Origin of the sequence: Aliivibrio sifiae, from assembly GCF_002954715.1 — a bacterium.
GTDB classification, from domain to species: Bacteria; Pseudomonadota; Gammaproteobacteria; order Enterobacterales; family Vibrionaceae; genus Aliivibrio; species Aliivibrio sifiae.
In genome coordinates this window covers 430,764-488,434 of the sequence record NZ_MSCP01000001.1, presented here as the reverse complement: position 1 = coordinate 488,434, position 57,671 = coordinate 430,764, and the positions used below count along the sequence as shown (strand labels likewise).

The window sequence follows — 57,671 nt, the reverse complement described above, 5'->3', positions numbered from 1 at the left end:
TTAATAACAATGTAATCGATGCTCGCAAGATCAATTTCCATTTCTAAATTTTGAATAAATTGATGACTAAATCGATGATCAACCGTATCTATTAATACCGTTTTCTCTTCTTGGATAAGGTAACTGTTATAGCTTGTGCCTTTGGTCATTTTAAATTCAGTACCATGGAAATCTGATACTTCCCAATCACGTTGGCCAACCCAGTTAACATTGTTTTTAATATGAATAGTCATTGTTTTTTCTCATTTAATTATTAGCGTTACAATAACTATTGCATTGAGTGTGCCAGTTTTTATTGTATTGATTTTTAAGGATTTTAAATAAAATAGAGAAAATTAAATGTCAAAATGACAATTATTTACTTTTGTTAAAATGACAGTACAATTGTCAAATTAACAGTAATTAGGTGCTATGGAGTTGTCATGAAAAACATCAAAGATGAATGGGTTCAAATCGCACTGGATTTAACCTCTGGGTTATCAAATAAAGATCGCTTTGAACGCTTACTATCGACAATCAGAAAGGCATTACAATGCGATGCTTCAGCCCTACTACTCTTCAAAAACCAATACTTTTCTCCTTTAGCAACAAATGGTCTTGATAGTGATGTCATTGGACGTCGGTTTTCAGTATCACAACACCCTCGATTAGAAGCCATTGCCAGAGCTGGAGATATTGTTCGATTTCCCTCTGATAGTGATTTGCCTGATCCCTATGATGGGCTGATTGCAAATACAAAAAGTGAATTGCATGTCCATTCTTGTATTGGCTTACCTTTATTGGTGAATGAACGTTTAATTGGAGCGGTCACCATTGACGCATTCGATCCTCTGCAATTTGATAAATTCACCAATAAAGAATTACGTATTATCAGCGCATTAGCTGCGACAAGTTTACATACCGCACTCTTAATGGAGAGATTAGAAAATCAATCAGGGGAAAGCTCGAACAATTCATCGTTTGAAAACTCACAAAGCAACACTATCGATATGATTGGTGAATCAACGGCGATGCAAGAGTTACAAACCAATATTAATGCCGTTGCAAATACTGAATTATCAGTATTAATCACAGGGGAAACTGGCGTTGGTAAAGAGCTAGTTGCCAGTGCTCTACATGAAAGATCATCACGTAAAAAACAAAATTTAGTCTATTTAAACTGTGCAGCATTACCAGAATCAGTCGCTGAAAGTGAGTTGTTTGGTCATGTAAAAGGCGCATTTACTGGCGCTATTAGCAATCGGAAAGGTAAGTTTGAATCGGCCGATAATGGCACGTTATTTCTCGATGAGATTGGGGAATTATCTCTGGCTCTACAGGCTAAATTATTACGGGTTTTACAATATGGTGATATTCAACGTATTGGTGATGATAATCATATTAAAGTAAATACTAGGATCATTGCCGCAACCAATAAAACCTTGAGTGAAGAAGTAAAAAATGGGCACTTTAGAGCGGACTTGTATCATCGTCTCAGTGTGTTTCCTATTTTTGTGCCACCACTGAGAGACAGAGGTAGCGACATCACTTTACTCACTGGTTATTTTGCCGAAAAAAGCCGCATAAAATTAGGCGGTTCGAGTATACGAATTACCCCTGAAGCCATCGCGTTACTTAATGCTTACTCATGGCCGGGAAATATTCGAGAATTAGAACACGTCATCAGCAGAGCTGCAGTACTTTCTAGGGCGCAAAGTAATGATTCTGATTTGATACTCACCCCTGTGCATTTCTCGATAAAAAAAGACACGAACACTGAAAACAAACTGATTGAACAAAAAGACAGCATAAGTCTTGAAAAAACAACAGATTTACGTTCTGCTACTGATGAATTTCAAGCTACTTTAATAAAAAAAACATACCTAGAGCAGCAACAAAATTGGGCAGCAACAGCACGAGTCTTACAGCTTGATACGGGAAATTTACATCGTTTAGCGAAACGCTTAAATTTAAAGGGCTAAATCAACATAAATAACCCTAACTTCACAGATATAATTATGTGATTTTAGTCTCGGATCTGTCCCCAGCATATTCTTTCTGTTAGAATCTGCCTCAAGTTTTATTAGTGGTGTTAAAGAATGTCAGACAACAGCCAAAAGAAAGTCATCGTCGGTATGTCCGGTGGTGTAGATTCTTCAGTATCAGCCTACCTACTTCAGCAACAAGGATACCAAGTTGAAGGTCTTTTCATGAAAAACTGGGAAGAAGATGACAACGAGGAATATTGTACCGCTGCCGAAGATTTAGCCGATGCACAAGCCGTGTGTGACAAATTAGGGATTCACCTTCACACCATTAACTTTGCTGCTGAATATTGGGACAACGTTTTTGAATATTTCCTAGAGGAATACAAAGCGGGCCGTACGCCAAACCCAGATATTCTTTGTAATAAAGAAATCAAATTTAAAGCTTTCTTAGAATTTGCAGATGAAGTTCTAGATGCTGATTTCATCGCTATGGGTCACTACGTTCGTCGTACTTTCCCAACAGCCGAAGAAATTGCCAATGGTGCTAAGCCAGAAATGCTTCGTGGTTTGGATTCAAATAAAGATCAAAGCTACTTCCTATACACATTAAGCTCAGATCAAGTATCTCGTAGCTTATTCCCTGTTGGTGAGCTTGAAAAACCTGAAGTACGCCGCATTGCTGAAGAGCAAGATTTGATCACAGCGAAGAAAAAAGATTCTACTGGTATCTGCTTTATCGGTGAGCGTAAATTCACTGAATTTTTAGGCAAATACTTACCAGCACAACCAGGTAATATTGAAACACCTGACGGTAAGGTCATTGGACAACACCAAGGGTTGATGTACCACACGCTTGGCCAACGTAAAGGTCTACATATCGGCGGTTCTAAAGGCGGCGGTGGCAATGAAGACCCATGGTTCGTTGGTGAGAAAGATTTAAAACGTAACGTGTTAATTGCTGTTCAAGGCAAAGATCACCCATTACTGAAATCTCAAGGTTTATTAGCGTCTCAACTTGATTGGGTTGATCGCACGCCGATTAAAGCACCATTGAGCTGCACAGTAAAAACACGTTACCGTCAAACGGATATCCCTTGTACTATCATCCCTATCGATGATGAAAACATTAAAGTGATCTTTGATGAAGCACAAATTGCGGTAACTCCAGGTCAATCTGCAGTTTTCTACTTAGGTGAAGTTTGCCTAGGTGGCGGTATTATTGAAGAGCGTATTTAAGGAGCCCAAACGTGGCGAACACTTTATTTGACAGAACCATTGCATTTGCTGGCATTTGCCAAGCGGCAAGCTTAGTACAAAAAATGGCGAAAGATGGACACTGTGATCAAGCTGCGTTTGATACTGCGATTCAATCTATTTTAGAAACCAATCCAAATAATACCGTTGCGGTATACGGCAATGAAGCTAATTTGCGTATTGGTTTGGAATGTCTAGTTCGAGATTTTGATAACACTCCTGCGGGCAGTGAATTAACTCGCTACTTAATCAGTTTAATGGCATTAGAACGTAAGCTTGCTGGTCATAGAGATGGCATGAGTAAGCTTGGTGAACGTATTGGTACTATTGAACGTCAACTTGAACATTTTGACATTCATGACGAACAAATGCTTAGTAACATCGCCAGCATTTACTTAGATGTGATCAGCCCTATGGGCCCTCGTATTCAAGTGACTGGTACACCATCAATCTTACAGCAACCAATGACACAGCATAAAGTGCGCTCTCTGTTACTTTCAGGTATTCGTTCTGCTGTGTTATGGCGACAAACAGGTGGCAAACGTCGCCACTTAATTTTTGGCCGTAAGAAAATGGTTGAGCAAGCAAAAATTATTTTAGCTCGAATTTAAAAAATTAAAGCCTACTTGAGTTTCAGGTAGGCTTTTTCCTTTAACCTTTTATACATATCTAGGAGATTCACATGGAATTGTCAGCATTAACTGCTGTTTCACCTGTAGATGGTCGCTACGGAAGTAAAACAATTTCTCTACGCAGCATCTTTAGTGAGTACGGCTTACTGAAGTACCGCACTGTTGTTGAAGTTCGTTGGCTTCAAAAATTAGCAGCTACGCAATCGATTGCGGAAGTGGCTACATTAAGCGCAGAAGCGAATCAATTCTTAGATAACATCGCAGCTAACTTCAGTGAAGAAGACGCTATGCGTATTAAAGACATTGAACGCACTACAAACCACGATGTAAAAGCAGTTGAATATTTCTTAAAAGAAAAAGTAGCTGATTTTCCTGAGCTTCACGCTATCAATGAATTCATTCACTTTGCATGTACTTCAGAAGACATCAACAACACATCTCACGCTCTTATGCTTAAAGAAGCTCGTGATACTGTGATTCTTCCTGAGATCCGTAACGTTATTGATGCAATTAAAGCATTGGCTAACGAATATCGTGACATTCCTCTTCTTTCTCGTACACACGGTCAGCCAGCTTCTCCATCGACTATGGGCAAAGAAATGGCTAACGTTGCGTACCGTATGGAACGTCAATACAAGCAAATCGAAAATGTTGAAATCCTAGCAAAAATCAATGGTGCTGTTGGTAACTATAACGCTCACCTTTCTGCTTACCCAGACGTTGATTGGCACGCATTTAGCGAAGAGTTCATCACTGAATCTCTAGGCGTTAACTGGAACCCGTACACAACTCAAATTGAACCGCATGACTACATTGCTGAGCTATTTGATGCGATTGCACGTTTCAATACAATCCTTCTTGATTTTGACCGTGACGTTTGGGGCTATATTGCTCTTGGTCACTTCAAACAAAAAACGATTGCTGGTGAAATCGGCTCTTCAACTATGCCGCATAAAGTTAACCCAATCGATTTTGAAAACTCAGAAGGTAACCTAGGTCTTGCTAACGCTATCTTTAGCCACCTAGCACAAAAACTACCTGTATCTCGCTGGCAGCGTGATCTAACTGACTCAACGGTTCTTCGTAACCTAGGTGTTGGTTGTGGCTACGCTATCATTGCATACACGTCGACTCTAAAAGGCATTAGCAAATTAGAAATCAACCGTGCTGCACTTGAAGCTGAACTAGATAAAAACTGGGAAGTTCTTGCAGAACCAGTACAAACAGTAATGCGTCGTTACGGCATCGAAAAGCCATACGAAAAACTAAAAGAACTGACTCGTGGTAAACGTGTAGACGGCGAAGGCATGCGTGCATTCATCGATGGTTTAGAAATCCCTGCAGACGAAAAAACTCGCCTAAAAGAGATGACACCAGCAAACTACATCGGTCAAGCTATCGAGCTAACTGACAAGCTGTAATCTTTATCGTTATCTTTAACTATACAGATTAGTAAGCATTAAAAAGCCCTGTATCACACTCATAAAGAGTTATGATTTCAGGGCTTTTTTATATGCAATTAGTATTCATCACATAAGACTGGCTACATCACACACTCTTGCATCTCTTTTGCGCTATCAACCCCTTTTTCAATGAGACTGTGTGCGTCTTCATTCGATATAGTTGACATTACTTTGTTCACTAATTTTTCCGCACTTGATTCTGATGATGCTTCAACTAAACAGCTATAAGCATTGGCAATGTGTTCTTGAATTTCAGTTAATGCTTTAGGATTGCTGTAATCCGCGTTTAACGCTTCATCGACTGACTCAGCAAACTCAGTCGCTGAATCCGCTGCATCGCCAAATTGTTCAATATTCAATACACTCAAATCTACTGACTCTAATTTAGATTGAGCCATATCTACTGCCTTATTTGCTGCATCTTGTGCTTTATCAATCGCTTCACTTGCATCATCGCAACCAGCCAAAACAACGGTAAATAGTAAAGGTACCAATAGTTTTTTGTTCATTCTTTTCTCACTATAAATTTACGAATACAACCAATGCTAATCAGAATCGATATTTACTGACATAGTACAAAGCAGATTAACAGAAAATAACTTAATCAAGAGATTTATCATATACCTTAAAGGCTATAGATAAATATAAGTTACCCTTTATGAACTCAATCTGAACATTTTATAGTTTTTATACAAAAACCCTCCTATTTACCCTAATGAATATTTATTTTTAGTCGATAAGTAACTCTATAAAACCACTTTTATCATTAGGGCATTATGTTTAAATCAATCAAAACACGTATCGCTATTAGCGCAGGGCTTGCCATATTTATTACATTAAGTACGGCTATGTTTTTTACAACCGTTTCTTATGATGGCGTAAATAAAGAAATCACAAAGCATGTTTCTGATCAACTTGTTGAAAATATTGATTATAAATTACTGTCTATTGCCAACCAACAAAGTGCGGAACTGAACGGACAGTTTTCTCCTGTTATTAGTAATTTAAAACAACTGCAATCATTACTAGAACTATCAAATCAACACCAATCTCATGCCAGCCTTCTTATCGAACAATTTATAGCTTCGTTAAAAATTCAAAATAAAAGCGTTTTTGCTGGCTATATGGTTTGGGAAAAAGAAAATTTTATCAAAGATGATTCCGAATTGACCCAAAAAGCGGTAAATAAAAACGGTATTTTATCTCCATTCTTTTCACCAATTGACTCTAGCTTTGAAGCGTTAGGGATGGATAGCTTTAACAATACCGCTTTAAACAATAATGGGGAGCGTATTGATGAATGGCATTTAGCGCCGTTCGAGTCAGGTAAAAGCTTTGTAATGGAACCTTATTATTACAACGTAAGAGGTAACCAAGAACTGATTACGACGATTAGTTTACCATTACGACATAACAATGAAATTGTCGGCTCTGTTGGGTTTGATTGGTCAATCAAAAGCTTCCAGAAAATCAGTAAAAAAGCGGCTCAAGAAATAGGTATTCCTCAAGCAGTAGTTTCTATTTCTTCATGGAACGGAACTTTATTATCTTTTAGTCAAGATGGTGAACTTGTTGGTACAAAAGTAAAAAATGAATTTGCACAAAATTGGAGTGAGATTCAACAAGACGCGACAACAAAAAAGACATTCTTAAAAGATATTGGTCCATATAAAACGGCTATTTCTACAATAAATACAGGTTCAAAACCTTGGATCGTCATCGTTTCTATTCCTTCAGAAACATTACAAAAAGAAATTACTGATTTTAATTCACTAAGCACTCAACTCAGTGATGATGCACTTTCTAATGGTTTATTAAGTGGTCTAATTTCGTCAATTATCGGTATCGTTATCATCTTTATTTTAGCGAAACAGATTGGTGCTTCTTTAACTAACCTAACGTCTCGTTTTGAAAACATAGCCCAAGGCGATGGTGATTTAACTCAGCGTATTGAAGTCACATCCAAAGATGAAATTGGTCAACTGGCTTTCTGGTTTAATACTTTTATCGAGAAAGTTCAAAACACACTTCATAATGCAAAAGATACGGCTGAATTAGTCTCTCAATCATCAATGAATACCATGGCTGAAACTGAAAAATCACAAGTTAAATTACAAAACCAAGTGAATGAAGTCACTCAATTAGCAACGGCTATTAATGAGATGAGTGCAACAGCCCAAGAAGTTGCCTCTTCAGCATTGCAAGCGGCAACAGCAGCAAGCCAAATTCAAGTAAGCAGCGAAGAAGGCCAGAAAATAATGAACAATGCTGCGGCTTCTGTTGAAGAATTAGCGCAATTCATTAATGAAGCTCAAGAGCAAGTAGTAAACCTAGCAGCATCAAGTAATGACATTCAAAAAATTCTGACTGAAATTGGGGGCATTGCAGAACAAACAAATTTATTAGCATTAAACGCAGCGATTGAAGCGGCTCGTGCTGGTGAGCAAGGACGTGGGTTTGCGGTTGTTGCCGATGAGGTGCGTAACCTAGCAAGCCGTACACAAAGCTCAACCCAAGAAATCAATAATATGCTCGTGATACTGCAACAAAATACTCAAAGCATTGTAACGGTAATGGATAATAGTCAGAAGCAGGCATTATCAACCAAAGAAGAAACGGTGATTGCACAAGACAATCTGAAAGAGATTAGCTCTGCTATTTTGGTTGCTAATGATATGAATAATCAAATCGCTTCTGCTGCGGAAGAACAAAGCTCGGTTTCAGAAGAAATTAATCGTAATGTAACCAGCATAAATGAAGCCGCTAACGATGTTCTTGCAGATATGCATACTTCATTAAAAGACACAGAAGCACTTACTCAAGAGAGTCACTCATTAACTCAGAAACTGAGTGAATTTAAAACTCAATAATCTAAAAGTGACCTAAAGCAACATCGAGTAATTTCAAGCCATGCATTTCTTTATCGCATGGCTTTTTTTGATTTATAAATACCCCATGAACTTTATGAACAGAATTCACTTTATATTCTAAATACCCATTATGTCCCCTACCTAGTCAAACACCCCACAAATAAATAACATTTACGCAACAACAAAGAAAAAGCAGTATATCTCTGAACGATAACAGCTCATAGAAGCTGTAATCCCTACTCTCAAGTTTCACATCATAACTACAAAGAAACTTGGACACATAAGGAAATGTTATTCATGTTTACTTCATTTAAAAAACAGATCACAGCATCAATGATTGCAGCGACTTTTGCCATGTCAGGATCAGCGTTCGCCGCTGAGCTCGAAAAAATTCACTTTATTATTCCGGGTGGCGCTGGCGGAGGCTGGGATATGACTGCTCGTGGGACAGGTGATGTCCTTCTAAAATCAGACATTATTGAACAAGCCTCTTACCAAAATCTTTCTGGTGGCGGAGGCGGTAAAGCCATTGCTCACCTTATCGAAACCGCAGAGCGTCAACCAGATACGCTAATGGTAAACTCAACGCCTATCGTGATCCGATCGCTAAGTGGCATTTTCCCCCAGTCATTCAGAGACCTAACACCGGTAGCAGCCACCATTGCTGATTACGGTGCTATTGTAGTAAATAAAGATTCTAAATACACAAGTTGGGAGCAAGTAGTTGCTGATTTTGAAAAAGATCCTCGCTCAGTAAAAATTGCGGGAGGTTCAGCTCGAGGCAGTATGGATCACCTTGTTGTGGCCGCAGCATTTAAAGGGGAAGGCTTTGATGCAAGAAAAGTACGTTACATCGCTTATGATGCTGGCGGCAAAGCAATGGCTGCCCTTCTTTCGGGTGAAACACCGTTACTGTCAACGGGTCTTGGTGAAGTACTAGAAATGTCGAAAAGCGGTCAAGTTCGTATCCTTGCTATTACTGCGCCTAAACGTTTAGAAAGTGCCCCTGAGATTCCAACACTAACGGAATATGGTAACAATACTGTATTTGCTAACTGGCGTGGTTTCTTTGCAGCTCCCGGTACACCTCAAGCTAAAATTGATGAATACACCAAAGCGTTCGACAAAATGTACGAGACTGAACAATGGGCAGTAGTACGAGATCGCAACGGTTGGATTGATAATTATAAAGCAGATAAAGATTTCTATGCCTTTCTTGAAGAACAAGAGTTACTCATGGGCACACTAATGCGTGAACTGGGTTTCTTAAAATAACACCACCATTTTAGCTGCCTTGGATATTTAATGACTCCACCGGATATGGCTCATTAATTCTCCTTGTTATACCAGATACATTCCTTGCACTTTATTCCAAGGCAGCCTTTTCTTTACTTAATGAATTCATGGAGAGAACTCATGTCGTACTCTAGCTCGTCTCTATTATGCCGAGATCGTGTTGGCGCTATCATTTTTTTACTGGTCTGCTTATGTTATGGCTATCAAACCAGTTTAATTCCTTTATTTCCTGGTGATGAATACGAACCCTTCACTGCTAGAACCTTACCTTACATGTTGACCTTTGCTGGTATATTTCTGTCTTTATTATTGATTGTATCAGCGCAACCCGATGAAAAAAGTGGTGCAACCTTAGGCTTTAACTGGAAGTTACTTATTGGCTTTTTAGTATTAATGGTGCTGTATGGAATTGGCCTAACTTGGCTTGGTTTTGTATTAGCTACAAGCTTATTTCTGTTAGCGGGATTCTATCTATTGGGAGAGCGTAGAAAACCGGTGTTATTCGGTGCTTCATTTCCTTTTGTGACCGGATTTTGGCTACTTCTTACCAAAGGTTTAGATATCTATCTCGAACCTGGTTATCTTTTTCTTGCTTGGTAACCCCTAGGACTTAATTATGTTAGATGGAATTTTAGCAGGCTTATCCACCGCAATAATGCCAACCAATTTGATGATGGTTATGGTTGGATGTTTCGTCGGTACTTTTATCGGTATGTTGCCGGGTCTTGGCCCGATTTCAGCCATTGCTCTTATGATCCCAATTAGCTATGGATTAGACCCTGCATCAGGGATGATCTTAATGGCGGGTGTTTATTACGGTGCTGTTTTTGGTGGGTCAACCTCATCCATTCTCATCAATGCTCCCGGTTGCTCATCAACCGTAGTAACCGCATTTGATGGTTACCCAATGGCACAAAAAGGCCAAGCAGGTAAAGCCCTAGCTCTTGCAGCTTACTCTTCTTTCACTGGCGGTACTCTCTCTGCAATCATGCTTTTAATTGCCGCTCCTGCGCTTGCCAAAGTGTCTTTGAGCTTTCAATCATCAGATTACTTTGCACTGATGCTAGTCGGTTTATCTGCGGTTGCGGCATTCGCAGGTAAAGGACAAGTAATAAAAGCATGGATAATGACAATCCTTGGTTTAATGCTTTCAACCGTCGGGATTGATAAAGGGATTGGTGTTGAACGCTTTACCTTTGGCTTAACCGATTTAATGGATGGATTTAGCTTCCTATTACTTGCTATGGCAACCTTCGCATTAGGGGAAACCTTAATGGGGATATTAAAACCAGAGCAAGATACCCGAGATGATGAACAAAATAAAATGTCTGATCTTGGTAGCATGAAAATCACCAAAGAAGAGTTCAAAGAAGTCGCGCCTGTTGCTGTTCGTTCTTCTATTCTTGGTTTCTTTACCGGTGTATTGCCGGGTGCTGGCGCAACCATTGCTGCTTTTTTAAGTTACGGTATGGAGCGAAATCTTGCCCCTAAAGAAAAAAGAGAAGAGTTTGGTAAAGGCAGTATTCGTGGGTTAGTGGCTCCAGAATCAGCAAACAATGCAGCATCGAGTGGCTCATTTGTTCCATTATTGACTTTAGGTATTCCAGGTTCGGGGACAACCGCAATCATGCTTGGTGCCTTAATCGCTTATGGTATTCAACCAGGCCCACGATTGTTTGTTGATCACCCTGATATTTTCTGGTCGGTTATTATCTCAATGTACTTTGGTAATATCGTTTTAGTTATCCTTAACTTACCGCTTATTCCTTACATCTCGAAGCTACTGGCTGTACCAAGAACCGTATTATTGCCTATGGTATTGTTCTTCTCAATTACGGGAGTTTATTTAGTCTCCTTTAATACCGTTGATGTGTTTATCATGATCTTTATTGCCATGGTAGCGATAGCTCTGCGGCTTGCCAATTTCCCACTCGCCCCCTTACTGCTCGGATTTATATTGGGCGGCATGATGGAAGAGAATTTACGTCGAGCATTAATGATCAGTGATGGTGAACTGAGTTTCTTGTGGGAGCGACCTATTACTTTTAGCTTTACCTCTATCGCAGCAATTGTATTACTTTTGCCTATGGTACTTACGTTTATAAATAAGGTTATTCGCCCTAAGCTCGCAGTAAAATCATAGCCCTACCTTAACCCTCTTAATAAGCATCACTATCAGTAATGGTATTGGTGTTTATTACTCTGCTGCCATTTCTTTTTTCATGCTACAATCCCGCCTTATATGCTCTCTGTTTACTGCTTTTGCTTTAAACCGTTTTGATTTTTTACATACCTGAGATTTCACATGCCATTTTCTAACCTTGGATTAAGCGATCCAATTTTAAAAGCCATTAACGAACTAGGCTATAAAGCCCCTACGCCAATTCAAGAAAAGGCTATCCCTGTTGCATTAACAGGAAAGAACCTGATCGCTGCAGCCCAAACTGGTACTGGTAAAACAGCCAGTTTTGTATTACCAATTTTAGAAATTCTCAGCGAAGACCCAACCAAAGTTCGTGCTAAACGTGTTCGCGCATTAATTTTAACGCCAACGCGTGAGCTAGCGATTCAAGTTGAAGAAAATGTACAGCAGTACAGTAAACACATTGATATTTCATCACTGGCTATGTACGGCGGTGTTGATTATAAAAACCAAAAAGAACGCCTAATTGAAGGGGTTGATGTACTTGTTGCAACACCTGGTCGTCTACTTGATATGTACACTCAACGTGCTATCCACTTTGATGAAATTGAAATTTTAGTTCTTGATGAAGCCGACCGTATGTTAGACATGGGTTTTATTGAAGATATTAATAAAATCATCGAACGCTTACCTTTAGATCGTCAAAACATGCTGTTCTCAGCAACCTTGTCAGATCAAGTTCGTTTTTTAGCGAAAACAGCGGTAAATAATCCGATTGAAATAACTATTTCGCCAAAAACGACATCAGCACCACAAATTGATCAATGGTTAACCACGGTTGATAAAGACAGAAAATCAGCGTTACTTAGCCACTTAATTACAGAAAATCAGTGGGACCAAGCTCTGATCTTTATTGAGACAAAGCACGGTGCAGCGAAACTGGTAAGCCAATTAGAAAAACGTGGTATCAAAGCAGAAGCTTTCCATAGTGGTCGTAGCCAAGACGCACGAGCAAAAGTATTAAATGACTTTAAAGAAGGCAAATTACAATATTTAGTGGCTACTGGTATTGCTGCTCGTGGTATTGATATTGACGAACTAACTCGTGTTGTTAACTATGATTTACCTTTCCCTGCTGATGATTACGTTCACCGTATTGGTCGTACTGGCCGTGCTGGAGCTAAAGGTGAGGCTATCTCATTTGTTTCTAAAGACGATTTCAAAAACCTATGTATGATTGAAAAACGTCTTGGGCATTTAATTGTTCGTAAAGAAATCGAAGGCTTTGCTCCACGTAAGGAAGTGCCAATTTCTATTTTGAACTTTAAGCCTACCAGAAAACCTGCTCCAAAATTTTAATCACGGTTTTAGTTATACCAATCACAGTAAGTAAGTGGTCAGAAATAGCGCAGGAAAAATGCTTGAGAACAAGGCGCAATTTTTTAATAAGTAGTTATTCTACAATCAAAAAATTCAACGCTGTTATCGAGTGTTTTAACCAGCTAGGATGACTAATTATTTACTACGATTAGTATTAGACCACAAAATTAAAAACGCCCATACTTACGATTAAGCATGGGCGTTTTTGTATCTATCTGTTGGTAGAGAGGATTTATAGCAGATGTTTTAAAGCGTGTTCTGCTCTTTCATATCCTAAATCAATCATCTCTGCGGTGCGTTCAAATTCAAATGTCCCACACGCGTCTCTTGCTATTTCAACAGTAACATCAGGCGGATATGCCGCAAGCTTTTGTCTCGCAATGGTACTTTGCATCGCATCAAATGCTTGATTTGCAATATCGTACATACCTAAATCAATTCTCGAGGTTTTTGCGGTTAGAGAACCAAAATAATCACTGATTTTTCGATGGAAAGGTGTTTCCTCTTCAGATTCATTATCTGAAATATCAACTTGAACTTCTTTAAAATCATCGAGTTTATGAGTGAGTTCACCAGCAAGGTTTACCGCTAAGGTAATATCTGAATGATCCCCAAAGGTGGGAGCAATAGGCACGGGATTTAATACCCCACCATCAATTAATGTTTTTCCATTAAATTCAATAGGCATTAAATACAAAGGTAACGAGATGGATGCTCGGATCGCTTGTAATAATGGGCCCTTTTGTAACCAAACTTCTTTCTCATTACTGATATCTGCGGCAACAGCTGTATAAGGAATAGCAAGCTCTTCAATGTTCAAATCACCTAGAATGTGCCCCAGACGATTCATGACTTTCTCGCCTTTAATTAATCCACCTTTACCCCAGTTAAAATCCATTAAAGAGACAATATCTAATTTCGTTACCGTTCGCATCCAAGCTTCAAATTCATCGAGTTTTCCGGCAGCATATACGCCACCAATAACAGTACCAATAGAACAGCCAGATACAGAGACAATCTCAAAATTATGCTCTTCTAACCAACGAATAACACCAATATGAGCAAGCCCTCTTGCTCCACCACTGCCTAAAACTAGTGATACTGTTTTTTTACTCACAGTCATTCTCCCTGCCAAATAATATCAATACGCCCTAATATTATTCTGCTTTAATATCCATAAATTGTGCGTTTAAGACTTGTCGTAAATCTTTTGGTGCAAGCCCTATATCTAAACCTCTTTTACCACCACTGACATACATGGTTTTATGTAATTCAGCACTGATATCAATCACCGTTTTTAAGCGTTTCTTTTGTCCAATTGGGCTTACTCCACCCATCACGTACCCTGTCGTTTTTTGTACGAGGATAGGATCCGCCATTTTCGCTTTTTTTCCACCGGCAGCTTTAGCTATTAATTTCATACTTAAATGATCCGCTACAGGAATAATACCAACGACGAGTTCTTTTTCATCGATCTGAACAACTAAGGTTTTAAACACCTCTTCGTGAGGTAAACCCAATTTCTCTGCAGCTTCTAACCCATACGCTTGAGCTTTAGGATCATGATGGTACTCAAGCACCTGATGCTCTATTTTTACTTTCTTTAATAATTTTGTTGCTGGTGTCATGGTGCATTACCTTTATAAACAATCCTACTTTTAACAATATTATGTTTTAAAATAGGTACGCTCTGGTCGCCCGACACTGCCATAAGACAAGTCAGCACTCAATTCTCCAGAGCTAATCAAATATTCTAAATAACGACGAGCAGTGGTTCGACTTGCGCCAATTAATTCACCAGCTTGATCCGCCGTTAATTGATTTTTATTCGTAAACAATTGGCGAACTTTTTCTAACGTTACACCATCAATACCTTTTGGTAACCTTGATATGGTTGCTGAGCTAGTGGAATTCAACATCGCATCAGCCATGGATTGATCAATATCAACTCGATTTATGAATTGTTGTTTTTGACTTAAATACTTATTTATTGATTCTTCTAATCGACTAAAGATCACTGGCTTCAATAAATAATCTATCACACCACCACGCATCGCTTCTTGCAGCGTATTCACATCTCTGTCGGCTGTAATTAATATGACATCAGGCGATAACTCTTTTTGGCGTAACTCCCGTAAGATATCAAGTCCATTACCGTCAGGAAGATAAATATCCAATAGCACTAAGTCTGGGTTCAACACATCCAATAACGTCGTCGCTTCTTCCTTACTGGCTGCAATTCCTATTACTTCAACATAATCTATTTTATCCAGATTACGACGGTGGATTTCTGCAATTCCAATGTCATCTTCTACAATCACAATACTGATTTTACTGCTCACACAATATCCTTTTGTTTGTTTTTTAGGCCGCTTTATTCCTATTTAGATAGGTGTTAGTGCAACTCTTTTGGTAAGTAAACGGCCATCAATGTACCTTTACCTTGTTCACTTCTAACGGTAAATGCACCTCGATACTGATCCACTAACTGTTGAATAAGATACAAACCAACCCCACGTCCTTTATCTGATTTTGTTGAAACACCACGTTTAGTTAATTCTTTCAAGCTAAACGCCTGTGGTAGGCCGCACCCTTTATCTTCAACTTCTATTATAATGTCTTGTCCAAAATCAGTCACACTCACGGTTATCGCTTGAATTTCGGTATCAAAATGATTCAATGTCGCATCAAACGCATTATCAATTAAGTTACCTATAATGGTCACCATATCTTCAGCACGAATATGGCTTGGTAAATGAGAGAGTTGTGTTCCTTCTTCTATCTCCAGTACTAATCCTAACTCTCTGGCTCGTTCACTTTTCCCAAGCAACACACCCGCTATCATAGGCTCAGAAATACTCTCTCTTAAAAATTCGATTAGTTTTTGGTAACGTAAACTTTCCTGACCAATAATCTGTTGTACTTCTTCTATTTTACCTAACTGAATAAGACCACTAATTGTATTGAGTTTATTCCGATGTTCATGAGTTTGAGAGCGTAATAAATCGGCATACTGCTTCACTTGTGACAATTGCAGCATCAATTCGCTGATCTCATCTTTTCGTCTAAAACTGGATACCGCTCCCACTACTTGACCATCAATTTTTATAAGTTCACGGTTAGCAATCACTGCTTGACCATTGAGTAACAATTCAATGTCGTGCTCAGACTGTTTAGTTACTAATAGCTTCGTTAAATCACTATCAGGAAGTATTTCAATAAACGGACGATTTAAAGCCCCTTTAGGATCTATATTCAATATGTCACAAGCACTTTTATTGATAGATTTTAATTTACCATTAGCATCGATACTAAGTACCCCCTCACGTAAAGTCGAAAGTGTAACTTGTTGTTCTTTATATAAGCGACCAAATGCTTCAGGCTCAAAACCAAAAATAGATTGTTGAAAACGTCTTGCAATAAAATTAGCGATAATGGCATTGGCAAAAATAACTAACACCGCCATTCCAAGAAAAAACACTAAGAAATGTGAGACTTTGTTATCAATAGCCGTTAATAAATAACCAACAGAAACCACCCCAATGATCTCCCCTTCCTTGCTTATTATTGGAGTTTTACCACGAACAGAGTGCCCGAGTGACCCTTTGGCGTATGAGATATAAGATTCACCCAATAACAATGCTTGCTGGTTGTCTCCTCCCTGCATCGCCTTGCCAATGCGTTCTTTTATTGGATGAGCGATACGTACGCCATCTTTGTTCCCTACCACAATAAAAGCAGCACCAATCGAGGCACGTAATCGTTCAATCTTATCTTCAATTAACGGAGGTGAATTTTGTATAACTGCTTCTATCACGATTGGAGATTGAGCAAGAAACCGAGCAATACCAAGCGCTTTATCCCCACTGTCTTGCGATTCCCAATGTTTAACATACAAAAAAGCACAGATGGATAATAATAATAACTTCCCGATCCCAGAAATGGTCATAACTGATAATAACCGACGCCGAAAACTCAAATCACGCCACGACATTCATCCCTCATTTATTCTGACTTAATCACCCAATAGATATTATCACAAGCCATTAACCTATTCTTAAACCTTGTTCATACTCTTTGATCACAGGTGATAACTATTTTTATCAAATAAAAACTATTTTCAGGGAATTGATTCTGTATCACCCCATTTATGTGGTATAAAACAGGCGCTTCTTTTCTGATGTTTTAACTCTTTCCTAAAGGTTCCCGTTATTATGAAAAGCGATATTGAAATCTGCCAAACTGCGACACTTACAAGAATGAAAACGATTGCGTCAAACTTAGGGCTGCATGATAATGACATTACCCCACAAGGTCGTTATAAGGCAAAGGTCAATATCGATGCTTTAAAACACCTTGAAAACAAACCAAATGGTAAATTAATCCTTGTTAGTGCGATTACCCCAACTCCTCTTGGTGAAGGAAAAACAGTCACAACTATTGGTTTAGCACAAGGTCTTGCTAAGTTAGGAGAATCAGTCAGTGCATGCATTCGTCAACCGTCAATGGGACCTGTTTTTGGGGTAAAAGGCGGGGCAGCTGGTGGTGGTTACAGTCAAGTAGCACCAATGGAAGAATTAAACCTTCACTTAACTGGCGACATTCACGCGATTACTGCTGCACACAACCTAGCCTCTGCTGCTATTGATGCTCGTATCTATCACGAACAACGCTTAGGTTATGAAGAATTCGCTCAAAAGAATGATTTACCCGCTTTACGAATTAACCCATCTCAAGTGGTCTGGAAACGAGTAATGGATCATAACGATCGTGCACTGCGTATGGTCACCATTGGTAAAAATGAAGAAGGCAAAACAATCAACGGCTATCAACGTGAAGATGGTTTCGATATTACTGCCGCTTCTGAACTAATGGCAATCCTAGCCTTAGCGACCGATCTTCAAGATTTACGCCAACGTATTGGCCGTATTGTTGTGGCTTATAATCTTGATGGTGAACCCGTAACAACTGAAGACCTCCAAGTTGCTGGTGCAATGACGGTCACAATGAAATTTGCAATTAATCCGACTCTGATGCAGACGTTGGAAGGCGTACCTACCTTTGTTCACTCAGGCCCTTTTGCTAACATCGCTCACGGTAACTCGTCGATTATTGCCGATAACATCGCATTGAAATTAACAGATTATACAGTGACTGAAGGTGGTTTTGGCTCAGATATGGGCTTAGAGAAAGCCTGTAATATTAAAGCACCTTTATCAGGAAAAGCGCCTGATTGTGCCGTACTTGTTGCAACGTTACGCGGTATTAAAGCAAATTCTGGTTTATTCCCACTATCTCCAGGACAAGCTTTACCAAAGGCTCTATTCATACCAAACCAAGACGCATTAAATGCTGGATTAACTAACTTACAATGGCACATTGCTAATTGTGCTAAATACGGTTTACCGGTTGTTGTTGCTATTAATCGATTCCCAGAAGACACCCAAGAAGAATTAAATTTCTTAAAAGATTGGGTTTCAACATTATCAAACCATATGAATGTTGATGTTGCGATCAGTGAAGCCTTTGTTAAAGGTGGTGAGGGTGCACTAGATTTAGCTAAAAAAGTCGTCTTAGCTTGTGAAAAGAACACAACATTTACCCCTTTATATACGCCAGAAATGAGTTTATTTGATAAATTAACCGCGGTTGCCATTCAAGGTTATGGTGCAGAACGCATTGAATTATCTGAAAAGGCACAACAACAATTGGAGCAGTTTGAAAAACTAGGCTACCAATCATTGTCTGTCTGTATGGCAAAAACGCCAGCCTCAATTTCTACTGATGGGAATATCAAAGGCGCACCAAGCGATTTTATTGTACCTATTCGAGAATTAAAATTATGTGCAGGTGCAGGCTTTATTTATGCACTATGTGGTAACGTAATGACCATGCCCGGCTTACCAGAGAAGCCTGCATTTATGAATTTAGATATTGATGCAAATGGAAACATCACAGGACTGAGCTAAGATCACATAACTTAATATAGATCATATTCTATGTGCTACATTTACTGTTAATCTAGCTTCAACTTTTTATACAAATTTACTTATAATTTTTGAGGTTATCCTGATGGATATGACTAATGCTCAACGCTTGATTCTTTCAAATCAGTACTACTTAATGTCACAAATGGATCCTGCAAATGCAGAAAAGTATAAACGCCAACAACTGATTGTTGAACGTGGTTATGAACTGCAAATTCGTGAATTAGATAAAGACTTTGGTTGTATAACAGAAACAGAATGCCGTGAAATCATCGACTTCATGGAGATGTACCACGCAATGCAAGAGTCTTACAATATGCTAGTGCCTGAATGCCAAGCAAAAGTTGATGCGCGTCGTCTTCAGTTCTTAGGCTTTGATATTGCAACAGAAGCACAGCAAGTGAATTATGTTCGCTTCTTAACAAATTCTGAAGGTTTGTACCCTCAATTTGATAAAGCAGATCACCACTTCAACAGTCAAATGCCAATGATAGACAAATACCGTCGCATGCTAACAACATGGCGCAATTGCCCGCGTCAATACCACCTATGCTCAACTGAAATGGCGCAAATCTTCAACGCTTAATTTCTATATAAATAAGAGCAATCATAAATAATCTATTTAAAATCCTCGCACTCGCGGGGATTTTTTATACCTACAATTTAATGCTTGTTCATTATTATTATTAAATAGAAAAAATCCTCACTGACGGATCAGTGAGGATTTTGGTTTTCTAACCTGATTGATAGTTAACTAAGAATCCACCCTTATAGATTAACAGTAATATCAACATTATTGGTCAGATTAGAATTCATAACGAAGACCTAAGTGGTAGTAATCTTCTTCTGCGTTATTCCAAGTCATAACTGCAGGTGCTCCCATTCCTGTTCCATTTTCACCATTACGCATTACGTAACTTGTGTAGATAGAAGAGCGAGCCGTTAAGTGGTATTGAACCTCTAATGTTGTATCTTTATATTCAGTTTCATCACCACCGGTATTTTCTAATGCGCGGTAACCAGCACGAGCAGTCCAATCATCATTAATGTTATATACAGCAGTTAATTCATAGCTCTTATCTTTAGAAGTACCAGAAATGCCTTGTCCTTCAATTTCATCTTGGTTATACATAGCACCAAGCGTTAATTCATTTAACTTATATTGAAGACCTGCACCCCAGAAAGTGTAATCACGGTTTGCATTAGCACCTGTATCACCCGTACTGTTTGCTTGATAAGCAACAACAGGAGCTAGTGTACCTGCATCACCTAAATCAAACGTATAACGACCTACAGCGTTGTAAGAACCATCTTGATTTGACTCAGAGTTACCTAAGATATACGCAACCGACATATCAAACGCACCAAGACTGTTTTGATATTGGATAGTGCCATCTTGACGGAAAGTTTGAGCTGCAGAATTATCAACGAGCTCTAACTGACGACCTAAAATTACGTCAGATGCTGCGAATACATCGCCCAAATCAGAAAGCATAATAATGCCTGAAGCAACACGACCAAAGGTCACCTTACCGTATTCAGAGCCATCAATACCTGCCCATACGTAACGTGGTGTAAAGCTGTTATCTGTACCACGTTGCTCTGCAGCACCAACAGAATACTCAGCCCAACCAATAACAGAAACTTTATCATTAACAACTTGAGAGCCACCAAGACCAATACGTGCATCAAAGTTGCCTACTGCGTCGCCATCTTCACCCATACCAGCTCGGTCTGTAATGTTAAAACCTAAACGGCTATACACATCAATTGTCGAACCATCTTCAGCGGTATGTACCGTTGCTGCTGATGCTGAACCCGCCATTAAAAGTGCTGGTACTGCTAGTGCTAAAAGTGTCTTTTTCATGTTATACGTCCTATATTTTTGAACTTATTTTGGTTTAGCTGTTCTACTGTTTAGACGCCAAACTCAAGAATACTTGTAATCCATACATGTTTATCTGAATCCGTTGAGACAAATCATGCCCTATTAATTCGCTCTAAAAAATAAAGCTCATTCATAGTTTGACCAAGTTCAAAAACAGCCTTTATAAAAAAGTATAAATATTTAAAAATCAAAAATTTAAACCAACCCCATCAAATTTTAAATTTATATTTTCACATATAGAAATACTTCAGATCACATTTTTCGAGTCTATAATTAACAATTCAAGTGATATTGATCACTACAAATTGATAACAAAAAAGATCTTGTTAGCTTCTATTAGGGTTCGTATTTGAAGTGGGTCACATTATTAATTTTGAGAAGAAAAATAAATAGACGAGTAGATTTTTTATTGATGGGTCTTTTTATTCTAGAAATGAAGAAGTACACTGCTGCCCTAATCTAATTTCAGGTCTGGTTATGTCTTATCAATGCCCTTTATGCCAATGCGAGTTGCACCTTATTAGCAACCAATATCGTTGTGAAAACAACCATCAGTTTGATAATGCGAAAGAAGGTTATGTAAACCTGATGCCTGCTCATCATAAACGTTCTAAAAATCCAGGTGATAATAAAGAAATGATGCAAGCAAGACGTGCATTTCTTGAGGCGGGACATTACCAACCAATGCAACAACAAGTTGCAGACCTATGTCAGCATTACGTAACCGATAGCTCTGCAAATCTATTAGATATTGGTTGTGGCGAAGGTTATTACACCTCAAAAATTGCCGAACAATTAAGTGGTAAAAGCGCAACCGTCTTTGGGCTTGATATCTCAAAGGTTGCCATTAAATATGCAGCGAAACGCTATCTTAATTGCCAATTTAGCGTCGCTTCTAGCCATCGTTTACCATTTTCAGATCAAAGCTTAGATGGCATTGTTCGAATCTATGCACCATGTAAAGCAGAAGAGCTCCACCGCACAATTAAAGGATGTGGATACTTATTTACAGTAACACCGGCAAGCCATCATTTATACGAATTACGTGAAGGTGTGTATGGTGATGTTCGCTTACATGATGAGACAGCAGAAGAACTCATTGGTTTTGAACTTATTGAAGAAAAGAAATTAACTTACGATATGCATTTAAATGGTCAAGAAGCACTCCATTTATTAGACATGACACCTTTTGCATGGAAAGCAACTACAGAGTTCAAAGCTGAACTTAAAAATAGAGCCTCTTTTAACTGCAAAGCAGACTTTATGATTAGGGTTTACAAAAAGTAAATAACAATTCTCAAAAATAAGATACCAGATAACTATTTAATTAATAATAAGTTATTTGGTATTTTTGTAAATAAACCCTCACCACCTTCCATCTCGCTCTCATTTTTCATCGATTCCTGCCTACAATATAAAAACGCAGCGTAAAACTTGATGTAGATCACAATACACCGATAAAGCACTATTTTATCAAACTCCGAGAGAACAACGAGGAGAGGTATTGTCTGGTCTGATACTTACATATTAATCAATATGGATGAATCTTATGAAGTGTTTACTTATTTGTACGTTGCTCCTTATTTCTAGTCATAGTTTCGCTAAACTAGATAATATTTACCTGTCATCTGGATTAGAAAAATCATCATTAACATTAAATGGGGCTGAAATTGATTTAGACGATGGCGTATTTGTAAAGATCGGTTATCCATTTGTATTAGCACCAAATTACAATCTTGTTATTGAGTTAGAGTATAGTCAGATAGGAAGTTATGAACATCATTTAACCGATGGTATTGGTTATGATAATGTAGAAATAGATGCTAGCTCTGTAGGTATGAACCTAAAATATCAGTCTTATCTTTTTGACTCTGATTTCTATTTGGCAAGTATTCTTGGGGTTCATCAATATTCTTTAGATTTAATGGTTGATAGTTTATCGCAAACAAGTGTAAACGGAACAACCTTACAAACAACTATTTCTGGTGAAAAATCAATAAAAGAAGTTGGTCTATCTTATGGAGTGGAAATTGGATACTCACTGCCATATTCATTAAATATAGCAGCAAGTTATACTATAGGGAGAGTGATTTCAGATGGTATAGCTATCGATCTTTTATCAAGTCAATTAATCTTAAGCTATATCTTTTAAAGGAGGTTGGTGGTCAGCCCTCAACTCTTTGTCTTTGAGTAAAGATTGCTTTAATAATGCAGAATATAGAGGTTGCCCACCTAATGCCTGAGCAATAAAAGTTGCTCCTAATGTTGTCACAAGTAAAGGCAATATTAACTGATAATTATTGGTCATCTCTACAACCAGAATTACTCCCGTCACAGGTGCTCGTACTGTCGCAGCAAATAATGCTCCCATGCCTGCAATTGCATAGACCCCAGGATTTGATATCCAGCCAGGAAACCACGTTGCCATTACCACACCATAAGACAAACCAAGTAAGGTACCTAATGCCAGCATTGGGGCAAAAATCCCCCCCGGCGCACCCGATGAGAAACAAGCAACCGTCACGATAACTCGCAAAACAAAGAAACCAACCATAAGCATCCAAGCCATTGGGCTATAAAACATCTCAGTGATGATTTCCATACCGCTGCCAGATAATTCTGGAATAACTAAATGCAACAAAGCAAACGTGCCACCAAACGCTGCCCCCATTAATACAATACGAGACAATTTATTCTGATGAAATTTCTTTACTTTACTTGTGCCTTTTAGTATCCATTTATTAAAATTAACACCAATAATGCCAAATATAATACCTAAAATGGCAAATAGAATCAGGGAACGCAATGGAGGGACATCAAAGCTTGGTATAGTTAAAAAGGCTTCTTGTCCATGTAAAGAGCGCATAACAATGGTTGCGACCGCAGTAGCTAATGTCACACATTTAATCGACGTAATATTATATCGAAATTGAGGACGCATCTCTTCAACAACAAACAAAATCCCCGCTAAGGGTGCATTGAATGCGGCAGCTAAACCTGCTGCTGCGCCTGCTGCTGTTAAAATATGGGAAGAATGGCTAAACCGCTTTCCTTTGCTTGCAATCATTCGTCCAACAGCACCACCAATTTGAATAGATGGACCTTCACGACCAAGTACCATTCCCGAACCAATAGTCAATGTACCTGCAATAAATTTAACGGGTAGTACTCTCGCCCAACGAATTTCCTGAGTTCCATCTAATGCACCTTCAATATGAGGGATGCCACTGCCTGCCGTTTCTGGAGCAAATCGGAAGGTAAGCCAAAAACCTAAAGCAGCCATTGCAGCACCCGCAAGTACTGCGGCAACAGGAGCTAAATATTCAGAATAAGGGAAGTTATGAATGAAATGTAAGCGTTGTTCGGAAATCAAACGAATTGAAGCTTCAAATAAAGCCACAACAGAGCCTGCAATACCACCAACTAACGCCGATAGAAAAAGCAGTGCATAGTAATCAGTTTGTGTTGTTAAAAACTTAGGAGTAGTACGATGCTTTAACATCCCACCTTGAAAGAAGCGAAAATTTGGTGATTTTGGCATTTATCAAATCAACTTAGCACTAAAGAGCATTATCAGCATTAACGGAATGGAGTTCAGAAATAATTATACGCTCTGTAATTGAATAGACCCTAACCATTTGTAAAAACTTAGATTGATTAAATGACCAAGATCGACCTTTGATATAAATCAAAGAAATAAATAGCAACAAAAAAAGCCCACTTAATTTATTCAATTAAATGGGCTTAAGAAAACTAAAATACTTTTCTAGTAAAGACGGCTACCATCAGGACGAGAACGCAATAAATTGAGTACCCACATATATTGCTCTGGGCGCTCTGTTACTAGCTGCTCAATCGCAATATTCATAGCTCTCGCATCAGTTTCTTCATCGCCAGATGGAAAATCAGCAATGGCAGGCAAGGTTATAATTTCAAATTGCCCAGTCTCTGCATTATATGATGGCAACATTGGAACTACTTTTGCTTTAGATAAACGAGCAAGCTTACCAAAGCCTTTTAAGGTTGCTTTCTGCGTAGCAAAAAATGGCACAAAAACACTATTTTGTGGACCATGATCTTCATCTGGCAAATAGTAAGCTAAATACCCTTCTTTGATCGCTTTAATTAACGGTTTAATACCTGCACTACGCGCGTAAATTTTACCGCCATACTGCATACGCTGAACATGCATTAGCCAATCTGTAATTGGGTTCTTTTGTGGTTTCATCATCGTTGTTACATGATAACCACGTGATGCTAATAAAATAGCAGGAAAATCAATTGCCCACGCATGAGGCGCTAAAATAATAATATTCTCTTTTTGCTCTAACAATGGGAATAAATTTTCAGCTCCAACAAAAATACCTCGATTTTCATTATGCTTACGACTACGAACTAATAATTCTGAGAAGCCAAGCATGACTTGAGCCCCCGTAATATAAGTATCTTCTAATAATTTTAGTTGTTCTTGTTCTGATTTCTCAGGGAAACACGTGGCGATATTTAACTTAGCGCGTTTAATGCCTCCACTTGGTTTTTTTAATACTAATTTTACGATCTTTGCCGCTAATTTATCGCGCAATCGAAATGGAATAAAAGCCAAAATAATAGCAAAACCAATTCCTAACCACGTAGGCCAAAATCTAGGATGCAGAAACGCCCATTGAAAAGTTGGGTTATAAACGTTTTTATCGACTTTTTCACTCATGAATAGATTCACTTATTCTTCATTATCAGCTGATTATGATATAACAAAGCATTGCTGATAGAAACCAAGGAAATACGAATGGCTTTTCAATTACACCCTCGTTTACAACAAGACTGCATCATTTTAGGTAACCTTCCTCTATGCAAAGTGTTAATGATTAAGGAAGACATTGGGCCTTGGTTGATTTTAGTACCAAGAATTACTGATTTGAAAGAAATCCACCATATGACAGAAGCACAACAGATCCAGTTTATTCAGGAATCAAGCGCGGTAGCTCAACTACTAGAAGATAACTTTACACCAGATAAAATTAACATTGGTGCATTAGGAAACCTAGTTCCTCAGTTACACATTCACCACATAGCTCGCTTTACAACTGATTGTGCTTGGCCTGGGCCAGTCTGGGGAAACACCAATGGCGTGATCAGAGAGCAATCTGCTCAAACCTCACTAGTATATTTGCTGCGTGATAAACTAGATGCGATATCAGGCTTTAAGCGCTAATTAACACCAAATTAAAAAATTACGATATAAAAAAGGCAGGACTCAATAGACCTGCCTTTTTTCATTTCATTTAATCTTTATGATTTTAAGCGTTTTGCAACTCATCCCATAGATCAGCGACAATAATGCGGTCCGCAGGAGATAATTCCGATTTAGCTTCTTCAAGACTCTCATTAATACGAGCTTTCAACACTTCAACATCACCAATGCTTTGCTCTTCGCATTTCGCAACAGATAACGAAATGTGGCCTCTTAAGTAGCCACCAGCAAATAACTCATCATCCGATGCTGTTTCAATACGAGCATCAATCAGTTCAAGCATTTTTTCTTCAAATTCAATGATCATCTTTTTCCTATTGGACAATAAACTGTTCTTTAGTTAGAGGGGCTATTTGATAAAACTCACGCAGTGCATTTGACAGCATTTCTACACGAGGAGGTAATCCATTATCTAAAATACCCATCACTTCATTATTTACTTTAGCCATGAATGCTAAACGATCTGGCTCAAAATCACCATTTAAGTTATCACAACTGACATTAAATTTTAGGCCAGCACTTAATGATAGGATCCACTCATACGCTTGAGGACGGATCTCTACTTTCTCAAATTCAGATTGAACTTGCTCTGTTCGACCATCTGGCTCATACCAATAACCAAAATCTTCTAATAATCTACGTTCAGGACCTGCAACACACCAATGTGCTATTTCATGCATACCTGACTGATAAAAACCGCGAGCAAAAATAATACGATGATAATCAAATTCACTATCTGCCGGTAAGTAAATAGGTTCATCGCCACCTAATACGAGTTTCGTATTAAAAGACTCTAAAAAAGTAGTATTAAAAATAGAAATTAAATCTTGGTATTGATGAGACATACGAAAAGCTTAGCTATAATAAAGAGGGCAACATTCTACCTTAAGCACAGACAAAGACCTATCTAGATAAATAATTTTTATCCTCTGTTTCAAAATTATTCATTATCTGTAAAAAGTGTGTACTGATACTCTCAATAATTATCTCTTTCCTTCTACTGGAGCTTCACCACCCGTGAACGACATCACTTTGCAACTTGCTCAATTACTTGATTTAGGCCCTTTTTCTTGGACTGCTATTTCAGCTTGTGCTTTTAACGGTTTATTAATTGGTATTGAAAGACAAACCAGAGGGAAACCAGTAGGAATAAGAACCTCTATTTTAATTATTTCAGGTACTTATTTCTTTTTAGCGATGGCCATGTCTTTATCTGTGAATTCCCTTGACCATGCACGAGTTCTTGGACAAATCATTACTGGTATTGGTTTTCTTGGCGCTGGTGTAATGATGACCCTTGATGGAAAAATTCATGGTGTCACCTCTGCAGCTATTATTTGGGTTCTTGCTGCATTAGGTATGATGATAGCCTTAGGCTACATTCAACAATCAATCATCATTACCCTACTCGCTTTATTTGTTTTATTAGGTATTGATAAGCTTGAGAATACGTTTAAAAGTCTTCGTCGAGGCGTACATCAAAAATTCCTTAATATAAGAACCCACAAACCAAGATCTCAAAACCTCGACAAGAGGCATAAATAAAACTAATCCGAAAAGAATCAGAATAGTTTTTTTCATTCGTCATTATTGATTTAATCTCATAAAATCCCTGCCTTATTATTTCACCAACACGACACGGTATGGTATTAGAAAATGTTATTAACAATTCTTTATATTATTGGGATTACAGCTGAAGCAATGACAGGTGCATTAGCCGCTGGTAAGAAAAAAATGGATTGGTTTGGTGTTATGCTGGTGGCCAGTGCAACAGCAATTGGTGGCGGTACTGTGCGTGACATCTTGCTGGGTCACTATCCAGTTGGTTGGGTGAAGAATCCACATTTTCTTGTTATCACTTGCATAGCAGGCGTATTAACCACATGGATTGGCCCATGGGTAGCAAAAAACCATCGTTTCTTTGTATTATTAGATGCAATTGGTCTTATTGTTTTTAGTATTATCGGCTCTCAAGTCGCATTAGATATGGGGTTACATCCATTAATTTGTGTGGTTGCCGCTATCGTCACTGGTGTGTTTGGTGGTTTATTACGTGATTTATTCTGTCGCCAAATGCCAATGGTATTGCACAAAGAACTGTATGCGTCTATATCACTATTATCCTCTGTTCTATACATCGGATTATTACACTTTAATGTCAGCGAATTGATCGCAACTATCGCTACTATTATTATCGGTTTCTCTGCTCGTATGGCAGCAGTAAAATTTGGTTGGTGCTTACCTGTATTTCATTTGGATATTGCAGAAGAGCAACCAGAGACGATTGAAAAAAGATAAATTGCAAAGAGATTAGATTTTAGGGACGAGTACGATCAGAAAGAGCCAGATTGAATATAACATCAATCTGGCTCTTTTTATTTGTGTCTATTAATAGTAAAAGACTATTCTTCCGCTTTAACTCGCTCTTACTCGTCTCTAAAAACTAGTCCCGAAATCACCTAAATCTTCGGTGTCTCAGTCTGTACGCCAAAGTTTTGTCCACGATGACGAACTAAATGATCCATCACGACAATCGCTAGCATCGCTTCTGCAATAGGCACAGCACGAATACCAACACAAGGATCATGACGACCTTTCGTAATTAGCTCTGTTTTTTCACCACTGCGAGTAATTGTTTCACCCGGAACCGTAATACTAGACGTCGGTTTTAGTGCAATATGAGCCACAATGTCTTGGCCAGATGAAATACCGCCCAAAATACCACCAGCGTGGTTTGAGCTAAATCCTTCAGGAGTTAATGGATCACGATGTTCCGAACCACGCTGTTGCACTACTTCAAAACCATCGCCAATTTCAACACCTTTAACGGCATTAATTCCCATCAGAGCATGAGCAACATCTGCGTCTAAACGATCAAATACAGGTTCACCTAAACCAACCGGAACACCTTGTGCTACGACGGTAATTTTAGCACCAATAGAATCCCCCTCTTTCTTTAGCTTACGAATAAGCTCATCAAAAGCTTCAACTTTGCTCGCATCTGGGCAGAAAAAGGCATTATTTTCGATTTCATTCCAATCAACAGAATCAATGGCAACATCCCCCATCTGTGATAGATAAGCTCGGATCTCGATACCAAACTCTTGTTTCAGATATTTCTTTGCGACAGCACCAGCTGCAACACGCATCGCCGTTTCACGAGCAGATGAACGACCACCACCACGATAATCGCGTTGTCCATATTTCTGATGGTAAGTGTAATCAGCATGTCCCGGGCGGAACTTATCTTTAATTTCAGAATAATCTTTAGAGCGTTGATCTGTGTTTTCAATTAACAGGCCAATTGATGTACCTGTCGTTTTACCTTCAAATACACCCGATAAGATTTTAACTTCATCCGCTTCTCGGCGCTGTGTCGTATATTTTGATGTGCCTGGTTTACGGCGATCTAAATCGATTTGTAGATCTGCCTCTGTTAAGTCTAACCCTGGCGGGCAGCCATCAACAATGCAACCTAATGCTAATCCATGGCTTTCACCAAACGTTGTTACTCGAAAATGTTGTCCAATAGAGTTTCCAGCCATTACTTCCTCTGTAAATGTTGTTGATTAGTCATACACAACCAGACTAATGATCAATTCTTAATAAATCCATATTGTCTTGAATCGCTTTAAGAGTAAACCCCTAGCCTGCGTTTATCTTTACTCTTTCTCTTATTAGAACTTACCCATTTTTCATCTAGCCAATAAAAAATAGATATATAAGAGCTTACTCTCAAATACGATTCAAAGGATCACAATACAATCTAATTCATTCAATAATAAAGTCGATTTAACCCATTGATTAAGTAAATTATCAATAACTAAATTAAGGTATTCATTTGAACTGTCGATAAATATATCAATAAACAAAATATCAGAGCCAAGATTGGCACTAATCCTGCTTTATTTATATCAAATGAAAAGAGGCGTCAATTTTATGAAATTACTTTATTTAGTAAGAAAAATATTTGGTAAAGACAATAGCGTGAAAAAACAGGCTCTGTTACGTGAAAGATTAGATTTTGCCATGTCACAAACAAAAGAGTATTAACATACAGACACAAAAAAGCCCGATATCACTATCAGGCCAATATTACTAGATAACGCTTAATCATTAATCTCGGTAAAGAGAAAACTCATCAGCACAATCTAAAAGCTGTTGCTTAGTTAACATGAATACACCATGTCCACCTTCTGCAAACTCAATCCAAGTAAATGGAATTTCTGGGTATTGTTCCATCATATGAACCATAGAATTACCTACTTCACAAATCAAGAAGCCTTCATCGGTTAGGTAATCAGGTGCATTCGCAAGAATACGACGAACTAATTTCAAACCATCAGATCCTGCAGCTAAACCTAACTCAGGTTCATGCTCAAATTCTTCAGGTAAGCTGTTCATGTCTTCTTCATCCACATACGGTGGATTAGAAACAATGAAGTTATACTGATCTTTAGGGATATCACGCAGAAGATCTGAACGCATAGGGAACACTTGTTGCTCCATGCCATGATCTTGCACGTTCTGCTCTGCAACCATTAACGCATCTGTTGAAATATCAATTGCATCAACTTCTGCATTTGGGAACGCATGGGCACAAGCAATCGCAATACAACCACTGCCAGTACAAAGATCCATAATTCGAGTTGGTTCTTCTTTTAACCAAGGTTCAAATTGCGTTTCAATTAACTCAGCAATTGGTGAACGAGGCACAAGAACACGCTCATCAACAAAGAATTCAAGGCCACAAAACCACGCTTTATTGGTTAAATAAGCCGTTGGAATGCGTTCATTAATACGACGAACGACACGCTCAACAATACGTAAACGTTCAGTTGACGTTAAACGAGATTCACGTACATGCGCAGGAACGTCAATAGGTAAATACAGTGTAGGAAGTACTAATTGAACAGCTTCATCCCATGCATTGTCTGTACCATGGCCATAAAAAAGACCTGCAGCGTTAAAGCGGCTTACTGTCCAACGCAACATATCTTGTAACGTATGAAGCTCAGAAACGGCCTCTTCTACAAAAATCTTATCCAAAATTGCCCCCAAAACAAGTTATAATACTGCTGTTAATTATTGGAATCTTAAAATGAGCAAAAACGACCACCTATCAGATGACGAACTTTCGCTGTTCCGTGAAGCAGTACAAGGCTCTAAAAAGTTGCAACAGGATACCATAATCCATCAACCGAGTAAGAACTTTAGCGAACAACAACAGCAAAGAAAATCATTAAAAGAAGGGAAAAATGAAGAGTTTTTCTTTTCTGACGAATTTGTACCACTTCTGAATACAGAAGGACCAGTTCGTTATGCCCGTGATGATGTATCAAAATACGAAGTGAAGCGTCTGCGTCGTGGTGTTTATGTTCCTGATGTCTTTTTAGATATGCATGGAATGAAACAAGATGAAGCAAAGCGTGAACTGGGTTCAATGATTGCCTATTGTTTAAAAGAGAACATTTCATGTGCCAGTGTTATGCACGGTATTGGAAAGCACATTCTTAAACAAAAAGTGCCTTTATGGCTAGCTCAACATCCAGATGTAATGGCATTTCACCAAGCACCGTTAGAGTTTGGAGGCGCTGGCGCTATTTTAGTGCTGCTTTCAATTCCCGATCGATAAAAATAAAAAAGATCCCAAAATAAGTGCACAAACACTTAGGGATCTTTTTTATTAATGACTGACACCTAAACTTTCATTTAGATAAAATTCAGAGTTATGGTTGTTGTAACCACAAAAATTCACTTTTACCTGTTGCATGAGAAAACTCAACACAAGAAATTGCAGAGGTAGGAAACATCGGAGGCATAATTCCAGGAACAAAATCCGCCGTTAAATACCCGACTAATGGTAGGTGAGACACAATTAAAATATTCTCAATCTCTTCAACACTGCCTAGTGCTTTTACATATTCCACCACGTCATCCGAATCACCATAAGGCGTTATCTCATCAGAGATTTCAACTTTCGCATCCGCAACATTTAGGATAGGTTTAATGGTATTCCACGTTTGTTGAGCACGGACATACGGACTCACTAAAACATAATCAAACGTAACGCCATGCGCAGCCATCAACCATTGGGCGATTTTTGCAGATTGACTCTCACCATGTGAGGTTAAATTTCGCTCTTCATCTGAAGGGGCGTAAGCCTCCGCTTCACCGTGACGCATTATGAATACTTTCATTTATTCATTCTCAAAATCATTACTAACCTCACAATAGTAGCAAGCAAAACCAAAAAGAGGAAAGAGAGAGTTTGCTACTCTGTGGTATCAGCGCCATAATTAAAAAAATAAATATAAAAATGAGGGCGTTAAACCGTCCACCTATGCCTTAAAACAGGAGCACCCTGTGCATATCAGCCCAAACGATAAAAAACACTATCGATTCATTGAACTCGATAACAAATTACCGGTATTACTGATCCAAGATGAAACAGCGCCTCGCTCTTCCGCTGCCCTTTCAGTAAATGTCGGCCATTTTGATGATCCTGAACATCGTCCAGGACTTGCCCACTTTTTAGAACATATGTTATTCCTTGGTACTGAAAAATACCCTAAAATCGGTGAGTTTCACTCTTTTATCAATCAACAAGGAGGGTCAAACAACGCATGGACAGGAACCGAAAATACCACCTTCTTTTTTGAAATATCACATAATGCTTTTGAAGAAGGCCTTGACCGTTTTGGTCAGTTTTTCTACGCCTCTTTATTTAACGAAGAAGCCGTTGATAAAGAAAGAAAAGCCGTTGATTCAGAATATAAATTAAAACTGAAAGACGACGTTCGCCGGATCTACCAAGTACATAAAGAAACCGTTAATCAAGCGCACCCTTTTTCCAAATTTTCAGTCGGCAGTATTGATACCTTGGCAGATGCCGAAGGTTCTTCAATTCGAGATGAAATGCTGGCCTTTTACCAACAACATTATTCCGCTGATTTAATGACGGCTGTCGTTCTTGGAAACCGTCCTCTATGTGAATTAGAGCTACTTGCAACTCAATCTTTTGGTTCTATTCCAAATCAAAATCTTGGTCATAAAGTCGTTGATGTTCCTTATGTCACCGATAAAGAGCAAGGCTGCTGGATAAATATTGAGCCATTAAAAGAAGTTCGTAAATTAAGTTTAGCGTTTCATTTACCAAATCAAGATCGCTTCTACAAAACAAAACCATTAAATTATCTTGGCCACTTACTGGGTTATGAAGGTGATGGCAGCCTGATGATCCACCTAAAAAAATTAGGTTACATTAATTCACTCACCGCAGGTGGGGGGGTCAGTGGCAGTAATTTCAGAGAATTTACTCTGGCTTATAACCTAACAGAGAAAGGGCTTGATAAGACCGATGAGATTATCACTCTTACTTTCCAATATATTGAATTAATTAAGCAGCAAGGGCTTGATGAATGGCGCTACAATGAGAAAAAAGCCGTTCTAGAATCTGCATTTCAATTCCAAGAAAAAACAAAACCATTAGATTTAGTCAGTCATTTAGTGATGAATCTACAGCGCTATCAAGCAGAAGATGTAATATACGCTGACTATATGATGGAAGGCTACCATGAAAATCAAATCGTCGACCTGCTTAACTTATTAACGCCTGAACAAATGCGAGTCACCTTGGTCGCACAAGGGTTAGAGTATGATCATAAAGATAAATGGTACCACACACCTTATTCAGTTCGCCCTCTTAGCCAAGAGCAAATAACCACTTGGAATACCAAAGAGCTGCATCCGGATTTACTTTTACCAGAAAAAAACCCGTACATTTGTTACAACCTAGAACCTCAATCATTAAGCAAGGTCACAGAGTTCCCAACTTTGATTGAAGATTTACCCGGGTTCAGGTTATGGCATAAACAAGAAGACGAATTTCATGTACCTAAAGGTATGGTTTACATCGCGATTGATAGTCCTCATTCAATATCAGACCCTAGAAAAATAGTGAAGACTCGTTTGTGTGTTGAAATGCTTATGGATGCGCTAAGCGAAGAAACCTACCAAGCTGAAATAGCAGGCATGGGCTATAACCTTTATTGCCATCAGGGTGGTGTCACACTGACTTTATCCGGGTTCAGTCAAAAACAATCTTTATTATTAGATGTTATTTTAAAGCGTTTTACGACTCGAGAATTCAGTGCAGAGCGCTTTGAGTTTATCAAAACACAATTAATCCGTCATTGGAGTAATGCCTCCAAAGAGCGTCCTATTTCACAGCTTTTTAATGCATTATCGGGAATTTTACAACCAAACAACCCCCCTTACCCTGTATTACTTGAAGCGTTAGAAAGTATAGAATCGGATGATCTGCCTAACTTTGTTCAGGCTATGTTCTCTGAATTGCATGTCGAAATGTTTGTTTATGGTGATTGGTCAAAACAACAAGCGCTCGATTTGGGCGATTCTCTCAAAAATGCATTACGCATGCAGAATCAAACCTATGAAGAATCTTTCCGACCTCTAATCATGTTAGGTAACTCAGGGACTTTCCAGCGAGAATTATTCTGTGATCATTCTGATTCAGCCTTGTTGATTTATTATCAGTCTCCAAGTGAAGATCCTCGCAGTTTTGCGTTATATACCTTAGCAAACCATTTAATGTCGGCATCTTTTTTCCACGAGATACGAACAAAACAACAACTTGGTTATATGGTAGGAACAGGAAACTTACCGCTAAACAAACACCCAGGTTTGATCTTATACGTTCAATCGCCTATGGCACCACCCGCTATTTTATTAGATTCAATTGATGAATTTTTAAATGCATTTTATATGGTGTTACTAGAGTTAAATGAATCTCAATGGCAAAGCAGTAAACAAGGATTAATTGATCAAATATCTGATCCTGATACAAACCTGCGTGGACGAGCACAACGTTTTTGGGCTTGTATTGGTAATAAAGATCATAATTTCGACCATAAAGAACGAGTCACTGACGATCTAAAGAGCTTAACTCGTACTGAAATGCTGCGTTTTGTCGTAGGGATATTAAAACCACGCACAGCGAATCGATTGATTATGCACAGCCAAGGCACCGAGCATCAACAATATGATCGCTTAGATGTAGGCTTAGAGATTGATTCGATTGATGAATTTCAACTTAGATCTAAAGACGTGAACCTCGGATAATCTTTTCTTCCTTCGATAAAATAAAAAGAAGCCATCATAATCTGTTCATTATGATGGCTTTTATTTTCTCTTTAGATTGTAAAAAACGATGATTATACGAACAATGAAGTCTTCTATGATTGAGAGAATCGATCTCCGTATTTATCGGCATATTTCTTCATTAATACCGCTAACTTATCTTCCCCTAGTGCTGCCATATAACTAAATGGCCCACCTAAGAAAGGGGGGAAACCTATACCAAAGATAGCACCTATATCACCGTCTCTTTCTGAACGAATAATGCCTTCATCTAAACAACGTTTTGCTTCAGATAACATAGGAAGCACACAGCGCATTGCGATTTCATCTTTGGTTAACTGCGAATGCGGTTTAATGTTAAGTAAGGTATAAACGTCTTGATCGGGTTCTTTTTTCTTACCTTTATAAACATAAAAGCCGCGTTTGGTTTTCTTACCTAATCGCTTATCATCAATTAAAGTTTTAAACACATCAGGACTACGGAATCTATCGCCTAATTCAGCCTCCAATATCGGCATTATCTTAGCACCAATATCAACGCCAACCTCATCCAACAATGAAATTGGGCCAACGGGGAAACCAAAATCTAGCAGTGCCTCATCAATTACTTCGATTGGTTCACCAGCTAACAATAATCGAGCGGCTTCATTCATGTAAGGCGCTAAAATACGGTTTACATAAAATCCCGCGCAATCTTTCACGACAATTGGGGTTTTACCTTGCTGCTTAGCTAAAGAAACAGCCGTTGAAATCGCGCCATCACAAGTCGTCGCATGAGGAATAACCTCAACTAATGGCATTTTTTCTACAGGGCTAAAGTAATGCAAACCAACAATGTTCTCTGGTTTATCTGCACCTTCTGCTATTTGTCCGATTGGCAGTGAGGAAGTATTAGTCGCAAATATTACCCCCTCTTTACCTTGTTCTTGTACTGCTTTCACCATCTCTTGCTTAAGATTTAAATCTTCAAAGACAGCCTCAACAACAATATCTAATTTTTTAAAGCCATTGAAATCAGTCACACCAGTAAGTTGTAGCATCTGCTGCTGTAACGTCGCTTTAGTAATAATTCGGCGTTTTCTTAATTTTTCTAAGCGTTGATAGTGGTATTGGTAAGCATTTAATAGCCCATCATTACTAATGTCTTTAATAATGACGTTCTTCTTCGCTTTCGCGATGGAGACATGGGCAATCCCTCCCCCCATTAAACCACCACCTAGCACACCAACATGATTAATGACTTTTGGTTCAGCTTCGCTGCCTTTCTCTTTTTTCATTTCAGTCATAGCAAAGAATAAAGAGCGCAACGCGGCGGATTCAGGAGTCATGGCTAGCTTTCCAAATTGCTCAGCCTCTCGTTGTAGGCCTTTTTTAATGCCTTTGTCTAACCCAAATTCAATACTGTCTAAAATCGCGGCAATCGCAGGGTAGTTTCCTCTCGCTTTTTTCTGAGCTTGCTTTTCTGCTTGAGAAAAAATGACATTACGCCCAACAGGATTCCTCGACATCCCCCATTCTTTAGCACTCACTTTACGTTTAAATTTTTTCTTTAATGCAAATTCTGCCGCCGTTCGAGATAAAATAGACAGTGGTACTGACGCATTTACAACGCCCAGTTTCTCTGCTTTTTTAGGTCGTAATTGCTTACCTGTAAGGATGATATCTAAGCTTGGTACTAACCCGATTAAACGCGGCAATCGCTGCGTACCACCAGACCCTGGAAGTAAACCGAGTTGAACTTCAGGTAATCCCAACTTAGTTTTATTATCATCACTACAAATACGATAATCACATGCCAACGCTAATTCGAGTCCACCACCTAAGCATGGGCCGTGAATAGCCGCAACCGTTGCGAATGGAAGATCTTCAATACGTTGAAATAACTGTTGCCCCTTTTCAGCCAAAGCTTGAGCTTCAACTGAACTTTGACAACTTGCTATCATGCTAATATCTGCACCTGCAATAAAATTATCAGGCTTACCAGATTGAATAACTAAGCCTTTAATTTCTTTTTGCTGCGCTTCGATCTCATCTAATACTTGTGAAACTTGTTCTGCGAATTCAGCTTTTAAGGTATTCATTTTTTCATTAAGTACATCAATGGTCAGCCAAGCAATATTTTGCTCATCTTTATGCCACACAAATGCACTGGTATTTTCAACAAGTTCAATCGAGTTATTTTCTTTTGCTATTGTCATTATTCAACCTCCAATACCATTGCTGCACCTAAACCACCTGCGGCACAAGCGGTATTTAATCCAAAACCCCCACCGCGACGTTTTAATTCTCGTAAAGTTTGAATGATCATTCTTGCACCCGTTGCCGCAAATGGATGGCCATAGGCGATTGAACCACCAAGCACATTAAATTTATCCATATCAATCTCGCCGATGGCTTTATCACGACCTAAACATTCTTTAGCAAATTTATTAGACGCAAACATTTTTACGTTAGATAAGGTTTGTGCCGCAAACGCTTCATGCATATCAATCAAGGTTAAATCAGACAATGAAATACCCGCCTTATCGAGCGCCATTGGTGTTGCATAAGAAGGCCCCATCAACATATCGTGATGTACATCTATGGCACTAAAGGCAAAAGATCGAATATAACCAAGTGGTTCATAACCTAATTCTTTAGCTCGCTTTTCACTCATTAGTAACAATGCCGCTCCACCGTCAGTTAATGGCGTACTGTTCGCGGCAGTAACTGAACCGTATTTTCGATCAAAGGCAGGACGTAATTTGGCATAGCTAGCAAGATCAGAGTCATGACGAATATTATTGTCTTGATCTAACCATGTTTTATAAGGTTCTGGAAATGCAGTCATTACTTCGTCTTGAATCAATCCATCTTGCCATGCTTTGGCTGCCAAACTATGAGAGCGATGAGCTAATGCATCTTGCTCTTCACGCGTAATACCATGACTTTTTGCCATTTGCTCTGCGGTTTGTCCCATTGAAATACCCGTTGAGTATTCAGCTACAGCAGGAGGGACTGGCGCGATGTCTTTTAACGATAATGTACGAAGAAGGGATAATTTTTGGCTCATGGTTTTAGTTTTACTTAACGCAAGTAAAGTCGAGGCCATTTTCTTTGATACGCCAATAGGAAGAACGGAAGAAGAATCCGCACCGCCGGCAATTCCGATATCTATTGTGCCCGCCATAATGCTTTCAACTACATTAGCCGTTGTTTGAAAACTGGTTGCACAGGCTCTGGTCACACTGTAAGCATCTGTACCAATGTTCATTCCTATGCCTAATACGATTTCGCGTGCAATGTTTGGCGCTTCTGGCATTTGTACTACTTGTCCAAAGACAACTTGATCAATCAATTTAGGATCGATATCCGTTTTATCCATTAACGCTTTTACAGCAAGCTTACCTAAATCTACCGCAGGCGTAGAAATAAAAGCGGTCGATTGCTTAGCGAATGGGGTTCGAATGCCTGAAACAACCGCAATACGATCACCTTGTCGTGTTGTGAGTGGTTGATAGGTCTTTGATAGTTTGCCGTTTGACATCGCATCTCCTTGCGTAAACACTAAAAACGTAAGTGGTCAGACCTGAATTGTAACTAACTTGTTAATTATGGGAAGTGCGTTATAGTAGAAATGTGAGCGGAGAATTATTAATCACTCATAATTTATTGTTTGTCAGTAGAAAATGACAATATTGCTAAGAAAAATGGAAACGAATAGGATAACTGTGGGATGTAACCTACTGACTATTTTGATAAAAAAAAACCACATCATTCGATGTGGTCAGAATAAAAAACAATTAACGAATAGCCAATTGTAAAATCAGTTTCACCTGATAAGGAGAAAGTAAAGTCAGCCTTCAAAAGGAAATGTTATCTTGCTCAACGGGTTGATTGCTCAACCAGATAACGAGATCAACTATAACGTGAATCTCAATTCATTTATTGAAATAGATCAATTTTATGTTCTTTTACTACTTTTATTCAAATCAATAAGACACAACAAAAGCAGTTACAAAACATATCAATTTTACCATTCATTAACACTCACCATAAAATACCACTTAAAAATCATGATTAATCATCAATTTATCTTCACTGCCATCACAATTTAGAGTGTAAGCTCTAAATGTAAAAAAGTTCCATTTATTTCACAAATAAAACAACAAGTTAAGATTAAAAACACAACAGAAATCAACATAATAAATTAGAGTTTAAGCTCTATTAATATCAACTGAACTGCTATTTATGTACAAATCACGACCAGATCACGAATTTTAACGTTTTTTTAGCAGTGGTCGGATTTGTCGTCTATGATCTGATCGTTATTATCTCGGCATCGAGATCTCAGTCTCAACTAAAATAAATCTTTTCGGTCGTAAGAATTGAAAGGAAATAACAATATATGGAATATAAAAATTATGAATAAGAAGCGCTTGTTTTCTAAAACACTTCTAGCAGCTACCATCACTCTTGCAACACAACAAGCTACTGCTGCCGGTTTCCAACTAAACGCACAATCAGCAACAGGCCTAGGCCGTGCATTTGCTGGTGATGCTGTAATCGCTGATAATGCATCTGTAATGTCACGTAACGCTGCCGCTATGGCTCTTTTTGATTCATCACAATTTTCTGGCGGTCTTAACTATATTGATACAGATATCAAAGTAAGCGATATTCAACATAATGGCCAATCTATTGATAATGCAAATAATGGTAGCGGTACACCTGTACCAAATATTTATTATATTTATCGTTTAAATGACCAGTGGGCGTTTGGTGCTGGTATTTACTCTAACTTTGGTACAACAAATAATTTTGATGATAGCTTTGGTGGCCCTGATAGTGGTTCCCCGCTAGTTGGCGGAGCTCCGACAGCAAAACGATTTGGTGGTACAACTGAAGTAAAAAGCATTAACTATGCACTGACTGTTTCTTACCGTATCAATGAACAATTCAGCCTTGGTGGTGGTCTAGATATAGTTCAAGGCAGCGGTAAACTAAAACGAGATACTGGTTTTGCCAATGATACCCCACTACCTCCAGCAATGGGGGGAACAATAACCACGAATGCTCTAGATGTTGAAGCCGATGGTGTCGGTATCGGTTGGAACTTAGGTGCAGTTTATGAATTAGATGAACGTAACCGCTTTGGTTTTTCATACCACTACAGCCCAGAAATTGAAGCAGAAGGCGACATGTTCTATAACGGTGGTCAAGGTGAAAACCAAATTGATGGTCAAAAACTATTAATGCCACTTCCAAGCATGGCTGAGTTCTCTGGTTACCACGAAATTAAAGACACTAAATTTGCAGTTCACTACTCAGTACAATGGATTGGTTGGAGTGCATTTGATGAACTAAATACTTCTGGTGGCACAACATTAAACACCTATGAGTGGCAAGATGGCATGCATTACGCTATTGGTGGTACTTACTTCTTAGATGATGCTTGGACATTACGCGCAGGTTATATGTACGACACAGCAGCTCAAGATGAAAAAACATCAATTTCAGTACCAGATTCAGATCGTCAGTGGTTCTCAGCAGGTTTCAGCTACCACTTCGAGAAAAAACACACAGTTGACTTCGGCTTGACTTACCTATTAGGCAAAGACGTAGATGTTACAGAAACAGACCCAACAGGCTCACTAACTGCAACTACACACGCAGATGCAATTCTTGCTGGTGTTCAATACAGCTACAGCTTCTAAGATTTACTCTTAAAAGTTTAAAACTAAAAGGTCAGCACACGCTGGCCTTTTTTGATCTTTAAGAAACAGTATTTAGAACGCTACGCAACCCCCTCTAACTCCCCCTTCTATTTACTTTATCGATCTCAATAACTCATCAACCAAGGGGGAGAATCTTCTTTGAAGCTGTTCGTTAAGCGATCACCTCTGAAATCTGCAAGCGAAGCGATCTAAACTCTGCTCCTTCTCGTCCCTATCCCCTAAAAACTAGCCTCTGCTTTTACTAAAATTTCAGCGTACACTTATACCCTCAACCTGAATTCAAACCTACACCTGTGCGCCCAATTAACACATCCGACCAGATTAATACAGAAATTCCGTCTAAAAATGAAACTTTTTACAGAAAAAAGCGCTTAAAACTCGAATAAATCAATTTTTTGTTTGAAGTTTTTACTCTAAAACGTATTATCCACTTCAACTTATTACCACAAAACTCAGCGTACACTTGTACCAATATGGAAAAATCAATGAACAATAATAAAAACCGCCTATCTCTTGCTATTGCACTTGGTCTATTAGGCTCAGTAGCAAGCACAAATTCTATGGCAGCAGGCTTCCAATTGGCAGAGTATTCAGCGACTGGTCTTGGTCGTGCATACGCAGGTGAAGCTGCTATCGCTGATGGCGCTGATACGCAATGGCGTAACGTAGCAATGCTAACGTACTTAGAAGGAACTCAAGTTTCAGTTGGTGGTATTTATGTAAACCCAAACATTGATGTTAAAGGTACCTCTACACAAAGATCTGGTACAACTTCAACTAAATCTGAAGATTTTGCACACGATGCATTTATTCCTAATTTATATGTTTCTCATCGTGTAAATGAACAAATTGCAATTGGTTTTGCTGTTGGCACTAACTACGGTATGGAAACCGATCTAGGCGATGATTTCTCAGCAACAAACTTTGGTAACGAAGCTAGTGTTATCACTAAAGAAATAAACGTAAACATGGCGTATAAAATCAACCAACAATTCAGTGTTGGTGGCGGTGTTCGTTATGTTATCGCCGAGGGTAGTTTTGGGGCTATCATTCCAGAACAATTTGTGATTCCGAACACAGCAGGAACAACCTTAAAATACATGGAAGGCACAGATGAGGCTTGGGGCTGGCAAGTGGGTACAGCTTGGCAAGTCAACGATGCAAACCGCATCGGCTTTAGTTATAAATCTGAAGTAGCATTGGACCTAACAGGCCACGCAGAAGGTATGGGGTTTAAGCTGCCTGCAGGTGGCCGTAAAAATGGTTCAATGGCTCTTGCTTTACCCGCAACAGCAGAACTTGCAAGTTTCCATCAATTGACTGATAAAGTAGCTATCCACGCAAGTTTTAACTGGACAGATTGGAGTAGCTTTGAAAAATTAGAAGCTGACTTTGGTGGCGGTAATACAAGCTTAGTAAAAGAAGAAAACTGGGAAGATAACTATCGCTTAGCGCTAGGTGGTACTTATACCCTTAATCAGAAAGTAACGCTACGTACAGGTGTTGCTTACGATACTTCAGCAGTAAGTGATGAAAATCGTACAGCAACGATCCCTGAAACTGATCGCTTATGGCTAAGCATGGGTGCGGGTTACGCATGGTCTGATAATTTAACTTTCGATGCTGGCTTTACTTATATATTCGCAAAAGATGCTAAAATGTATGAAGGAAAAGATTCAAGCATTACCAACCCACTTGAAGATCCAGCAACATATGGTGGCGAATTCACTGGCGAAACAACAGGTAATGTATGGTTAGTCGGTGTTCAAGCGAACTACCGTTTCTAATCACTGTTGATTGAATGATATTAGGCCTCTTTATTGAGGCCTTTTTTGTATTTAAATCAAAGATACCTTTTATCTTTCTCTCACAATAAAAATGAAACTCTTGTTCAAACAACACATCGCGCTACACTCAATTAATAATCTCTTTTAAATTCCATTATGTGGAGTCATTTAGCCATGTCTTTAATCAATACTTTCAAACGACAACCTGTATTATTAACTCTTAGCGCCTTTTATTCCTGTGTATTTATCTTCGCCGCTTTTGATCCGGTATCACGTGCCGTTTGGATTGCTGAAATTCTTCCGGCACTGTTAATTTTAGCCGGGATATTTTATATGGCTTCGCGCTTCGAGTTCAGTACAACCGCATTGGTTTTAATGTTTGTCTGGCTTATCTTACATACCATAGGTTCTAAATATACCTTTGCTGACGTGCCTTTTGATTGGTTTAATCACTTAATTGGCTCAGAGCGTAATAATTATGATCGTGTTGCTCACTTCTCTATTGGGTTTTATGCCTACCCTATTGCCGAATACCTTATTAAAACAAAAAAATGCTCTGCACCACTCGCTATGGCGTTTGGTTTATTTACATTAATGAGTGTAGCAGCAGGGTATGAAATCATTGAGTGGTGGTATGCAGCAACAGCTGGTGGTGAGGAAGGCATTGCATTTTTAGGTTCACAAGGAGATATTTGGGATGCGCAGAAAGATATGTTGTGTGATACATCAGGAGCGTTAGTCGCTTTATTGTTAATGATATTTCAGCATAAACGCGGCTAGTTTCAGGTTTCAGGTTTCAGGTTTCAGGTTTCAGGTTTCAGGAGATTATAGCCCCTGAAACCTGAGATACTACTGCAAGTTCTTATTCATCAATTTCATCGAGATAATCATCAAGATCATCTTCTGCTTCTAAATCTACTTCCGGCTCAACTTCTGCTTTAAAGTCTTGGCGCTGTAAATAAACATCACGTGTTAATACGTATGGATCGGGAGATGCTTCTAGCATAGGTTCTTGAGAAATTAACTGAACTCGTGATTCCATTCCCTCTAATCCCCACTTTCCTAGGCCTTGCCAGAAATTTAAATAAGAGAGTGGCATATATAAACCATCAACAAAATCTCCTGCCTCTCGTAATGTCCATGGTCCATATCCTGGCAGCATAAAGTAAGGACCATTACCGACACCATAATGACCTAATGCATCGCCAAAAGATTTACTGTCTGGTTTTTGTATCTCAGCAGCGCTGGCAATATCAATTAAGCCGACTAAACCTAATGTCGTGTTCAACCAAAATCGGTTGAAATGCACCATTGCCATTTCACCATTCCCCATGAATATATTGTTTATCATGCTCGATGGTTCATCTAAATTCGCTAAAAAGTTGGCTACCCCCATACGGACTGGCGTAGGAGTGTAATCAACATAAGCAACAGAAACTGGGCGAACTAAATAAGGGTCTAGAATATCGTAATTCAGATCCCACATGACACGGTTAAAGCTCTCTAGGGGATCACCACTATGAGAGTCATCATAATCAACCTCTACAACCTCAGTTGTTTCTAATTCATTATTTTCTTGTTCTGGGGTTTGAGAACACCCAGCAATAAAAAACAGTAACGAACAAGAGATCCATATTCTTTTAAGCACAACACACCTTCGCCTAACTTTATTAATATTATTATAGTTTATATAAAAAAACGGGTAGAAGCTTAATGCCTCTACCCGCCGTAGTATGCCACTTGTTAAGATATATTAATATTGCTTATCAATCTCAACTGATACATTTTTACCAAGTGTGCTTATTGTACTTTCACCGTACCAATCGCCATCTTTAGTTGATACGTTACCATCTTGATCGACACGAGCTCGAACAATGAAATTTGGCATATCAGACAATTTACGCTGTTCGATCATATTGTTGTCATCAGACATCATGATTTTAAGCGGAAAGCGACTCAAAGGAACACGAGCCGCAGCTACTGGCATTGGAGAACCATCTGCAGGATGAATAGAAACAATAACAACGCCTTGAGAAGGCAATTGAACGTTACTGCCTAAGTTCACTGTAATTGGCACTTGCTTCGCTAAATTTACTTCAGGATTAATCTTAGATTGAGCACGCTCAATACTACGAGTTAACATTTCATAACGAGAATCATCAGGACCAATCAGCATTTGCATTGCTTTCCAAGCAGATACCGCTTCTTTGTAATCTTGGCGTTCAAATGCACTGAAAGCCAATAGCGATAATGCTCGTAAATTAGTAGCATCACTACGAAGCACTTGTTTTAGCATTTTCTTCGCTTGTTCTGCTTTTGCATCATCACCAGAAAGCATAAGTGATTGCGCATAACCTAACTTGATATCAACATTCGTTGGTTCTAATGCATACGCTTTTTTCATTGCACCAATAGAAGTATCGATATCACGATTCGACATTCCAATACGACCTAATAAGAACCAACCCATCGCATCTTTTGGCTCATTATGTAGTTTAGTACGTAGTGCCAATGTTAGGTTTGTCATTTCTGAATCACTAAGAGAAACACCTTCAGGATTCATTAATTGCTTAGACAACTCTGGTAAGCGTGCACTTACTTCTTGCCATTTTTCAATTTTATCTATGTTGCCAAACTTAAAGTACAATCCATAAGTAATTGCAATAAAGATAATAACCGAAGGTAAGATAAACAGTCGTGCATTTAAGTTATCTTGCTCTGCTTTCTCTTTCGCTGGAATGTCATCAAGTAATGATTGCTTTAGCTCTGTGATTAACTCATCTTGGTTATTCACTAAGCCTTCAGCATCTTCTTCTTTCAGTTCAGCTAAGCGATCTTTATAGAAAGCTTTATTCAATTCATCTCGGCGCGCTTCATCGTCTTGCTCTCTTGCTTTCCATAAAGGAAGAACGATAAATACCACACCAACAAAAATTAGGGCTAAGGTTGAAATCCAAAACAAAGTCATTTGTTTACCTTCCCATCTTCATTCTTATTCTCATCTAATAGAGCGTTCAAACGTTCTTCATGTTCGTTATCCCACTCTTCTGAATTTGCTTCTATCGTTGTTTTATTCTTTTTGCTACGCAGAACAATAAAACCAAAGCCAAACACAAGTACACCTAATGGACCTAACCACAAGATTAATGTGCCTGCTGTTAATGGTGGATCGTAAGTTACAAAATTCCCATAACGATCAATCATATAAGCAACAATTTGTTCATCAGTTTTTCCAGCTTTAGTCATTTCATACACTTTATGGCGCATGTCCTGAGCTAGCTCTGCACTTGAATCAGCAATGTTATTGTTCTGACATTTAGGGCAACGCAGCGTTTGTCCTAATTCTTTAAATTGCTGTTCTTGTTCTGGTGAATCAAACTTATATAAGTCAATGGTTGCGTAACTTGCTTGCGCCGCAAATAAACTCAATGCGACAGCAGCAAAACTACGAAGACTCCATTTGCGTAAGCGACTATTCATTATTTAGCCTCCTCAACAAGTTGATCATACATTGGCTTTAATACTTCATTCCAATTGCGATCGTTCACATCACCAACGTGGCGGTAGCGAACAATGCCATTGCTATCAATTAAAAAAGTTTCAGGAGCGCCATACACGCCTAAATCCATACCAAGCATACCGTCACCATCAAACAAAGTGATTAAGTAGGGATTACCAAGCTCTTTTAGCCATTGAATTGCACCTGCTCGCTCATCTTTGTAGTTCATACCTATAATTTTAACACCTTCAGTAGCAAGGGTATTTAGGTATTGATGTTCGGCATAACATGTTGGACACCAAGTCGCCCAAACATTTAGCAGTAAAGGCTCACCTTTAAAAATGCTTTGATCGTACAGTTTACCTTCTTCAGCTAAATCTTCTAAACGGAACTCTGGTACGTGTTTACCAACTAAGACTGATTCAAGCTTCGTCGGGTCATCACCATTTGAGTTGCGTGTTAACTGGGTAGCAAACACAGCAACCAAAATTAAAAACAGAGCTAAGGGTGCAAATAAAAAGTTCTTATTCATAATTTAAGCTTCCTGTTTTTTTGCTGTTTTACGGAAACGGTAGCGCTTATCAAATAAAGCTAACATCCCGCCAATCGCCATAAATAGTGAACCAGCCCAGATCCAACGTACAAATGGTTTGTAGTAAATGCGTACTGCCCATGAACGGTTATCATCCAGACGCTCACCCATTGCGATGTATAAATCACGAGTAAAGCCGCGATCAATCGCTGCCTCTGTCATCATTGAGCCTGCTGTTTCATAGAAACGTTTTTCAGCATGAAGCGTATTAACAGCTTTACCATCTAACGTAATATCAAAATCAGCGGTGTAACCATCATAGTTAGGGCCATCAGTGTCACGAACACCAGCAAAGTAGAACTGATAACCGTTCATTTCAATGTGCTCACCCGGTGCTAAACGAACATCTTTTTCGATGCTGTAGTTTTGTACCATGGCAATACCAATGATAGTAACAGCTAGACCAATGTGCGCGAACATCATTGCCCAGTGGCTACGACCTAGTTTTGTTAAACCAACAGAAAATGAGTGACGGTGAGTTGCACGTTCGTACAATTCAAAACCATGTAAGATCACGATCCAAATAGACATCATCCAGCCAAGGTATGGCATGAATTGGAATCTATCAGCAAAGATTACCATGAAGATTGCAGCTAGTGGGATTGTAATCGCACCAGTAATTATCATGCGTTTTGCTAAATGACTTAAATTATCACGCTTCCAACGGATCAGAGGACCGATACCCATTAAGAAAGCAAACGGGATCATTAACCATGCAAACAACATATCAAAGAATGGTGCACCAATGGAGACGGAGCCCAAACCAAGCTGTTTATGAACAAGCGGTAGCAATGTACCAACAAGCACAACAACTAATGCTGTCATTAATAAAGTGTTGTTAGCTAATAGTGCATTTTCACGAGAAAACAGTGAGAAATTACCACGAACTCGTACAGATGCACCTCTCAGTGCAAACAGCAGTAGTGAACCACCGATTACCATCACCAAGAAACCAAGAATAAACATACCTCGAGCAGGGTCTGAAGCAAAGGCGTGAACCGATACTAAGATGCCTGAACGTACAAGGAATGTGCCTAATAAACTTAATGAGAAGGCTAAAATAGCAAGTAATACCGTCCACGCTTTAAACGTACCACGTTTCTCTGTTACTGCCAGTGAGTGCATTAATGCTGTACCAGCAAGCCAAGGCATAAACGATGCGTTTTCTACTGGATCCCAGAACCACCAGCCACCCCAGCCAAGTTCATAATACGCCCACCATGACCCTAGAGAGATACCCACTGTTAGGAATGACCATGCGGCGATTGTCCAAGGACGAGACCAACGAGCCCAAGCCGTATCTAAACGACCAGCCATTAATGAGGCAATAGCGAAAGAGAAAGCAACCGAGAAACCAACATAACCCATGTATAGCATTGGTGGGTGAATGATTAGACCCGGATCTTGCAGAAGCGGATTTAAGTCACGACCATCAATAGGGAAGAATGGAAGAGTACGTAGGAATGGGTTTGATGTAAGAATTATGAACAGTAAGAAACCGACATTAATCCACCCCATCACAGCCAATACACGCGCAACAGATTCTTGTGGCATACCGCGACTGAATGTTGCAACGGCTACAGTCCAACCAGCCTGGATCAGAACCCAAAGTAATAGTGAGCCTTCATGAGCCCCCCAAACTGCGGTTAAACGGTAATACCAAGGAAGTAAACTGTTTGAGTTACTTGCTACGTATTGCAAGGTGAAATCATTAATGTAGAACGCCCACATTAAAATTCCGAATGATAAGCTGAGGAGTAAGAACATACCCCACGACAATGGTCTTGCACTTTGCATTAATGCTTTATTGCCACGGCTTGCACCGTACATAGGCAATATACTCAGTAGGATCGAAAGTCCTAAAGAAGCAATTAAGGCAAAATGACCGAGTTCTGCGATCATTGACCTGTTCCTTGTTTTTGTTGTTCTGTGTATTGAAGTGGTTCATGCGTTTTCTTCATTGCTTCTGCAATTTCAGGTGGCATGTACTCTTCATCATGCTTAGCTAATACTTCGTGAGCCTTTACTGTGGTTGCATCAACAAGAACACCTTGTGCAACAATACCTTGGCCTTCACGGAATAAATCAGGAAGAATGCCGTTATAAATAACCGTCACTTCAGGACCAATATCAGCAACTTTAAATGACACTTCAAGAGACTCGCTATCACGTTTAACAGTACCCGCGACAACCATACCACCAATACGAAGACGCTGACCTACCTCTGGTTTAGTACCGTCTGGCTTACCATTAACAAGTTCTGTTGGTGTATAGAATAAGTCCATATTTTGATTCAATGCATATAACATTAAACCAATCGTTGCACTGACCCCAAAGAATAGAGCAAGGATCAATCCCAGGCGCTTTTTACGTCTTGGATTCATAGTGTGTTCTCCATAGTTTTTGCTTTTTTAATTCGTTCTTCTCGTGCCATTTTCTGCTCTATCTCTTTTAGCAATTGGCGACGCTTGCCTAAGCTAGAAAACAAAATCCAGAATAATGAGAGAAAAGTGGCACCGAATGCGCCCCATACATAAGCGGCATAACCGCCCATGGCTAAAAAATCACTGAATGTATCAAAATGCATTACAATAATCCCTTTTTCTCAACTAACGCTCTAACCCAAGGACGATGGCTCTCTTTTGCTAAAATTTCATTCCTAAAGCGAATAAGAGTCACAGAACCAAAGAAAGTTGCAAAACCAATGATATTTAATAATAAAGGCCACAACATATCAGAAGAAATGGAAGGTTTATCAAATTTAGTGATACTTGCGCCTTGATGAAGTGTATTCCACCACTCCACTGAGAAATGGATAATTGGTAGGTTAATTACCCCTACAATCGCAAGAATACCAGCTGCACGAGCGGCTGTGCGTTGATCATCAAATGCACTATAAAGCGCCATTACACCTAAGTATAAGAAAAGAAGAATAAGCTCAGAGGTTAAACGTGCATCCCATACCCACCATGCACCCCACATTGGTTTACCCCAAACAGCACCAGTTAATAATGCAATAAAGGTAAATACAGCGCCAATAGGAGCCATTGCAGCAGCAGCCATATCAGACAGTTTTAATTGCCACACTAAACCGATAAAAGCAGCTATTGCCATCGACATATAGGCACCCATCGATAAAATGGCAGAAGGTACGTGAATATAGATAATTCTAAAGCTGTCACCTTGCTGATAATCAGACGGTGCAAACGCTAAACCCCAGATCGTTCCTACGGTTAAACTGATGATCGAAATCACCGCAAACCATGGCAACAGTGTGGTACTTAATTGATACGCTTTTTCTGGTTTAGCGTAAGGATGTAGCCATTTCCACATTGGTTTATCTCACTTACTCAAATATAAAAATTATAATTATGTTTATTGGACACTAACACGCAAAGCTGAACTAATTGCAAATGGCGTTAATGTTGCGGAGCCCATAAAAAGAGCACCTAAAATAGCTAGTTGGCCATTATAAGCCATCCCTAGGCCTGCAGCATCAATCGCTGATGTCGCAAAGATTAGAACCGGGATATATAAAGGTAGAATCAATAAGCTTAGTAAAACGCCACCTTTTTGTAATCCTACAGTTAAAGCAACGCCAACAGCTCCAAGAAAGCTCAATGTTGGTGTTCCCAGTAATAGTGTTAAAACAATTGCTAACCAAGAATCAAAATCCAAAGATAATAAAATAGCAAGCAATGGGCTAATAATGATCAATGGCAAGCCAGTTAGCACCCAATGAGCAAAAACCTTAGCCAAAACTAATACTGACAACGGTGTCGGCATCAGCATCATCTGTTCTAATGACCCATCAGAAAAATCATCTCTGAATAATCGTTCTAAAGAAAGCAATGCGGATAAAAGTGCGGCAACCCACACAATCCCTGCTGCTATACGTGCTAAAAGCATCGGTTCTGGGCCAATACTTAATGGAAAAAGCGTAATAACGATGATAAAAAACCACAACGGGTTAAGAACATCGGCCTTACGACGAAACGCTATTAATAATTCACGTCGAATAATTGTTGTCATTGAAGTCAGCATCTACTCACCTAACCTAATTTTTTTCAATTCATCACTGTCGGTGAATAAATCTTGGTGAGTGGTCAATAAAACGATACCGCCTTGTTTTGCATGGTCCATGAATAATTGCTCAAGCACTTTCACGCCCTGTTTATCAATCGCGGTTAGTGGCTCATCTAAAATCCATAATTTGTGATTACTTAACCACAATCGAGCCAATGCAACACGACGTTGCTGCCCTGCTGATAACTGTCCAGCGGCAACATCTTCTCTTCCTGCTAAACCAACACGAGCTAATGCATCCCAAATTGCGGGTTCATCGTAATTATTATGCATTGATTGATAGAAGGCTAAATTCTCAAATGCAGTTAACTCTCGCTTAACTCCAGTATGATGTCCAAGAAAAAGTAAATCAGAATGAAACTCTTCTCGATGCTGCTTAGTTAATTCGCCATTCCAATAGATATCACCTTCATCCGCATAACCTAACCCTGCAATAATGCGAAGTAATGTTGTTTTACCTGCACCATTTTGCCCTTCAATTTGAATTAGCTCACCACTAGATATGGTAAAACTGAGCTGTTCAAATAAAATGCGTTCATCTCGAATACAGGTTACGTTGCGAATTTCTAGCATAACTGTCTATTGTTAAAAAATATTATCGGCATTCTAGCACAGCAAAAACGATGAAACTTAGATATAAAACAAATCTATTTAGATAGATAAGTAAATAAGTATGTCCTTTCGTTTCATTTTTTTAATACCTTATAATCTATAAGGGTATCAAATGGTTACTGAAAAGATAAACGCATACTACTTTATGGTTATTTTAATAATTTAATCATAAATTACTTTTTCTTTAGGCATAAAAAAAGCCCCTCAAATGAGGAGCTTAATAATTTTTTGGAATTGAAAACAAGAATTAATCTTCGTCTTCTAACCGCAATGGTGGAATGGACCCTTTACCTGCTGCAATTTTTGCCTGTAAAGACATCATTAACTCGGCTTCTGCTTTTGGCAGTTCACACTCTTCCATCAATTCATTAATGCCAGCACCTAACTGAACCAACTTATTGGCTCTCGAATACAGACGACTGTCTACATCTGTATTTTCTAGCTCATTTAAACGGTCATCAAAATGTTGACTTAATTGAGTCATTTCCGCTACTTGCTGTCCTAAATTAATCGAACCGGTACGAAATTCAACAAACTGCTTATATAGCTTTTGTTGTTCATCTTGAAGGTGTTTATTTTGTTTTTGAGCTAGCGTTAGTTCTTCCACTAACTTTTTGTTTTTGCGGTTTAAAATAAAGAAAACTACAAGAACTAAGATCATTGCTGTTGCTGCGAATAGCTCTGAGAGCTGAGTTAATATATCAACCATTATAGGCTTGCCATGTCATCCCATTCGTCTTCAGACAAAAGTTTGTTAAGGTCTACCAAGATAAGTAACTTGCCGTCACGGTTGCTAACGCCTTGGATGAACTTAGCGCTTTCTTCCGTACCAACACTTGGCGTAGTGTCAATCTCTGATGAACGTAAGTATACAACTTCTGCTACGCTATCAACAAGGATGCCGATAACTTGACGCTCAGATTCAATAACAATAATACGTGTATTATCAGTAATCTCACCTTGCATTAGACCAAAACGTGAACGAGTATCAATAACTGTTACTACGTTACCGCGAAGATTAATGATACCTAGAACGTAATCTGGAGCTCCTGGTACAGGAGCGATTTCTGTATGGCGCAATACTTCACGTACTTGCATTACATTGATGCCGTAAGTTTCTTCTTCTAGTTGAAACGTTACCCACTGTAATACTTCATCATTAACTTGATCTTTACGGATCTCTACTTCATTAATCTGAGACATCTTCTTTCCTCGTCCTCTTTAGAGTTATCTTACTCTATTCCCTTAATGTCGAGACCGGCATTAAGCATCGTAATCATCGCCTCAACGTGAATCAAGGCACACATCTTCTCTTTTACCATTCCTGATAACCATGGTCGCTTTCCAGCGGTTTCACGCCAACGAATTCGATCGCTAGTGATGGTTTCAGTTCCAGCTAACGCATTACACGCTAAACCCCATTTGCTTTCTCCAAGCATAACGAGATATTGGTAATCTTCTTTGTAACTGTCGTCTTTGATACTTTGTGGCATCACCCACTTAGCGGTATCAAGCGCATCGATTTTAGTTTCTCGGCTATTTTGCAAGCCAAGATACCAATCAGGACGACCAATTAAGTGACTCAATTCTGTAATTTGATGAATGCCACCTAATTGAGCTAATGGAACGGCAAAAGTCACTCCCATCACTTCAAAAAATAGAACCTGAAATTCGTTATCATGTTCAACGTTTTCCCAATCTAAACCACTTGGCGGAGGTGCTTTACCTGCTTTGATTTCTAATTGAGATTCTGTCTTGTCATCTTGATTTTCATCAATTGCATCAAGACTATTTTCAACCGGTTGAGTGTCGTCAATAACAGCTTCAGAAGAAGGCGTTACAGTGAGTTTATCTGACAAATCCCATGCAGATAGGTCAAGGTCTTCTTCTGATACGTCTTCACCCTCACTCTTAGTTTCTTCTGCTACTAATACTGGGGTAGGTTCAATATTAACGTTGAACTCTGCATCCTCTAATATTAATGCATCTATCTCTATTTGAGCTTCAAGCTGAGAACTTTCTAGTTGACTCAATAAACGTTGAACATCCTCTAATTGAGGTAATTCAAACGGATAATCATCATCGTCATCCACACTTGCTGAAAATTGTGGTTGGTATTGTGGTTCTGGCGCTTCAACAGTGACAGAACTTGAATGCCAAGTAATTTCTGGCTCTGGCTCTGGCTCTGGCTCTGGCTCTGGCTCTGGCTCTGGCTCTGGCAGAATGATGTCTTCAGGCTTAGAGTCAAGCTCTATGCTCTCTTCATCTAACAGTGATGAAAAATAGTCATCAAGTGCTTCTTCACTGGTAAATGTTTTAAAATTAGCCATTAAGCTAATCTCTCTAAATAATTCAATAATGTTTTATAAGCAAAAACACCACGGCTATTTGGGGAAACAAATGAAGGTGGCATTCTTTTCAAACTTGCGTCTCTAAACTTAGTATCAATAGGAACGGCTGATGCCCATACCTGATCAGAATACGTCGATTTCAGCTCCATTAATGTTTGTAATGAAGCATTTGTTCGTTTGTCGTACATGGTCGGAATGATGGTTACATCAAACAAAGAGGGTTTATTTCTCTGCATAATATTAAGTGTTCTCATCATTCTTTCTAAGCCTTTCATAGCCAAGAATTCGGTCTGTACTGGAATAAGGATTCGCGTGCTTGCTGCTAACGCATTAACCATCATGACTCCTAAAATAGGAGGGCAATCAATTAATACGTAATCATAGTCACCTTCTAACGCTTTCAATGCTCGCTTTAATACTAGCCCCATCCCATTACGATTTCCCATAACACGATCAAGTGTCGCAAGAGACATGTGAGCAGGAATAATATCCAACCCTGGGATATCACTTTTTAAAACAAACGGCGTTACCGTTGCTTTATTTAGCGTAGGCAGTTGAAATAATTCAAATAAGCTACACGGCAAATTGTCTGAGTCATACCCCAGATAGGTTGTTAAAGAACCATGAGGATCAGTATCAACCATTAGCACACGCTTACCGCGCTGATTTAATAAACCAGCGAGCGTGATTGTTGTGGTTGTTTTACCGACGCCGCCTTTCTGGTTCGCTATGCTCCAGACAATCATTCGTATTTTCCTACTTCAATCCAACTTCGATCAGAATTCTTTCTGCAACACGCTCAAGAGGTAAACTTTCTGATGATAGGCCTGCTTTATCAATCGCTTGAGGCATGCCATAAACAACACAACTTTGCTCATCTTGAGACCAAATGGTTGCTCCAGCAGCTTTAAGCATACGACAGCCTTCACGGCCATCAGCACCCATGCCAGTTAAGATCATTGAAAGTACTTTATCGCCATATACTTTTGCAGCTGAACCAAAAGTCACATCGACACAAGGCTTATAATTCATGCGTTCGCCACCATCTAAGATCTTCAAACGTGAAGCTCCTGGACGACCATCAATCATCATTTGCAAACCACCCGGAGCAAGATACGCACAGCCTGGCTTCAATACATCACCATCCTCTGCTTCTTTCACTTGGATCTTGCACAAATTATTTAAACGAGCCGCAAACGCTGCAGTAAATGTCGCAGGCATATGCTGAACTAAAATAATCGGATGTGGGTAATTAGCAGGAATTGCCGTTAATATCTTTTGTAATGCAACAGGACCTCCCGTTGAAGTCCCAATTGCAGTTAACTGATATTTTTTACCGGTTGCCTTAAAGCGCTGTGCTATTGGTGCAACAGGAGCACTTTTAGCTGGCGCTACTGCTGATGCCGTAGCTCGAACCGTTGGACGAGCTGCTGAAATTGTTGTTTGCGTTGCCACAGATGGACGACGCATAAACAATTTCTTACGAGCAATTTCAGCAATACGTTTTTGCAATAAACTAACGGCTTCGTCTCTATTACGAGCAATATCTTCAAATTTCTTAGGTAAAAAATCCAAAGCACCTGCGTCTAATGCATCCAATGTTGCTTTTGCGCCATCATGGGTAAGAGAAGAAAACATTAAGGTTGGCGTTGGGCAAGCCTTCATGATTTCTCTTACTGCTGAGATACCGTCCATGACAGGCATCTCAATATCCATAGTAATGACATCTGGTTTTAATAATTTTGCTTTTTCTACCGCTTCTTTACCATTAACTGCAACGTCGATAACTTCAAGACGAGGATCTGCGTTAATGATTTCACTTACTCTGCGACGAAAAAAACTAGAATCATCTACAACTAATACTTTTATTGCCATGTCTATCCTTGTGCATTAACGCATGCGAACAGCGTAACGCTTAAGCAAATTTGGAACATCAAGGATCAATGCAATATGACCATCAGAAGTAATGGTTGCACCTGCCATTCCTGGCGTGCCTTGCAATAATTCATCAAGCGGCTTAATAACTACTTCTTCTTGACCAATCAATGTATCCACAACAAAACCAACTCGTTGTGCACCTAATTGAATAATAACAACATGGCCTAATCCTTTACGTTCTGTTTGACGAGAACCAGGAACTAACCAATCTTGTAAGAAGAAAAGTGGGATCGATTTTTCACGCACAATTGTGGTTAATTGACCATCAACCATGTTTGTCTTAGACAAATCAAGGTGGAAGATTTCATTAACGCTTGCTAATGGCAATGCAAAAGGTTGATTAGCTACGCCGACCATTAAGGTTGGAAGTATTGCTAACGTCAGTGGCACTTTGATAACAATTTTTGTGCCTTCACCCATGCTTGAATCGATGTCGATTGAACCATTTAATTGGTTGATCGCAGTTTTCACTACGTCCATACCTACACCACGACCTGAAATATCTGAGATTTCAGTTTTGGTTGAGAAACCAGGTGCAAAAATAAGGTTATAACATTCTTTATTGGTTAAACGAGACGCTGCATCACTGTCCATCAAGCCACGAGTAACGGCAATACCACGAAGTTTATCTGCATCCATACCGCCACCATCATCGATGATGCTTAGTAGAATATGGTCACCTTCTTGAGAAGCCGACAAGATAACTTTACCTGTGCGATCTTTACCTGTTTTTGCTCGAACATCCGGCATTTCAATACCATGGTCCACAGAGTTTCGCACTAAGTGAATCAATGGATCGGCAAGCGCTTCAACCAAGTTTTTATCTAAATCTGTTTCTTCACCGCGCATTTCTAGCACGATGTCTTTTTTCAGTGTACGAGCTAAATCACGTACCACTCGTGGGAAACGACCAAACACTTTCTTGATCGGTTGCATACGAGTTTTCATTACTGCGCCTTGAATATCTGCAGTAACGACATCAAGATTTGAAACCGCTTTTGACATTTCTTCGTCATTGCTATTCAAACCTAGACTTACTAAACGGTTACGAACAAGAACTAGCTCACCCACCATGTTCATGATGTTATCAAGCGTTGATGTATCAACACGAACTGTGCTTTCCGCTTGAGGCTTAGACTGTGGTTTAGCTGGTGCTTTTGCTACAGGCTTTGCTTCTGGTGCTTGAGTTCTTGTTGGTGCAGGAGCTGTTGTTCGTGTTGGCGCTTCTTGCACTACTGGTGCAGGCGTCGCCGGAGCCATTGTAGCAGCTGGTTTTACGGCTTGATCAAGTTCTTCATCTGTTGGTCCTTTACCTGAACCATGCAGTTGATCTAATAGTTTTTCAAACTCGTCATCACTCATAAGATCAGAGTCACCCGCTAATACTTCATCAACAGATTTAGTATTAGCACTTGGTGTCACTGGTGCCGAAGCTGCTGTTGAGTTGCTTGGGCTTTGACCTGAGCCATGAAGTTCATCCAGTAAGCGTTCAAACTCATCATCTGTAATGTCTCCATCAGCAGCGGTATCCATTACTGGAGTCACAGGTGCTTTTGGTGCTGGAGCTGAAGAAGTACTTGATGGAGCTGCACCTTTGCCGTGCAATTCATCTAATAATTTTTCAAATTCATCTTCAGTAATATCGTCCACTGAATCATGTATATTGCTTTCAACAACAGGTTCTTGAGGAATAACAGCTTCAACGACTGGAGCCGCAACTTCTGTTGTTGCTGCTGCAATTTCATCTTCAGTTGCTGGTTTGCTTAAATGATGAAGCAGATCCAATAAGCGTTGTT

53 protein-coding genes (2 of these 53 cut by a window edge) are annotated in these 57,671 nt (G+C 39.1%); 21 read left to right on the top strand and 32 right to left on the bottom strand.

What is annotated here, in order from left to right:
• Positions 1 to 233: the start of an anaerobic nitric oxide reductase flavorubredoxin gene (gene norV, locus BTO23_RS02180; RefSeq protein ID WP_061002947.1), read on the bottom strand. The gene continues 1,267 nt to the left of window position 1, outside the view; the window shows 233 of its 1,500 coding nt (coding positions 1-233); its start codon is at positions 231 to 233; the stop codon falls past the left edge of the window.
• Positions 234 to 422: 189 nt separating this feature from the next.
• Between norV and norR the strand changes: the two genes are divergently transcribed.
• The 4 genes from norR (at position 423) to purB (ending at position 5,274) form a co-directional block, all read left to right on the top strand.
• On the top strand, positions 423 to 1,961 hold the full coding sequence (norR, locus tag BTO23_RS02175; protein WP_105062870.1) for a nitric oxide reductase transcriptional regulator NorR: 1,539 nt from the start codon (positions 423 to 425) through the stop codon (positions 1,959 to 1,961).
• Between the two features lie 117 nt (positions 1,962 to 2,078).
• Entirely contained in the window at positions 2,079 to 3,203 is a 1,125-nt protein-coding gene (gene mnmA, locus BTO23_RS02170) for a tRNA 2-thiouridine(34) synthase MnmA (RefSeq protein WP_061002951.1), read from the top strand.
• Positions 3,204 to 3,214: 11 nt separating this feature from the next.
• Positions 3,215 to 3,832 carry a high frequency lysogenization protein HflD gene (gene hflD / locus BTO23_RS02165; protein WP_060991496.1) on the top strand — a complete coding sequence of 206 codons (618 nt, stop codon included), beginning with the start codon at positions 3,215 to 3,217 and terminating at the stop codon, positions 3,830 to 3,832.
• A gap of 71 nt (positions 3,833 to 3,903) precedes the next feature.
• Positions 3,904 to 5,274, top strand: a complete 1,371-nt coding sequence (gene purB / locus BTO23_RS02160) for an adenylosuccinate lyase (RefSeq protein ID WP_061002953.1) — start codon at positions 3,904 to 3,906, stop codon at positions 5,272 to 5,274.
• A gap of 122 nt (positions 5,275 to 5,396) precedes the next feature.
• Here the strand turns inward: purB and BTO23_RS02155 are convergent, their stop codons facing one another.
• The gene (locus BTO23_RS02155; RefSeq protein WP_105062869.1) at positions 5,397 to 5,825 is read right to left on the bottom strand and encodes a hypothetical protein; all 429 of its coding nucleotides are present in this window, start codon (positions 5,823 to 5,825) and stop codon (positions 5,397 to 5,399) included.
• 267 nt (positions 5,826 to 6,092) lie between these two features.
• Here BTO23_RS02155 and BTO23_RS02150 point away from each other — a divergent pair, with 267 nt between their 5' ends.
• From BTO23_RS02150 to BTO23_RS02130, 5 genes are all read left to right on the top strand, one after another.
• Positions 6,093 to 8,186 (top strand): methyl-accepting chemotaxis protein, encoded by a 2,094-nt coding sequence (locus BTO23_RS02150; RefSeq protein ID WP_105062868.1) that lies wholly within the window; start codon positions 6,093 to 6,095, stop codon positions 8,184 to 8,186.
• A 297-nt stretch (positions 8,187 to 8,483) separates the two neighbouring features.
• Positions 8,484 to 9,461 carry a tripartite tricarboxylate transporter substrate binding protein gene (locus tag BTO23_RS02145; RefSeq protein ID WP_061002959.1) on the top strand — a complete coding sequence of 326 codons (978 nt, stop codon included), beginning with the start codon at positions 8,484 to 8,486 and terminating at the stop codon, positions 9,459 to 9,461.
• Positions 9,462 to 9,581: 120 nt separating this feature from the next.
• The gene (locus BTO23_RS02140) at positions 9,582 to 10,082 is read left to right on the top strand and encodes a tripartite tricarboxylate transporter TctB family protein (RefSeq protein ID WP_060991501.1); all 501 of its coding nucleotides are present in this window, start codon (positions 9,582 to 9,584) and stop codon (positions 10,080 to 10,082) included.
• 16 nt (positions 10,083 to 10,098) lie between these two features.
• Positions 10,099 to 11,625 (top strand): tripartite tricarboxylate transporter permease, encoded by a 1,527-nt coding sequence (locus BTO23_RS02135; protein ID WP_105062867.1) that lies wholly within the window; start codon positions 10,099 to 10,101, stop codon positions 11,623 to 11,625.
• A 162-nt stretch (positions 11,626 to 11,787) separates the two neighbouring features.
• Positions 11,788 to 12,984: a DEAD/DEAH box helicase gene (locus BTO23_RS02130; RefSeq protein WP_061002963.1), complete on the top strand. Its 1,197-nt coding sequence runs from the start codon at positions 11,788 to 11,790 to the stop codon at positions 12,982 to 12,984.
• A gap of 253 nt (positions 12,985 to 13,237) precedes the next feature.
• Here the strand turns inward: BTO23_RS02130 and BTO23_RS02125 are convergent, their stop codons facing one another.
• From BTO23_RS02125 to BTO23_RS02110, 4 genes are read right to left on the bottom strand one after another with little or no spacing between them, the layout of a single operon-like run.
• Positions 13,238 to 14,128 (bottom strand): patatin-like phospholipase family protein, encoded by an 891-nt coding sequence (locus BTO23_RS02125; protein WP_170066688.1) that lies wholly within the window; start codon positions 14,126 to 14,128, stop codon positions 13,238 to 13,240.
• A 34-nt stretch (positions 14,129 to 14,162) separates the two neighbouring features.
• Positions 14,163 to 14,633 carry a Cys-tRNA(Pro) deacylase gene (gene ybaK / locus BTO23_RS02120; RefSeq protein ID WP_060991505.1) on the bottom strand — a complete coding sequence of 157 codons (471 nt, stop codon included), beginning with the start codon at positions 14,631 to 14,633 and terminating at the stop codon, positions 14,163 to 14,165.
• A gap of 39 nt (positions 14,634 to 14,672) precedes the next feature.
• Positions 14,673 to 15,347 (bottom strand): response regulator, encoded by a 675-nt coding sequence (locus tag BTO23_RS02115; RefSeq protein ID WP_061002968.1) that lies wholly within the window; start codon positions 15,345 to 15,347, stop codon positions 14,673 to 14,675.
• 53 nt (positions 15,348 to 15,400) lie between these two features.
• Positions 15,401 to 16,999, bottom strand: a complete 1,599-nt coding sequence (locus BTO23_RS02110; RefSeq protein ID WP_105062866.1) for an ATP-binding protein — start codon at positions 16,997 to 16,999, stop codon at positions 15,401 to 15,403.
• A 220-nt stretch (positions 17,000 to 17,219) separates the two neighbouring features.
• On the opposite strand from BTO23_RS02110, the gene BTO23_RS02105 reads away from it, so the two are divergent.
• Both BTO23_RS02105 and BTO23_RS02100 read left to right on the top strand, forming a co-directional pair.
• Positions 17,220 to 18,974, top strand: coding sequence for a formate--tetrahydrofolate ligase (locus tag BTO23_RS02105; protein WP_105062865.1), 1,755 nt, complete (start codon positions 17,220 to 17,222; stop codon positions 18,972 to 18,974).
• 103 nt (positions 18,975 to 19,077) lie between these two features.
• Positions 19,078 to 19,578 (top strand): YfbU family protein, encoded by a 501-nt coding sequence (locus BTO23_RS02100; protein WP_060991509.1) that lies wholly within the window; start codon positions 19,078 to 19,080, stop codon positions 19,576 to 19,578.
• 219 nt (positions 19,579 to 19,797) lie between these two features.
• On the opposite strand, the gene BTO23_RS02095 is transcribed toward BTO23_RS02100, so the two are convergent.
• Positions 19,798 to 20,859, bottom strand: a complete 1,062-nt coding sequence (locus tag BTO23_RS02095; protein ID WP_060991510.1) for a porin — start codon at positions 20,857 to 20,859, stop codon at positions 19,798 to 19,800.
• A 498-nt stretch (positions 20,860 to 21,357) separates the two neighbouring features.
• On the opposite strand from BTO23_RS02095, the gene rlmA reads away from it, so the two are divergent.
• Entirely contained in the window at positions 21,358 to 22,167 is an 810-nt protein-coding gene (rlmA, locus tag BTO23_RS02090) for a 23S rRNA (guanine(745)-N(1))-methyltransferase (protein ID WP_060991511.1), read from the top strand.
• Positions 22,168 to 22,429: 262 nt separating this feature from the next.
• Positions 22,430 to 23,032 carry an outer membrane beta-barrel protein gene (locus BTO23_RS02085; RefSeq protein WP_061030193.1) on the top strand — a complete coding sequence of 201 codons (603 nt, stop codon included), beginning with the start codon at positions 22,430 to 22,432 and terminating at the stop codon, positions 23,030 to 23,032.
• Here the strand turns inward: BTO23_RS02085 and clcA are convergent.
• Entirely contained in the window at positions 23,015 to 24,421 is a 1,407-nt protein-coding gene (gene clcA / locus BTO23_RS02080) for a H(+)/Cl(-) exchange transporter ClcA (RefSeq protein ID WP_060991513.1), read from the bottom strand. The two genes, BTO23_RS02085 and clcA, sit on opposite strands and share 18 nt — an antisense overlap.
• 225 nt (positions 24,422 to 24,646) lie before the next feature.
• Positions 24,647 to 25,588 carry a lauroyl-Kdo(2)-lipid IV(A) myristoyltransferase gene (gene lpxM, locus BTO23_RS02075; RefSeq protein ID WP_060991514.1) on the bottom strand — a complete coding sequence of 314 codons (942 nt, stop codon included), beginning with the start codon at positions 25,586 to 25,588 and terminating at the stop codon, positions 24,647 to 24,649.
• A gap of 78 nt (positions 25,589 to 25,666) precedes the next feature.
• Between lpxM and BTO23_RS02070 the strand changes: the two genes are divergently transcribed.
• Entirely contained in the window at positions 25,667 to 26,092 is a 426-nt protein-coding gene (locus tag BTO23_RS02070; protein WP_060991515.1) for an HIT domain-containing protein, read from the top strand.
• Positions 26,093 to 26,177: 85 nt separating this feature from the next.
• Here BTO23_RS02070 and BTO23_RS02065 read toward each other — a convergent pair whose 3' ends face one another.
• Together BTO23_RS02065 and BTO23_RS02060 are read right to left on the bottom strand one after the other, a co-directional pair.
• Positions 26,178 to 26,438, bottom strand: a complete 261-nt coding sequence (locus tag BTO23_RS02065) for a YfcL family protein (RefSeq protein ID WP_060991516.1) — start codon at positions 26,436 to 26,438, stop codon at positions 26,178 to 26,180.
• A gap of 7 nt (positions 26,439 to 26,445) precedes the next feature.
• Positions 26,446 to 26,976, bottom strand: a complete 531-nt coding sequence (locus BTO23_RS02060; protein WP_060991517.1) for an elongation factor P hydroxylase — start codon at positions 26,974 to 26,976, stop codon at positions 26,446 to 26,448.
• A gap of 172 nt (positions 26,977 to 27,148) precedes the next feature.
• Here BTO23_RS02060 and BTO23_RS02055 point away from each other — a divergent pair, with 172 nt between their 5' ends.
• A complete protein-coding gene (locus tag BTO23_RS02055) occupies positions 27,149 to 27,676 on the top strand; it encodes an MgtC/SapB family protein (RefSeq protein ID WP_105062863.1) in 528 nt (175 codons plus the stop codon).
• A gap of 111 nt (positions 27,677 to 27,787) precedes the next feature.
• Positions 27,788 to 28,429 carry a trimeric intracellular cation channel family protein gene (locus BTO23_RS02050; RefSeq protein WP_060991519.1) on the top strand — a complete coding sequence of 214 codons (642 nt, stop codon included), beginning with the start codon at positions 27,788 to 27,790 and terminating at the stop codon, positions 28,427 to 28,429.
• Between the two features lie 161 nt (positions 28,430 to 28,590).
• On the opposite strand, the gene aroC is transcribed toward BTO23_RS02050, so the two are convergent.
• Both aroC and prmB read right to left on the bottom strand, forming a co-directional pair.
• Positions 28,591 to 29,676: a chorismate synthase gene (aroC, locus tag BTO23_RS02045; RefSeq protein ID WP_060991520.1), complete on the bottom strand. Its 1,086-nt coding sequence runs from the start codon at positions 29,674 to 29,676 to the stop codon at positions 28,591 to 28,593.
• Between the two features lie 571 nt (positions 29,677 to 30,247).
• Positions 30,248 to 31,180, bottom strand: a complete 933-nt coding sequence (gene prmB / locus BTO23_RS02040; protein WP_060991521.1) for a 50S ribosomal protein L3 N(5)-glutamine methyltransferase — start codon at positions 31,178 to 31,180, stop codon at positions 30,248 to 30,250.
• A 52-nt stretch (positions 31,181 to 31,232) separates the two neighbouring features.
• Between prmB and smrB the strand changes: the two genes are divergently transcribed.
• Positions 31,233 to 31,766, top strand: coding sequence for an endonuclease SmrB (gene smrB, locus BTO23_RS02035; protein ID WP_060991522.1), 534 nt, complete (start codon positions 31,233 to 31,235; stop codon positions 31,764 to 31,766).
• Between the two features lie 94 nt (positions 31,767 to 31,860).
• On the opposite strand, the gene sixA is transcribed toward smrB, so the two are convergent.
• On the bottom strand, positions 31,861 to 32,331 hold the full coding sequence (gene sixA, locus BTO23_RS02030; RefSeq protein ID WP_060991523.1) for a phosphohistidine phosphatase SixA: 471 nt from the start codon (positions 32,329 to 32,331) through the stop codon (positions 31,861 to 31,863).
• A 166-nt stretch (positions 32,332 to 32,497) separates the two neighbouring features.
• Here sixA and BTO23_RS02025 point away from each other — a divergent pair, with 166 nt between their 5' ends.
• Positions 32,498 to 35,275 carry an insulinase family protein gene (locus tag BTO23_RS02025; protein WP_060991524.1) on the top strand — a complete coding sequence of 926 codons (2,778 nt, stop codon included), beginning with the start codon at positions 32,498 to 32,500 and terminating at the stop codon, positions 35,273 to 35,275.
• A gap of 113 nt (positions 35,276 to 35,388) precedes the next feature.
• Here BTO23_RS02025 and fadJ read toward each other — a convergent pair whose 3' ends face one another.
• Both fadJ and fadI read right to left on the bottom strand, forming a co-directional pair.
• Positions 35,389 to 37,491 carry a fatty acid oxidation complex subunit alpha FadJ gene (fadJ, locus tag BTO23_RS02020; protein WP_060991525.1) on the bottom strand — a complete coding sequence of 701 codons (2,103 nt, stop codon included), beginning with the start codon at positions 37,489 to 37,491 and terminating at the stop codon, positions 35,389 to 35,391.
• On the bottom strand, positions 37,491 to 38,819 hold the full coding sequence (fadI, locus tag BTO23_RS02015) for an acetyl-CoA C-acyltransferase FadI (protein ID WP_105062862.1): 1,329 nt from the start codon (positions 38,817 to 38,819) through the stop codon (positions 37,491 to 37,493). The genes fadJ and fadI overlap by 1 nt, the downstream gene beginning before the upstream one ends.
• Positions 38,820 to 39,696: 877 nt before the next feature.
• Here fadI and BTO23_RS02010 point away from each other — a divergent pair.
• The 3 genes from BTO23_RS02010 (at position 39,697) to BTO23_RS02000 (ending at position 43,577) form a co-directional block, all read left to right on the top strand.
• Complete coding sequence (locus BTO23_RS02010) at positions 39,697 to 40,989, top strand: outer membrane protein transport protein (protein WP_060991527.1); 1,293 nt, start codon at positions 39,697 to 39,699, stop codon at positions 40,987 to 40,989.
• Between the two features lie 506 nt (positions 40,990 to 41,495).
• A complete protein-coding gene (locus BTO23_RS02005; RefSeq protein WP_060991528.1) occupies positions 41,496 to 42,797 on the top strand; it encodes an outer membrane protein transport protein in 1,302 nt (433 codons plus the stop codon).
• Between the two features lie 174 nt (positions 42,798 to 42,971).
• Positions 42,972 to 43,577: a DUF2238 domain-containing protein gene (locus tag BTO23_RS02000; RefSeq protein ID WP_060991529.1), complete on the top strand. Its 606-nt coding sequence runs from the start codon at positions 42,972 to 42,974 to the stop codon at positions 43,575 to 43,577.
• 82 nt (positions 43,578 to 43,659) lie between these two features.
• Here the strand turns inward: BTO23_RS02000 and BTO23_RS01995 are convergent, their stop codons facing one another.
• The 16 genes from BTO23_RS01995 to BTO23_RS01920 all read right to left on the bottom strand — a co-directional run.
• On the bottom strand, positions 43,660 to 44,445 hold the full coding sequence (locus tag BTO23_RS01995; RefSeq protein WP_061002985.1) for an MlaA family lipoprotein: 786 nt from the start codon (positions 44,443 to 44,445) through the stop codon (positions 43,660 to 43,662).
• A 105-nt stretch (positions 44,446 to 44,550) separates the two neighbouring features.
• Positions 44,551 to 45,765 carry a c-type cytochrome biogenesis protein CcmI gene (gene ccmI, locus BTO23_RS01990; protein ID WP_060991531.1) on the bottom strand — a complete coding sequence of 405 codons (1,215 nt, stop codon included), beginning with the start codon at positions 45,763 to 45,765 and terminating at the stop codon, positions 44,551 to 44,553.
• Positions 45,762 to 46,277 (bottom strand): cytochrome c-type biogenesis protein, encoded by a 516-nt coding sequence (locus BTO23_RS01985; protein ID WP_060991532.1) that lies wholly within the window; start codon positions 46,275 to 46,277, stop codon positions 45,762 to 45,764. Before BTO23_RS01985 ends, ccmI begins: the two co-directional genes overlap by 4 nt.
• On the bottom strand, positions 46,277 to 46,828 hold the full coding sequence (locus BTO23_RS01980) for a DsbE family thiol:disulfide interchange protein (protein WP_060991533.1): 552 nt from the start codon (positions 46,826 to 46,828) through the stop codon (positions 46,277 to 46,279). The genes BTO23_RS01985 and BTO23_RS01980 overlap by 1 nt, the downstream gene beginning before the upstream one ends.
• 3 nt (positions 46,829 to 46,831) lie before the next feature.
• Positions 46,832 to 48,790 (bottom strand): heme lyase CcmF/NrfE family subunit, encoded by a 1,959-nt coding sequence (locus tag BTO23_RS01975; RefSeq protein ID WP_061002987.1) that lies wholly within the window; start codon positions 48,788 to 48,790, stop codon positions 46,832 to 46,834.
• Entirely contained in the window at positions 48,787 to 49,272 is a 486-nt protein-coding gene (ccmE, locus tag BTO23_RS01970) for a cytochrome c maturation protein CcmE (protein ID WP_060991535.1), read from the bottom strand. Before ccmE ends, BTO23_RS01975 begins: the two co-directional genes overlap by 4 nt.
• Positions 49,269 to 49,475: a heme exporter protein CcmD gene (gene ccmD / locus BTO23_RS01965; RefSeq protein ID WP_061002989.1), complete on the bottom strand. Its 207-nt coding sequence runs from the start codon at positions 49,473 to 49,475 to the stop codon at positions 49,269 to 49,271. The genes ccmE and ccmD overlap by 4 nt, the downstream gene beginning before the upstream one ends.
• The gene (locus tag BTO23_RS01960) at positions 49,475 to 50,221 is read right to left on the bottom strand and encodes a heme ABC transporter permease (RefSeq protein ID WP_061030199.1); all 747 of its coding nucleotides are present in this window, start codon (positions 50,219 to 50,221) and stop codon (positions 49,475 to 49,477) included. Before BTO23_RS01960 ends, ccmD begins: the two co-directional genes overlap by 1 nt.
• Before the next feature lie 42 nt (positions 50,222 to 50,263).
• Positions 50,264 to 50,932, bottom strand: a complete 669-nt coding sequence (ccmB, locus tag BTO23_RS01955; protein ID WP_060991538.1) for a heme exporter protein CcmB — start codon at positions 50,930 to 50,932, stop codon at positions 50,264 to 50,266.
• Positions 50,933 to 51,547 (bottom strand): cytochrome c biogenesis heme-transporting ATPase CcmA, encoded by a 615-nt coding sequence (gene ccmA, locus BTO23_RS01950; protein WP_060991539.1) that lies wholly within the window; start codon positions 51,545 to 51,547, stop codon positions 50,933 to 50,935.
• 286 nt (positions 51,548 to 51,833) lie between these two features.
• Entirely contained in the window at positions 51,834 to 52,295 is a 462-nt protein-coding gene (locus tag BTO23_RS01945) for a DUF2802 domain-containing protein (RefSeq protein ID WP_060991540.1), read from the bottom strand.
• The gene (locus BTO23_RS01940; RefSeq protein WP_060991541.1) at positions 52,295 to 52,789 is read right to left on the bottom strand and encodes a chemotaxis protein CheW; all 495 of its coding nucleotides are present in this window, start codon (positions 52,787 to 52,789) and stop codon (positions 52,295 to 52,297) included. Before BTO23_RS01940 ends, BTO23_RS01945 begins: the two co-directional genes overlap by 1 nt.
• 29 nt (positions 52,790 to 52,818) lie before the next feature.
• Positions 52,819 to 53,916: a chemotaxis protein CheW gene (locus tag BTO23_RS01935; RefSeq protein ID WP_061030200.1), complete on the bottom strand. Its 1,098-nt coding sequence runs from the start codon at positions 53,914 to 53,916 to the stop codon at positions 52,819 to 52,821.
• Positions 53,916 to 54,683, bottom strand: a complete 768-nt coding sequence (locus BTO23_RS01930) for a ParA family protein (RefSeq protein WP_060991543.1) — start codon at positions 54,681 to 54,683, stop codon at positions 53,916 to 53,918. Before BTO23_RS01930 ends, BTO23_RS01935 begins: the two co-directional genes overlap by 1 nt.
• Positions 54,684 to 54,693: 10 nt before the next feature.
• Positions 54,694 to 55,812, bottom strand: coding sequence for a protein-glutamate methylesterase/protein-glutamine glutaminase (locus BTO23_RS01925; RefSeq protein WP_060991544.1), 1,119 nt, complete (start codon positions 55,810 to 55,812; stop codon positions 54,694 to 54,696).
• Between the two features lie 15 nt (positions 55,813 to 55,827).
• Positions 55,828 to 57,671 carry the 3' portion of a chemotaxis protein CheA gene (locus tag BTO23_RS01920; RefSeq protein WP_061002998.1) on the bottom strand. 346 nt of this gene lie beyond the right edge of the window, so only the last 1,844 of its 2,190 coding nucleotides appear in the window; the start codon falls outside the window, past its right edge; its stop codon occupies positions 55,828 to 55,830.

Excerpts from the sequence above, each read along its gene's own strand:
- norR (WP_105062870.1), top strand. The coding sequence starts at position 423 with ATGAAAAACATCAAAGATGAATGGGTTCAAATCGCACTGGATTTAACC.
- mnmA (WP_061002951.1), top strand. The coding sequence starts at position 2,079 with ATGTCAGACAACAGCCAAAAGAAAGTCATCGTCGGTATGTCCGGTGGT.
- purB (WP_061002953.1), top strand. The coding sequence starts at position 3,904 with ATGGAATTGTCAGCATTAACTGCTGTTTCACCTGTAGATGGTCGCTAC.
- BTO23_RS02155 (WP_105062869.1), bottom strand. The coding sequence starts at position 5,825 with ATGAACAAAAAACTATTGGTACCTTTACTATTTACCGTTGTTTTGGCT.
- BTO23_RS02150 (WP_105062868.1), top strand. The coding sequence starts at position 6,093 with ATGTTTAAATCAATCAAAACACGTATCGCTATTAGCGCAGGGCTTGCC.
- BTO23_RS02145 (WP_061002959.1), top strand. The coding sequence starts at position 8,484 with ATGTTTACTTCATTTAAAAAACAGATCACAGCATCAATGATTGCAGCG.
- BTO23_RS02140 (WP_060991501.1), top strand. The coding sequence starts at position 9,582 with ATGAATTCATGGAGAGAACTCATGTCGTACTCTAGCTCGTCTCTATTA.
- BTO23_RS02135 (WP_105062867.1), top strand. The coding sequence starts at position 10,099 with ATGTTAGATGGAATTTTAGCAGGCTTATCCACCGCAATAATGCCAACC.
- BTO23_RS02130 (WP_061002963.1), top strand. The coding sequence starts at position 11,788 with ATGCCATTTTCTAACCTTGGATTAAGCGATCCAATTTTAAAAGCCATT.
- BTO23_RS02125 (WP_170066688.1), bottom strand. The coding sequence starts at position 14,128 with ATGACTGTGAGTAAAAAAACAGTATCACTAGTTTTAGGCAGTGGTGGA.
- ybaK (WP_060991505.1), bottom strand. The coding sequence starts at position 14,633 with ATGACACCAGCAACAAAATTATTAAAGAAAGTAAAAATAGAGCATCAG.
- BTO23_RS02110 (WP_105062866.1), bottom strand. The coding sequence starts at position 16,999 with ATGTCGTGGCGTGATTTGAGTTTTCGGCGTCGGTTATTATCAGTTATG.
- BTO23_RS02105 (WP_105062865.1), top strand. The coding sequence starts at position 17,220 with ATGAAAAGCGATATTGAAATCTGCCAAACTGCGACACTTACAAGAATG.
- BTO23_RS02100 (WP_060991509.1), top strand. The coding sequence starts at position 19,078 with ATGGATATGACTAATGCTCAACGCTTGATTCTTTCAAATCAGTACTAC.
- BTO23_RS02095 (WP_060991510.1), bottom strand. The coding sequence starts at position 20,859 with ATGAAAAAGACACTTTTAGCACTAGCAGTACCAGCACTTTTAATGGCG.
- rlmA (WP_060991511.1), top strand. The coding sequence starts at position 21,358 with ATGTCTTATCAATGCCCTTTATGCCAATGCGAGTTGCACCTTATTAGC.
- BTO23_RS02085 (WP_061030193.1), top strand. The coding sequence starts at position 22,430 with ATGAAGTGTTTACTTATTTGTACGTTGCTCCTTATTTCTAGTCATAGT.
- clcA (WP_060991513.1), bottom strand. The coding sequence starts at position 24,421 with ATGCCAAAATCACCAAATTTTCGCTTCTTTCAAGGTGGGATGTTAAAG.
- lpxM (WP_060991514.1), bottom strand. The coding sequence starts at position 25,588 with ATGAGTGAAAAAGTCGATAAAAACGTTTATAACCCAACTTTTCAATGG.
- BTO23_RS02070 (WP_060991515.1), top strand. The coding sequence starts at position 25,667 with ATGGCTTTTCAATTACACCCTCGTTTACAACAAGACTGCATCATTTTA.
- BTO23_RS02065 (WP_060991516.1), bottom strand. The coding sequence starts at position 26,438 with ATGATCATTGAATTTGAAGAAAAAATGCTTGAACTGATTGATGCTCGT.
- BTO23_RS02060 (WP_060991517.1), bottom strand. The coding sequence starts at position 26,976 with ATGTCTCATCAATACCAAGATTTAATTTCTATTTTTAATACTACTTTT.
- BTO23_RS02050 (WP_060991519.1), top strand. The coding sequence starts at position 27,788 with ATGTTATTAACAATTCTTTATATTATTGGGATTACAGCTGAAGCAATG.
- aroC (WP_060991520.1), bottom strand. The coding sequence starts at position 29,676 with ATGGCTGGAAACTCTATTGGACAACATTTTCGAGTAACAACGTTTGGT.
- smrB (WP_060991522.1), top strand. The coding sequence starts at position 31,233 with ATGAGCAAAAACGACCACCTATCAGATGACGAACTTTCGCTGTTCCGT.
- sixA (WP_060991523.1), bottom strand. The coding sequence starts at position 32,331 with ATGAAAGTATTCATAATGCGTCACGGTGAAGCGGAGGCTTACGCCCCT.
- fadJ (WP_060991525.1), bottom strand. The coding sequence starts at position 37,491 with ATGACAATAGCAAAAGAAAATAACTCGATTGAACTTGTTGAAAATACC.
- fadI (WP_105062862.1), bottom strand. The coding sequence starts at position 38,819 with ATGTCAAACGGCAAACTATCAAAGACCTATCAACCACTCACAACACGA.
- BTO23_RS02010 (WP_060991527.1), top strand. The coding sequence starts at position 39,697 with ATGAATAAGAAGCGCTTGTTTTCTAAAACACTTCTAGCAGCTACCATC.
- BTO23_RS02005 (WP_060991528.1), top strand. The coding sequence starts at position 41,496 with ATGAACAATAATAAAAACCGCCTATCTCTTGCTATTGCACTTGGTCTA.
- BTO23_RS02000 (WP_060991529.1), top strand. The coding sequence starts at position 42,972 with ATGTCTTTAATCAATACTTTCAAACGACAACCTGTATTATTAACTCTT.
- ccmI (WP_060991531.1), bottom strand. The coding sequence starts at position 45,765 with ATGACTTTGTTTTGGATTTCAACCTTAGCCCTAATTTTTGTTGGTGTG.
- BTO23_RS01985 (WP_060991532.1), bottom strand. The coding sequence starts at position 46,277 with ATGAATAGTCGCTTACGCAAATGGAGTCTTCGTAGTTTTGCTGCTGTC.
- BTO23_RS01980 (WP_060991533.1), bottom strand. The coding sequence starts at position 46,828 with ATGAATAAGAACTTTTTATTTGCACCCTTAGCTCTGTTTTTAATTTTG.
- BTO23_RS01975 (WP_061002987.1), bottom strand. The coding sequence starts at position 48,790 with ATGATCGCAGAACTCGGTCATTTTGCCTTAATTGCTTCTTTAGGACTT.
- ccmE (WP_060991535.1), bottom strand. The coding sequence starts at position 49,272 with ATGAATCCAAGACGTAAAAAGCGCCTGGGATTGATCCTTGCTCTATTC.
- ccmD (WP_061002989.1), bottom strand. The coding sequence starts at position 49,475 with ATGCATTTTGATACATTCAGTGATTTTTTAGCCATGGGCGGTTATGCC.
- BTO23_RS01960 (WP_061030199.1), bottom strand. The coding sequence starts at position 50,221 with ATGTGGAAATGGCTACATCCTTACGCTAAACCAGAAAAAGCGTATCAA.
- ccmB (WP_060991538.1), bottom strand. The coding sequence starts at position 50,932 with ATGCTGACTTCAATGACAACAATTATTCGACGTGAATTATTAATAGCG.
- ccmA (WP_060991539.1), bottom strand. The coding sequence starts at position 51,547 with ATGCTAGAAATTCGCAACGTAACCTGTATTCGAGATGAACGCATTTTA.
- BTO23_RS01945 (WP_060991540.1), bottom strand. The coding sequence starts at position 52,295 with ATGGTTGATATATTAACTCAGCTCTCAGAGCTATTCGCAGCAACAGCA.
- BTO23_RS01940 (WP_060991541.1), bottom strand. The coding sequence starts at position 52,789 with ATGTCTCAGATTAATGAAGTAGAGATCCGTAAAGATCAAGTTAATGAT.
- BTO23_RS01935 (WP_061030200.1), bottom strand. The coding sequence starts at position 53,916 with ATGGCTAATTTTAAAACATTTACCAGTGAAGAAGCACTTGATGACTAT.
- BTO23_RS01930 (WP_060991543.1), bottom strand. The coding sequence starts at position 54,683 with ATGATTGTCTGGAGCATAGCGAACCAGAAAGGCGGCGTCGGTAAAACA.
- BTO23_RS01925 (WP_060991544.1), bottom strand. The coding sequence starts at position 55,812 with ATGGCAATAAAAGTATTAGTTGTAGATGATTCTAGTTTTTTTCGTCGC.